Annotated in this window: 57 protein-coding genes (2 of these 57 cut by a window edge); 26 read left to right on the forward strand and 31 right to left on the reverse strand. The window is 69.1% G+C overall.

Annotation, left to right across the window (positions count from 1 at the left end; translation table 11 throughout):
• The 3 genes from ROJ8625_RS02190 to ROJ8625_RS02200 all read left to right on the forward strand — a co-directional run.
• A protein-coding gene (locus ROJ8625_RS02190; RefSeq protein WP_085790197.1) for a YdcH family protein crosses the window boundary here: on the forward strand, positions 1–140 show its 3' portion. It extends 85 nt beyond the left edge of the window; only the last 140 of its 225 coding nucleotides appear in the window; its start codon lies off the left edge, out of view; the stop codon is at positions 138–140.
• Positions 141–225: 85 nt separating this feature from the next.
• Complete coding sequence (gene purE, locus ROJ8625_RS02195) at positions 226–717, forward strand: 5-(carboxyamino)imidazole ribonucleotide mutase (RefSeq protein ID WP_085790198.1); 492 nt, start codon at positions 226–228, stop codon at positions 715–717.
• 45 nt (positions 718–762) lie between these two features.
• Positions 763–1,830, forward strand: coding sequence for a 5-(carboxyamino)imidazole ribonucleotide synthase (locus tag ROJ8625_RS02200; protein WP_085790199.1), 1,068 nt, complete (start codon positions 763–765; stop codon positions 1,828–1,830).
• Here ROJ8625_RS02200 and ROJ8625_RS02205 read toward each other — a convergent pair.
• The 8 genes from ROJ8625_RS02205 to ROJ8625_RS02240 all read right to left on the reverse strand — a co-directional run bounded on the left by ROJ8625_RS02205 (position 1,827) and on the right by ROJ8625_RS02240 (position 8,779).
• Positions 1,827–2,969: an alpha-D-ribose 1-methylphosphonate 5-triphosphate diphosphatase gene (locus ROJ8625_RS02205; protein ID WP_085790200.1), complete on the reverse strand. Its 1,143-nt coding sequence runs from the start codon at positions 2,967–2,969 to the stop codon at positions 1,827–1,829. The genes ROJ8625_RS02200 and ROJ8625_RS02205 overlap by 4 nt on opposite strands.
• Positions 2,969–3,811 carry a DMT family transporter gene (locus tag ROJ8625_RS02210; RefSeq protein ID WP_085790201.1) on the reverse strand — a complete coding sequence of 281 codons (843 nt, stop codon included), beginning with the start codon at positions 3,809–3,811 and terminating at the stop codon, positions 2,969–2,971. The genes ROJ8625_RS02205 and ROJ8625_RS02210 overlap by 1 nt, the downstream gene beginning before the upstream one ends.
• A 7-nt stretch (positions 3,812–3,818) precedes the next feature.
• A complete protein-coding gene (locus ROJ8625_RS02215; protein ID WP_085790202.1) occupies positions 3,819–4,121 on the reverse strand; it encodes a hypothetical protein in 303 nt (100 codons plus the stop codon).
• Positions 4,118–4,606, reverse strand: coding sequence for a GNAT family N-acetyltransferase (locus tag ROJ8625_RS02220; protein ID WP_085790203.1), 489 nt, complete (start codon positions 4,604–4,606; stop codon positions 4,118–4,120). The genes ROJ8625_RS02215 and ROJ8625_RS02220 overlap by 4 nt, the downstream gene beginning before the upstream one ends.
• Positions 4,607–4,678: 72 nt before the next feature.
• On the reverse strand, positions 4,679–5,437 hold the full coding sequence (gene budC / locus ROJ8625_RS02225) for a meso-2,3-butanediol dehydrogenase (protein WP_085790204.1): 759 nt from the start codon (positions 5,435–5,437) through the stop codon (positions 4,679–4,681).
• Between the two features lie 446 nt (positions 5,438–5,883).
• Positions 5,884–7,530, reverse strand: coding sequence for a chaperonin GroEL (gene groL, locus ROJ8625_RS02230; RefSeq protein ID WP_085790205.1), 1,647 nt, complete (start codon positions 7,528–7,530; stop codon positions 5,884–5,886).
• A 54-nt stretch (positions 7,531–7,584) separates the two neighbouring features.
• A complete protein-coding gene (locus ROJ8625_RS02235; RefSeq protein WP_085790206.1) occupies positions 7,585–7,896 on the reverse strand; it encodes a co-chaperone GroES in 312 nt (103 codons plus the stop codon).
• Between the two features lie 214 nt (positions 7,897–8,110).
• Positions 8,111–8,779, reverse strand: coding sequence for a DUF2161 domain-containing phosphodiesterase (locus tag ROJ8625_RS02240; RefSeq protein WP_085790207.1), 669 nt, complete (start codon positions 8,777–8,779; stop codon positions 8,111–8,113).
• Between the two features lie 79 nt (positions 8,780–8,858).
• On the opposite strand from ROJ8625_RS02240, the gene ROJ8625_RS02245 reads away from it, so the two are divergent.
• The gene (locus tag ROJ8625_RS02245) at positions 8,859–9,851 is read left to right on the forward strand and encodes a TraB/GumN family protein (protein ID WP_085790208.1); all 993 of its coding nucleotides are present in this window, start codon (positions 8,859–8,861) and stop codon (positions 9,849–9,851) included.
• Positions 9,852–9,854: 3 nt separating this feature from the next.
• Here ROJ8625_RS02245 and ROJ8625_RS02250 read toward each other — a convergent pair whose 3' ends face one another.
• From ROJ8625_RS02250 to ROJ8625_RS02275, 6 genes are all read right to left on the reverse strand, one after another.
• Positions 9,855–11,876 carry a M3 family metallopeptidase gene (locus tag ROJ8625_RS02250; protein ID WP_085790209.1) on the reverse strand — a complete coding sequence of 674 codons (2,022 nt, stop codon included), beginning with the start codon at positions 11,874–11,876 and terminating at the stop codon, positions 9,855–9,857.
• 109 nt (positions 11,877–11,985) lie between these two features.
• A complete protein-coding gene (locus ROJ8625_RS02255) occupies positions 11,986–13,059 on the reverse strand; it encodes a HesA/MoeB/ThiF family protein (protein ID WP_085790210.1) in 1,074 nt (357 codons plus the stop codon).
• On the reverse strand, positions 13,059–13,547 hold the full coding sequence (dut, locus tag ROJ8625_RS02260; protein ID WP_085790211.1) for a dUTP diphosphatase: 489 nt from the start codon (positions 13,545–13,547) through the stop codon (positions 13,059–13,061). The genes ROJ8625_RS02255 and dut overlap by 1 nt, the downstream gene beginning before the upstream one ends.
• Entirely contained in the window at positions 13,544–14,743 is a 1,200-nt protein-coding gene (gene coaBC, locus ROJ8625_RS02265) for a bifunctional phosphopantothenoylcysteine decarboxylase/phosphopantothenate--cysteine ligase CoaBC (protein WP_085790212.1), read from the reverse strand. The genes dut and coaBC overlap by 4 nt, the downstream gene beginning before the upstream one ends.
• Before the next feature lie 75 nt (positions 14,744–14,818).
• On the reverse strand, positions 14,819–15,559 hold the full coding sequence (locus tag ROJ8625_RS02270; RefSeq protein WP_306372280.1) for a ChaN family lipoprotein: 741 nt from the start codon (positions 15,557–15,559) through the stop codon (positions 14,819–14,821).
• A gap of 50 nt (positions 15,560–15,609) precedes the next feature.
• The gene (locus ROJ8625_RS02275; protein ID WP_085790214.1) at positions 15,610–16,488 is read right to left on the reverse strand and encodes an RNA polymerase factor sigma-32; all 879 of its coding nucleotides are present in this window, start codon (positions 16,486–16,488) and stop codon (positions 15,610–15,612) included.
• A gap of 351 nt (positions 16,489–16,839) precedes the next feature.
• Between ROJ8625_RS02275 and ROJ8625_RS02280 the strand changes: the two genes are divergently transcribed.
• Entirely contained in the window at positions 16,840–18,357 is a 1,518-nt protein-coding gene (locus tag ROJ8625_RS02280; RefSeq protein WP_085790215.1) for a YifB family Mg chelatase-like AAA ATPase, read from the forward strand.
• On the opposite strand, the gene ROJ8625_RS02285 is transcribed toward ROJ8625_RS02280, so the two are convergent.
• The 4 genes from ROJ8625_RS02285 to rsmI form a co-directional block, all read right to left on the reverse strand.
• Positions 18,324–19,223: an alpha/beta hydrolase gene (locus ROJ8625_RS02285; protein ID WP_085790216.1), complete on the reverse strand. Its 900-nt coding sequence runs from the start codon at positions 19,221–19,223 to the stop codon at positions 18,324–18,326. The two genes, ROJ8625_RS02280 and ROJ8625_RS02285, sit on opposite strands and share 34 nt — an antisense overlap.
• On the reverse strand, positions 19,220–20,158 hold the full coding sequence (gshB, locus tag ROJ8625_RS02290) for a glutathione synthase (protein ID WP_085790217.1): 939 nt from the start codon (positions 20,156–20,158) through the stop codon (positions 19,220–19,222). Before gshB ends, ROJ8625_RS02285 begins: the two co-directional genes overlap by 4 nt.
• Positions 20,159–20,251: 93 nt before the next feature.
• The gene (locus tag ROJ8625_RS02295) at positions 20,252–20,641 is read right to left on the reverse strand and encodes a YraN family protein (protein WP_234984143.1); all 390 of its coding nucleotides are present in this window, start codon (positions 20,639–20,641) and stop codon (positions 20,252–20,254) included.
• Positions 20,628–21,512 (reverse strand): 16S rRNA (cytidine(1402)-2'-O)-methyltransferase, encoded by an 885-nt coding sequence (gene rsmI, locus ROJ8625_RS02300; protein WP_085790218.1) that lies wholly within the window; start codon positions 21,510–21,512, stop codon positions 20,628–20,630. The genes ROJ8625_RS02295 and rsmI overlap by 14 nt, the downstream gene beginning before the upstream one ends.
• 145 nt (positions 21,513–21,657) lie before the next feature.
• Between rsmI and ROJ8625_RS02305 the strand changes: the two genes are divergently transcribed.
• From ROJ8625_RS02305 to ROJ8625_RS02315, 3 genes are all read left to right on the forward strand, one after another.
• On the forward strand, positions 21,658–22,830 hold the full coding sequence (locus ROJ8625_RS02305; RefSeq protein ID WP_085790219.1) for a penicillin-binding protein activator: 1,173 nt from the start codon (positions 21,658–21,660) through the stop codon (positions 22,828–22,830).
• Positions 22,790–25,654: a [protein-PII] uridylyltransferase gene (locus ROJ8625_RS02310; protein ID WP_085790220.1), complete on the forward strand. Its 2,865-nt coding sequence runs from the start codon at positions 22,790–22,792 to the stop codon at positions 25,652–25,654. Before ROJ8625_RS02305 ends, ROJ8625_RS02310 begins: the two co-directional genes overlap by 41 nt.
• A gap of 113 nt (positions 25,655–25,767) precedes the next feature.
• Positions 25,768–25,950, forward strand: coding sequence for a hypothetical protein (locus tag ROJ8625_RS02315; protein WP_085790221.1), 183 nt, complete (start codon positions 25,768–25,770; stop codon positions 25,948–25,950).
• Positions 25,951–25,955: 5 nt separating this feature from the next.
• On the opposite strand, the gene ROJ8625_RS02320 is transcribed toward ROJ8625_RS02315, so the two are convergent.
• Positions 25,956–26,321: a VOC family protein gene (locus ROJ8625_RS02320; protein ID WP_085790222.1), complete on the reverse strand. Its 366-nt coding sequence runs from the start codon at positions 26,319–26,321 to the stop codon at positions 25,956–25,958.
• A gap of 136 nt (positions 26,322–26,457) precedes the next feature.
• On the opposite strand from ROJ8625_RS02320, the gene murJ reads away from it, so the two are divergent.
• Positions 26,458–28,005, forward strand: coding sequence for a murein biosynthesis integral membrane protein MurJ (gene murJ / locus ROJ8625_RS02325; RefSeq protein WP_085790223.1), 1,548 nt, complete (start codon positions 26,458–26,460; stop codon positions 28,003–28,005).
• On the forward strand, positions 27,929–29,497 hold the full coding sequence (locus ROJ8625_RS02330; RefSeq protein WP_085790224.1) for a phospholipase D family protein: 1,569 nt from the start codon (positions 27,929–27,931) through the stop codon (positions 29,495–29,497). Before murJ ends, ROJ8625_RS02330 begins: the two co-directional genes overlap by 77 nt.
• Before the next feature lie 9 nt (positions 29,498–29,506).
• On the opposite strand, the gene ROJ8625_RS02335 is transcribed toward ROJ8625_RS02330, so the two are convergent.
• Positions 29,507–30,184: a rhomboid family intramembrane serine protease gene (locus tag ROJ8625_RS02335; RefSeq protein ID WP_085790225.1), complete on the reverse strand. Its 678-nt coding sequence runs from the start codon at positions 30,182–30,184 to the stop codon at positions 29,507–29,509.
• A gap of 170 nt (positions 30,185–30,354) precedes the next feature.
• Between ROJ8625_RS02335 and ROJ8625_RS02340 the strand changes: the two genes are divergently transcribed.
• From ROJ8625_RS02340 to ROJ8625_RS02355, 4 genes are all read left to right on the forward strand, one after another.
• Entirely contained in the window at positions 30,355–31,617 is a 1,263-nt protein-coding gene (locus tag ROJ8625_RS02340) for an ABC1 kinase family protein (protein WP_234984144.1), read from the forward strand.
• A gap of 89 nt (positions 31,618–31,706) precedes the next feature.
• Positions 31,707–32,204 (forward strand): VOC family protein, encoded by a 498-nt coding sequence (locus ROJ8625_RS02345; RefSeq protein ID WP_085790226.1) that lies wholly within the window; start codon positions 31,707–31,709, stop codon positions 32,202–32,204.
• Between the two features lie 64 nt (positions 32,205–32,268).
• A complete protein-coding gene (locus tag ROJ8625_RS02350; protein WP_085790227.1) occupies positions 32,269–33,141 on the forward strand; it encodes a branched-chain amino acid aminotransferase in 873 nt (290 codons plus the stop codon).
• A 59-nt stretch (positions 33,142–33,200) separates the two neighbouring features.
• Positions 33,201–33,656, forward strand: a complete 456-nt coding sequence (locus ROJ8625_RS02355) for a universal stress protein (protein WP_085790228.1) — start codon at positions 33,201–33,203, stop codon at positions 33,654–33,656.
• A 24-nt stretch (positions 33,657–33,680) separates the two neighbouring features.
• On the opposite strand, the gene ROJ8625_RS02360 is transcribed toward ROJ8625_RS02355, so the two are convergent.
• Positions 33,681–34,088: a DUF7282 domain-containing protein gene (locus ROJ8625_RS02360; RefSeq protein ID WP_085790229.1), complete on the reverse strand. Its 408-nt coding sequence runs from the start codon at positions 34,086–34,088 to the stop codon at positions 33,681–33,683.
• Between the two features lie 157 nt (positions 34,089–34,245).
• Between ROJ8625_RS02360 and ROJ8625_RS02365 the strand changes: the two genes are divergently transcribed.
• The 11 genes from ROJ8625_RS02365 (at position 34,246) to ROJ8625_RS02415 (ending at position 43,849) form a co-directional block, all read left to right on the forward strand.
• The gene (locus ROJ8625_RS02365; protein WP_085790230.1) at positions 34,246–34,815 is read left to right on the forward strand and encodes a NifU family protein; all 570 of its coding nucleotides are present in this window, start codon (positions 34,246–34,248) and stop codon (positions 34,813–34,815) included.
• Positions 34,808–35,374, forward strand: coding sequence for a tRNA (adenosine(37)-N6)-threonylcarbamoyltransferase complex dimerization subunit type 1 TsaB (tsaB, locus tag ROJ8625_RS02370; RefSeq protein ID WP_234984145.1), 567 nt, complete (start codon positions 34,808–34,810; stop codon positions 35,372–35,374). Before ROJ8625_RS02365 ends, tsaB begins: the two co-directional genes overlap by 8 nt.
• Positions 35,364–35,783, forward strand: a complete 420-nt coding sequence (locus ROJ8625_RS02375; RefSeq protein WP_085790231.1) for a GNAT family N-acetyltransferase — start codon at positions 35,364–35,366, stop codon at positions 35,781–35,783. The genes tsaB and ROJ8625_RS02375 overlap by 11 nt, the downstream gene beginning before the upstream one ends.
• Positions 35,784–35,956: 173 nt before the next feature.
• Entirely contained in the window at positions 35,957–36,961 is a 1,005-nt protein-coding gene (locus ROJ8625_RS02380) for a BMP family lipoprotein (protein WP_085790232.1), read from the forward strand.
• Positions 36,962–37,059: 98 nt separating this feature from the next.
• Complete coding sequence (locus tag ROJ8625_RS02385; protein ID WP_085790233.1) at positions 37,060–38,661, forward strand: ABC transporter ATP-binding protein; 1,602 nt, start codon at positions 37,060–37,062, stop codon at positions 38,659–38,661.
• Positions 38,654–39,745, forward strand: a complete 1,092-nt coding sequence (locus tag ROJ8625_RS02390; protein ID WP_085790234.1) for an ABC transporter permease — start codon at positions 38,654–38,656, stop codon at positions 39,743–39,745. The genes ROJ8625_RS02385 and ROJ8625_RS02390 overlap by 8 nt, the downstream gene beginning before the upstream one ends.
• Entirely contained in the window at positions 39,742–40,371 is a 630-nt protein-coding gene (locus ROJ8625_RS02395) for a LysE family translocator (protein WP_085790235.1), read from the forward strand. The genes ROJ8625_RS02390 and ROJ8625_RS02395 overlap by 4 nt, the downstream gene beginning before the upstream one ends.
• 4 nt (positions 40,372–40,375) lie before the next feature.
• Positions 40,376–41,341 carry an ABC transporter permease gene (locus ROJ8625_RS02400; protein ID WP_085790236.1) on the forward strand — a complete coding sequence of 322 codons (966 nt, stop codon included), beginning with the start codon at positions 40,376–40,378 and terminating at the stop codon, positions 41,339–41,341.
• A 330-nt stretch (positions 41,342–41,671) separates the two neighbouring features.
• Complete coding sequence (locus tag ROJ8625_RS02405) at positions 41,672–42,589, forward strand: sulfite exporter TauE/SafE family protein (RefSeq protein WP_085790237.1); 918 nt, start codon at positions 41,672–41,674, stop codon at positions 42,587–42,589.
• Entirely contained in the window at positions 42,586–43,401 is an 816-nt protein-coding gene (locus ROJ8625_RS02410) for a TIGR02186 family protein (protein ID WP_085790238.1), read from the forward strand. Before ROJ8625_RS02405 ends, ROJ8625_RS02410 begins: the two co-directional genes overlap by 4 nt.
• 1 nt (position 43,402) lies before the next feature.
• Positions 43,403–43,849: an acyl-CoA thioesterase gene (locus ROJ8625_RS02415; RefSeq protein ID WP_085790239.1), complete on the forward strand. Its 447-nt coding sequence runs from the start codon at positions 43,403–43,405 to the stop codon at positions 43,847–43,849.
• Here the strand turns inward: ROJ8625_RS02415 and ROJ8625_RS02420 are convergent.
• The 7 genes from ROJ8625_RS02420 to ROJ8625_RS02445 form a co-directional block, all read right to left on the reverse strand.
• The gene (locus ROJ8625_RS02420) at positions 43,846–44,343 is read right to left on the reverse strand and encodes a PRC-barrel domain-containing protein (protein WP_085790240.1); all 498 of its coding nucleotides are present in this window, start codon (positions 44,341–44,343) and stop codon (positions 43,846–43,848) included. The two genes, ROJ8625_RS02415 and ROJ8625_RS02420, sit on opposite strands and share 4 nt — an antisense overlap.
• 122 nt (positions 44,344–44,465) lie before the next feature.
• Positions 44,466–46,355 carry an excinuclease ABC subunit UvrC gene (gene uvrC, locus ROJ8625_RS02425; RefSeq protein ID WP_085790241.1) on the reverse strand — a complete coding sequence of 630 codons (1,890 nt, stop codon included), beginning with the start codon at positions 46,353–46,355 and terminating at the stop codon, positions 44,466–44,468.
• 315 nt (positions 46,356–46,670) lie between these two features.
• A complete protein-coding gene (locus ROJ8625_RS02430; RefSeq protein ID WP_085790242.1) occupies positions 46,671–47,459 on the reverse strand; it encodes an SDR family oxidoreductase in 789 nt (262 codons plus the stop codon).
• A 15-nt stretch (positions 47,460–47,474) separates the two neighbouring features.
• The gene (locus tag ROJ8625_RS02435; protein ID WP_085790243.1) at positions 47,475–48,428 is read right to left on the reverse strand and encodes a calcium/sodium antiporter; all 954 of its coding nucleotides are present in this window, start codon (positions 48,426–48,428) and stop codon (positions 47,475–47,477) included.
• Position 48,429: 1 nt separating this feature from the next.
• Positions 48,430–48,594, reverse strand: a complete 165-nt coding sequence (locus ROJ8625_RS20905; protein WP_159456707.1) for a hypothetical protein — start codon at positions 48,592–48,594, stop codon at positions 48,430–48,432.
• 1 nt (position 48,595) lies between these two features.
• Positions 48,596–49,393 (reverse strand): S49 family peptidase, encoded by a 798-nt coding sequence (locus ROJ8625_RS02440; RefSeq protein ID WP_085790244.1) that lies wholly within the window; start codon positions 49,391–49,393, stop codon positions 48,596–48,598.
• A gap of 143 nt (positions 49,394–49,536) precedes the next feature.
• Positions 49,537–51,726, reverse strand: a complete 2,190-nt coding sequence (locus ROJ8625_RS02445; RefSeq protein ID WP_085790245.1) for a primosomal protein N' — start codon at positions 51,724–51,726, stop codon at positions 49,537–49,539.
• A gap of 110 nt (positions 51,727–51,836) precedes the next feature.
• Between ROJ8625_RS02445 and fsa the strand changes: the two genes are divergently transcribed.
• A complete protein-coding gene (fsa, locus tag ROJ8625_RS02450; protein ID WP_085790246.1) occupies positions 51,837–52,490 on the forward strand; it encodes a fructose-6-phosphate aldolase in 654 nt (217 codons plus the stop codon).
• A 165-nt stretch (positions 52,491–52,655) separates the two neighbouring features.
• Here fsa and ROJ8625_RS02455 read toward each other — a convergent pair whose 3' ends face one another.
• The 3 genes in view from ROJ8625_RS02455 to petA are tightly spaced (at most 19 nt apart) and all read right to left on the reverse strand, a layout consistent with a single transcriptional unit that may run on beyond the window.
• Positions 52,656–53,450 (reverse strand): cytochrome c1, encoded by a 795-nt coding sequence (locus ROJ8625_RS02455; protein ID WP_085790247.1) that lies wholly within the window; start codon positions 53,448–53,450, stop codon positions 52,656–52,658.
• Positions 53,451–53,469: 19 nt separating this feature from the next.
• On the reverse strand, positions 53,470–54,816 hold the full coding sequence (gene petB, locus ROJ8625_RS02460) for a cytochrome b (protein WP_085790248.1): 1,347 nt from the start codon (positions 54,814–54,816) through the stop codon (positions 53,470–53,472).
• A gap of 13 nt (positions 54,817–54,829) precedes the next feature.
• Positions 54,830–54,934 carry the end of a ubiquinol-cytochrome c reductase iron-sulfur subunit gene (gene petA, locus ROJ8625_RS02465; RefSeq protein WP_085790249.1) on the reverse strand. Its footprint extends 459 nt past the window's final position, so 105 of the gene's 564 nt are visible here — the last part of the coding sequence; its start codon lies off the right edge, out of view; it ends in the stop codon at positions 54,830–54,832.

Genomic DNA, 54,934 nt, shown 5'->3' on the forward strand with positions numbered 1-54,934 from the left:
TCGACGACGCCATCCGCGCCCTTCAGGAACGCGGCACCGGCGATGCGCTGACGCTGCAGCGTCTCAAGAAGAAGAAGCTGCAGCTGAAGGATCACATCGCGCTGATCGAGGATCGTCTGTTCCCCGATATCATCGCCTGACGGCCTGCGCAGTCGCCGCGCCGGCAGCGCCATTGCACCGGCCCCGACGCCCGCTATAACGCCGCGAACAGCGAACGGAGGGCGCATGGCCGGGACAGCCGAAGTCGGTATCGTGATGGGCAGCCAGTCGGACTGGCCGACGATGGAAGAGGCCGCCCGGATCCTCGACGCGCTCGGCGTCGCGCACGAGACGCGCATCGTCTCGGCGCACCGGACGCCCGACCGGCTGTGGTCCTACGGAACAGAAGCCGCGGGTCGGGGCCTGAAGGTCATCATCGCCGGCGCCGGCGGCGCGGCGCACCTGCCGGGCATGATGGCATCAAAGACCCAGCTTCCGGTGATCGGCGTGCCGGTCCAGTCGCGCGCCCTCTCCGGCGTCGACAGCCTCTACTCCATCGTGCAGATGCCGCGCGGCTTTCCTGTGGCGACGATGGCGATCGGCGCGTCGGGCGCGGCCAATGCCGGGCTGATGGCGGCACAGATCCTCGCGCTGTCGGATCCGGCGCTGGCCACCCGGCTGGCCGAGTGGCGCGCCGACCTGTCGGCCGCGATACCGGAGGAGCCCGAGCGCGGCTGAGACCGCGCCGTCCGCCTGTCCACGCGCACAAAAGGTACGGATCCGATGACAGACGCACTTTCCCCCGGCCAGACCGTCGGCATCCTCGGCGGCGGGCAACTCGGCCGGATGCTAGCGGTCGCCGCATCGCGCCTGGGTCTGCGAACCCATGTCTACGACCCCGCCCCCGGCGGACCGGCCGCGCAGGTCGCGCAAGACGTGACGACGGCCGGGTGGGACGACACAGAGGCGCTCGCCGCCTTCGCGGACTCGGTCGACGTGGTGACCTACGAATTCGAGAACATCCCGACCGATGCGCTCGACGTGATCGAGTCGAAATGCCCGATCCGCCCGAGCCGCGAGGCACTGCGCGTCAGCCAGGACCGGCTGACCGAAAAGGAGTTTCTCGCCGGGCTCGGCCTCGGGACCGCGCCCTTCGCCGCGGTCCACGACGCCGCCTCCCTCGATGCCGCGCTGGAGCGCATCGGCACGCCGGCGATCCTCAAGACACGGCGCTTCGGCTACGACGGAAAGGGACAGGCGCGCATCGGGGATCCCACCGAAGCGGCGCAGGCGCTCGAGGCGATGTCCGGCGCGCCGGCGCTCCTCGAAGGCTTCGTTCCGTTCGACCGCGAGATCTCGGTCATCGCGGCGCGCGGGCTGTCGGGCGACGTCGCATGCTTCGATCCCGGCGAAAACGTCCATGCGGAGGGGATCCTGCGCACGACGACCGTGCCTGCCGCACTGTCCGAGGCGCGCCGGACCGATGCGGTTCTGATGGCCGCGCGGATCCTCAACGCGCTCGACTATGTCGGCGTCATGGGGGTGGAGTTGTTCGTCACCGCCGACGCCCTTCTCGTCAACGAGATCGCGCCGCGCGTCCACAATTCGGGCCACTGGACACAGAACGGCTGCGCCGTCGACCAGTTCGAGCAGCACGTGCGCGCCATCGCCGGCTGGCCGCTCGGCGACGGGCAGCGGCACAGCGACGTGGTCATGGAAAATCTGATCGGCGACGAGGTGGACCGCGTTCCGGCGCTCTCGCGCGAGGCCGACACTGCGCTGCACCTCTACGGCAAGGACGCCGCGCGCCCGGGCCGCAAGATGGGCCACGTGAACCGCATCCGCCGCTAACGCGCGGCGATCAGGCGTTCTGCGGCGTCTCCGCGAAGGTAGCTCACCCGCCCGCCGGCGATCGTTCCGGCGACGCGATCGTCATCGTCGAGAATGACGAGATCGGCGCGCAACCCATCGGCAATGCATCCGCGATCGGCCAGACCCAGAAGGCGTGCCGGTCCCTCGGAAACGAGGCGCCACGCGGCTGTCCAATCCAGCACGCCGAGCGACACGATCCGCGCGACCGCGGCGAGGGGCGCCGGGTAATGATAGTCCGAGGCCAGCGCATCGCAGAGCCCCGCCGCCACGAGATCGACGGCGCTGACATTGCCCTTGTGGCTGGCGCCGCGCACCACGTTGGGCGCGCCGAGAACGATCCCGTCGCCGCCGGCGCGCGCGCCCTCGGCCGCGACGCGCGTTTCGGGAAACTCGGCGATGGTGGCGCCCCGCGCCCGCCAGGCCGCGCGCTCCTCCGCCGTCGCATCGTCGTGGCTGCCAAGCGTGACGCCGCGCGACGACAGATCGGAAGCGAGCGCGGCCGATGCCGCCGCGACCTCGGGTCCGCGCGCGTGCAGGCCCAGCATCAGTTCGAAATGTGCGTCCGGACTGCGACCCGATTTCAGCGCCTGCCCGGTCATCTGCTTTGGCCGGCGACCCTCCTCCAGCCGGTCATGCTGAAGATGATCGTTGAACACGAGGTAATCGATGCCGTGCCGCGCCGCGATCCGCGCCACCCGCGAATAGTCGTCGATCATGTGCGTCTCGAGCCGAAGCTGCATCCGAAGGTCCGTTGCGACCGCGGACCGCATCTCCGCCCAGTCGGCACAGAGGGCCTCCGCAAAGTCTGGCCCGCGCAAGCCGCCCTCCCAGCTCCAGAACTGGGCCAGAACGCCGGTCGTGATGCCGTTCGCCGCAAGCTCCGCCTCGGTCGCAAAAAGGCCCGCGCGGGTTTCGCGCAGGGCCCCGCGCCGCGGTGCCACATGCCGCTCGAACCCGTCGCCGTGCAGGTCCACGATCCCCGGCAAAAGGCGATAGCCCGACAGGTCGGCGTTGGGGGCGTCATTTTCGGCGAACCGGCCCGCGGCGATCGCCACCGGCGCGTCCGACCATCCGTCGCGCCTCAGCGTCGTCGCGCCGGACAGAACGAGGCGCAGCATCAGCGCCGTCCCAACGGAAGGACCGACAGCGCGACGCCGCCGAGCACGACGGCCGAGGCGGCGAGGAATTCGGCCGAGGGCACCTCGCCCAGAAGGACCGCCCCGCCGGCGATGGCAATCGGCGGCACGGTCAGTTGTGCGACGGCCGCGACACTCGCCGGCAGCGACGGCAGGACCGCGTACCACAAGGCATAGCCGAGGCCGGAAGTGATGGCGCCCGATACCACCGCGAGGGCGATGCCCGGGACGCTCGCCGCGCCGCTGCCCGGCAGGGCGAGCGCGATGACGAGGCCCAGCGGCGCGGCCAGAACGAAGTTCGCCGCGGTCCCGACCAGCGGATCGCCCGCGCCGCGCCCGGCCAGCGAGTAGATGCCCCAGCCGAGCCCTGCCGCCGCCATCGCCATACCGTGCGGCAGCGACACCGCGACACCCGAGCCGGGCCAGAGCAACCAGACCAGACCGGCAAAGGCGACGCCGGTCCCGACCCAGCGGCGCAGCGGCGGCCGTTCCCCGCCCGCCAGCGCCCCGGCAGCCATCGTCACCTGAACCGTGCCGAACAGGATCAGCGCCCCTAGCCCCGCGTCCAGCGCGAGATACGCCGCCGAGAAGCCGTAGATGTAAAGGAGGAGCGACCCGACACCGATCGCGCGGCGCGACCCGCCAAGGCTCATCCTCCCGCGCAGCACGAGGCACAGGCCGGCGAGCATCAGTGCGCCAGACCAGAGGCGAATTGTGCCGAACAGGCCGGGATCGATCCCGCCCGCGCCGACGGCGAGACGGTTCAGCACCGAGTTGGCGGCAAACGCCACCATCGTCAGCGCGGTCAGCAGGGCAAGGCGCATGGGCGGGTCAGTCTCCGGGCGGATCGGCGCGAGCCTGCGCGGCTTCGGCGATGCCCGCAAGCATGTCGGCAGACGTCCGTCCATCGCGGGCCGCAGCCTCGGACATCCTGGCGCGCAGGCGCGGCGGCATCTGCACCGGCAGATGGCGTGCCGGACGCGGCGCAGCCGGCGGCACCGGGCCATCGTGCATCTCCGCGATCCGGCGCAGCGCATCGGCCAGACTGCGGCCCCGGGCATGGGCGCGCAGGTGCGACACTGCAGCCGCGCTCAGCGGCACGCGCACGATCCGGCGCGGATCCTTCCGGCTCATGACGCCGGGCTCAGCGCCTTGGGATAGGTCAGCGTCGCCGTCGGTGCGTCTTGCCCCGGCCGCGCCAGCGCGGTGTGCGCGACAGGGTAGGGCGAGGTCAGGTTACGCGCCCGCGCGACCGAAAAGCCGCAGCGTTCGTAGAAACCCGGCTCACCGAGTACGACGACGGTCTGCCCGGCGGCCACGGTCCAGGCCGACAGCATGCCGATCATGCGCCGGCCAACCCCCTGGCCCTGCGCCTCCGGCGCGACTGCGACCGGCGCGAGGCAGAGCCAGCCGTCGGGCGCTCGCATTGCCGAGAGGGCAAAGTATCCGACCGGCCCGTCATCGCCGGGCACGATGCACTCGCCCGCGATGCGGCCCTCGCGCCGAAGCGCGGTGACGATCCGCGCCTCGTCCGCCTGTCCGAACGCCGCACGCAACAGGGCGTCGACGGCCGGCTCCTCTCCGGGCTGCATCTCGCGAAGGAACTGGGTCCGAAACATCTCTCTGCTCTCCGACGGAAAACGGGCCGCCCCGGTCGGACGGCCCGTCAGCCGCTAGCATGCGGACGCAGTTCACGCCATGTCGGGCTGACCGTTCGAGGCCGAAAGCCCGCCATCGACCGCGAGGTTCACGCCGTTGACGAACCGGGCATCTTGACTGGCGAGAAACGCGATCACGCCGGCCACCTCCTCGGGCTCCGCCGCGCGGCCAAGGGGTATGCGTCCCTCGAAGGTTTCAAGCAGTTCGGGATTGTCGCGCAGCCCGGACGTCATGTCGGTCGCCGTCATCGACGGACACACCGCGTTGACGCGCACGCCCGTCCGCTTCGCGTCGAGCGCCATGGCGCGCGTCATGTTCGTCACGCCACCCTTGGCCGCGTTGTAGGCCATCATGCCCCAGTCGCCGCCGGTGCCCGACACCGAGGACACGTTGACGATGGATCCCTTGCGCGACTGCAGGTCCTTCGCGACCGCCCGGCCCATCAGGAAGACGCCGGTCAGGTCGATGCGGATCACCTCGTCCCAATCCTCGGGCGCGACCTCGTCGAGCCTGCCCTGCGCGACGATGCCGGCGTTGTTCACGAGAACGTCGATCCCGCCGAACCGGTCGCGCGCAGCGGCGGCGATGCGCTCGGCATCGTCACGATTGCCGACATCGGCGGCGACGACCTCGGCGTGCTCGAGCGTTTCGGCCACCGTGTCGAGCTTGTCCTTCGTGCGGCCGACGAGCACGATGTTCGCGCCCTCCTCGTGAAAGCGGCGCGCGGTCGCCGCGCCGATACCCGAGCCCGCGCCCGTGACGATGACGGTCTTTCCCTTGAAGCGTTGCATGCGGTCCTCTGTTCGTTGATCCCGAACAGAACCGCCGCGCTGCAGCGTCGTTCCTTCGCAAGGCGGTGAACGACAGAAGGGCCGCCCCGATGGGACGGCCCTTCGTGCAGCCCGGAAGGAGGCTGCGAAACGTTCAGACTTGCGATGCGGGGCGGTCGCCCGGCGCGGGTCGCACGGCTGTGCGGCGTGCGGCGAACGCGATCAGTGCGCCGCTCAGGCCGAACATGCCGGCCACCGATGCAAGCATCAGAAACGAAACGATGACAGGATGCATTGGTGCTCTTTCTCGTCTTGCCTGGCGACACAACATACCGCAACCGCGCGGAGTTCCGCCGATCATTATTTCAAGTCTCGTAGGCTGTTGCCCAAAAACACGAAAAAGGGCCCGCGCGGTTCGCGCGGGCCCCGATCCGAGGACGCTGTCCCGTGCGGGACGGGGCGCATGATTACATCATGCCGCCCATGCCGCCCATGTCGGGCATGCCGCCGCCGGCACCGCCGCCGCCGTCCTTCTGCGGACGGTCCGCGACCATCGCCTCGGTGGTGATGAGCAGGCCGGCGATCGACGCCGCATCCTCGAGCGCGGTGCGCACGACCTTCGCCGGGTCGATGACGCCGAACTTGAACATGTCGCCGTACTCGTCGGTCTGGGCGTTGTAGCCGAACTTCAGGTCTTCGCTCTCGCGGATCTTGCCCGCGACGACCGAACCGTCGACGCCTGCGTTTTCGGCGATCTGGCGCAGCGGGCTCTCCAGAGCCTTGCGGACGATCGCGATGCCGGCGTTCTGGTCGGAGTTGACGCCGGTCAGGCCGTCGAGCGCCTTGGCGCCCTGGACGAGCGACACGCCGCCGCCGACCACGATGCCTTCCTGAACCGCGGCGCGGGTCGCGTTGAGCGCGTCATCGACGCGATCCTTGCGCTCCTTCACCTCGACTTCGGTCGCACCGCCGACGCGGATGACGGCAACGCCGCCGGCCAGCTTCGCGACACGCTCCTGAAGCTTCTCGCGGTCGTAGTCCGAGGTGGTCTCTTCGATCTGCGTGCGGATCTGGTTGACGCGGGCCTCGATCTCCCCGGAGTCGCCTGCACCGTTGACGATGGTGGTCTCGTCCTTGGTGATCGACACGCGCTTCGCGGAGCCGAGCATCTCCATGCCGACGTTCTCGAGCTTCATGCCGAGATCTTCGGAGATGACCTGGCCACCGGTCAGGATCGCGATGTCCTGCAGCATGGCCTTGCGGCGATCGCCGAAGCCCGGTGCCTTCACGGCCGCGATCTTGAGGCCGCCGCGCAGCTTGTTCACGACGAGGGTCGCGAGCGCTTCGCCTTCGACGTCCTCAGCGATGATGAGGAGCGGCTTCTGCGACTGGATGACCTGCTCGAGCAGCGGGACCATCGGCTGCAGCGACGAGAGCTTCTTCTCGTGAAGCAGAATGAGGCAGTCGTCGAGCTCCGCGATCATCTTCTCGGAGTTGGTGACGAAGTAGGGGCTCAGGTAGCCGCGGTCGAACTGCATGCCCTCGACGACTTCGACGTCGGTCTCGGTGCCCTTGTTCTCCTCGACGGTGATGACGCCTTCGTTGCCGACGCGCTGCATCGCGTCCGCGATCATTTTGCCGATCGACTCTTCGCCGTTCGCGGAGATGGTGCCGACCTGGCCGACCTCGTCGGAGTTCTCGACCTTGCGTGCGGCGTTGCGGATGTGCTCGACGACCTTCGCGGTCGCGAGGTCGATCCCGCGCTTGAGGTCCATCGGGTTCATGCCGGCGGAAACCGCCTTCACGCCTTCTTTCACGATGGACTGGGCGAGGACGGTCGCGGTGGTTGTGCCGTCACCGGCCTCGTCGTTGGTGCGGCTGGCCACTTCCTTGACCATCTGCGCGCCCATGTTCTCGAACTTGTCCTCGAGTTCGATCTCTTTCGCGACCGACACACCGTCCTTGGTGATGCGCGGTGCGCCGAACGACTTGTCGAGGACGACGTTGCGGCCCTTGGGGCCGAGCGTCACCTTCACCGCGTCCGCGAGCGTGTTCACGCCCTTGAGCATGCGGTTGCGTGCATCCGTTTCGAACTTAACGTCCTTGGCGGCCATGTTTCTTCACTCCTGATTCAGGAAAACTTGGGACGATTGGAAGGGATCGGGGGATCAGGCCGCGGCGGCCTGCGATGCGTCCTCGACAATGCCGAGGATGTCCGATTCCTTCATGATCAGCAGGTCTTCGCCGTCGATCGACACCTCGGTGCCCGACCACTTGCCGAACAGGATCTTGTCGCCGGCCTTCACGGCCATGTCGATCAGCTCGCCCGAATCTTTGCGCGCGCCGTCGCCACACGCAACGATCACGCCCTCAGCCGGCTTTTCTTTCGCGCTGTCGGGGATGATCAGACCGCCCTTGGTCTTATCGTCGCTCTCGACACGACGGACCAGGACACGATCATGGAGCGGTTTGAATGCCATCTTCGAGTCTCCTTGGCTCAAAGTTACGTTCGGGCCCCCCACGATGAGCGACCCTTTAGCACTCACGTTCGTCGAGTGCTAACGGCGCCGAAATAGGGAAGGCGCCAAAAGGTGTCAACTGGAACGATCCGGGTTTTTTCACGGCCGCCTCGCGCCCTTGAGAGACCGATGTGAGATCCGGTGCCATCCGATGCAACCCCGGCGCCAAACGGCGTCAGTCCGCGCCGCTCTCGGCCCAGTCGGCCAGCCCGCGCCGGCCGTCCTCGGTCAGCCCGTAGACACCGCGCGACACGCGCACGAACCAGCCGTAGTGATTGTCGGCCATGATCCGCCGGGCGGTGGCGACACCGGTCGCCGCGGCCACCGCCCGCGCCGGGCACTCGCCCGTTCGAGCAAGGTGCATGGCACAGGCGATCGCATCCTGCCGATAGCCGGTGACGATCCCGTGCCGCGTCGCGCCGCCGGCATTCGGATCGCCGCGCAGTCGCGCGAAATCGCGCAGAAGCCGCGTTTCTGCCTTGCGGTTCCGGCGCGGCGCGTAAGGGCCCGGATCGCAGCGTGCCTCGACCCTGCCGTCCTCGCGAACAGTGAGAAACCCGAGCCCGAGCCGACGGCACAAGCGCGTGTTCTCCAGCAGGATCCGCCGCGCCGTGCGTCCGCGTGGGGCTGGAACGGCGATGTAGACATGGTCCGTCAGCGCCATCCGCGCGACCGCCTGGTGATAGAGGCGGAGAGACAAGCCGAGCTTGAGTTCCACCACGACGGCGGGCGCGTCCTCTCGCACCGCAACGAGGTCGGCCGCGCCGACCTCGCCCTTCACGGTGTAGCCGAGCGCCTCGAGCCAGCTCTTGACCGGCGGGTAGAGATCGCGTTCGCGGTTCATCGTGCCGCACCGTGCCGTCTTCGCTTGTCCGCCGCAATCGCGTCGCCTAGCGTCCGGCTGACCCTATCGGAGGACCCTCATGCGCCGCCTGGCCCTTCTCGCGACCGCGTTCAGCCTGTGCCTCGCCCAAGGCGCGTCCGCCGAATGCGAGGGGCGCGATCTGCGCGCGACACTCGATCGGGACGAGCGCGCGGAACTGACCGAGGCGCTGGCCGACAAGCCCTATGCCGAGGGCAATCACTGGATCGCCCGCCGCGACGACACCGTGATCCACCTTGTGGGCACCATTCACCTCTCGGACCCGAGGCTCGAAGGCCCGGCCGAGCGGTTGGCTCCGGTCATCGCCGACGCCCGCCACCTGCTGCTCGAGGCGACGCCGGACGGCCTCGCCGAGTTGCAGGACCGCCTGTCGACAGACCCGGGATTGCTGGTGCTCGAAGACACCACCCTGCCCGAGCTCATGCCCGAGGCGGAGTGGCAGCGACTGGCAGAGGCGATGCGGGCGCGCGGGATCCCCGCCGTCCTCGCCGCGAAGTTCCAGCCCTGGTACCTCGCGATGCTCCTGGCGGTGCCTGCCTGCGCCGCCTCGGCGCTCGGCGAGAACGCCGGCCTCGACATGCGGCTGCAGGAGGTCGCCGAGACCGCCGGGACCCCGATGCAGGCGCTCGAAGGCATCGAAACGGTGTTCGAGGCCTTCGCCGACGCCTCGCTCGAGGATCAGGTCGAACTGCTGCGCGCCAGCCTGATCGACACCGATGTGAGCGGCGACATGTTCGTTACTCTCCTCGCAACCTATTTCGACGAGAAGACGGGCGAGAGCTGGGAGTTGAACCGCATTCTCGCGCGTCGCGCCTCGCCGGCGAGCGCCGAAGAGCTCGACGCGATGTACGCCGAGATGGAGAGGACCCTGCTGATCGACCGCAACCACGCCTGGATGCCGGTCATCCTCGACGCGGCCGGGCCCTCCGGTCCGATCGTGGTTGCGGCCGGCGCGGCGCACCTGCAGGGCGAACACGGCCTCGCCGCGCTCCTGGCCAAAGATGGCTTCTCGCTCAGCCGCGCGCCGTTCTGACCATCAGGCGGCGAGCCCGCGCCCCTTGAGCAGAGCCTCGACCCCCGGCATCTGGCCGCGGAAGCGCACGTAGAGATCGCCCGCTTCCTCGGCGCCGCCGCGCGACAGGATCGTTTCCTCGAGCCGCTGCGCCATCGCCGTGTCGAAGGCGCCACCCGCCTCCTCGAAGGCCGCAAATGCGTCCGCATCCATCACTTCGGACCACATGTAGCTGTAGTATCCGGCGGAGTAGCCGTCGCCGGCGAAGACGTGGGCGAAATGCGGGGTCGCGTGCCGCATGACGATGGCCTCGGGCATGCCGATGCGGTCCAGAACCTCGGCCTGCATCGCCATCGGATCGGTTGGCGCCGGCCCGTCGTGCAGCTCCAGGTCGACGAGCGCCGAAGCCACGTATTCGACCGTCTGGAAGCCCTGTTCGGCATTGTTGGCGGCGCGTAGACGCTCCAGCATCTCTGCCGGCATCGGCTCGCCTGTCTCCACGTGCGTGGCGAACTCGGACAGGACCTGCGGCACGTCGAGCCAGTGTTCGTAGAGCTGTGAAGGCAGCTCCACGAAGTCGCGCGCCACGTTCGTGCCGGCGATCGACGCGAATTCCACATCCGAGAGCATCTGGTGCAGCGCGTGGCCGAACTCGTGAAAGAGCGTGCGCGCGTCGTCGTAGGACAGGAGCGCCGGCTGGCCAGCGGCGGGCTTCGCGAAGTTGCAGACATTGACGACGACCGGCGATTGCGGCTCAGGCCGCTTGGCCTGAAGCCGGAACGCCGAGCACCACGCGCCCGACCGCTTGGACGACCGCGCGAAGTAATCGCCAATGAACACCGCGACGTGGCGGCCGTCGCGCGTGACCTCCCACGCCCGGCAGTCGGGGTGATACAGGGGGGCCTCGATCTCCTCGAACGACAGTCCGAAGAGACGGTGCGCACAGGCCTGCGCGGCGGCGATCATCCGGTCGAGCTGCAGGTACGGCTTCAACGCCGTCTCGTCGAGATCGTGCTCAGCCTGCCGCCGCTTCTCGGCGTAGTAGCGCCAGTCCCAGGGTGCGAGCGGGCCGTTCACGCCGTCCGCACGCATCAGATCCTCCAGCGCGGCCTGATCCTCCAGCGCGCGGGCGCGCGCCGGCTCCCACACGGCGACGAGCAGCTCGCGCACCGCTTCCGGCGTCTTGGCCATCTCGGTCTCGAGCTTCCAGCGCGCGAAGGTCGGGTACCCGAGGAGGCTCGCACGCTCCTCGCGGAGCGTCAGCACCTCTGCGGCGATGTCGCGGTTGTCGGTCTCGCCGCCACTTTCGCCCCGCGAGGTCCACGCACGCCACGCGGTCTCACGCAGGTCGCGACGGGCGGAGAATTGCAGAAACGGCACGATCAGCGACCGCGACAGCGTCACGACCGGGCCATCTGCGCCACGTTCCTCCCCCGCAGCGCGCGCCGACGCGATCAGCCAGTCGGGCAGCCCGTCAAGGTCAGTCTCCGCCAGGGTCAGCTGCCACCCGGCCTCGTCCGCCAGCAGGTTCTGCGTGAAGGCTGTGCCGAGGACCGACAGCCGCGCCTTGATCTCCTTCATCCGCGCGGCCTCCGGTCCCGCAAGCGCGGCACCGGAACGCACGAACCCGCGGCGCGTGAGTTCGAGCAGGCGCGCCTCCTGCGGCGACAGGCCGAGCTGGTCGCGACGGGTCCAGAGATCCTCGATCCGGTCAAAGAGCGCGCGGTTGCCGTAGATCTCGGAGGCATGATCCGCGAGCTTTGGGGCGATGTCGCGCTGCAGCTCCTGTCGCCGCGGATTGGTGTCGGCGCCAGCGAGGCCGAAGAAGACGCTCAGCACCCGGTCGAGCGAACGGCCCGCACCTTCCAGCGCGAGGATCGTGTTCTCGAAGGTCGGCGGCTCCGGATTCTCGGCGATGCCGGTGATCTCTGCCAGATGCTCGAGCCGGGCTGTCTCGAAGGCCGGGGCCACATGTTCGTCGTCGATCGCATCGAAGCGCGGCAGCCCGTGCGGACCGTCCCAGTCGGACAGAAGCGGATTGGTCATGGCGTCGTCTCCTTCACTCGGGCGCCGCTGCGACCGCGGTCCTGCGGCAATGCGTCCTGCGGTTCAGATATGCGTGCGCCGGCCGAACGCCAGTGATTGCTTCGCCGTTTCAGGCGCCGCCGCAGACCGGGCAGCCGGGCCGACGCGCCAGCGTGATCTTGCGGGTTTCTCCCCAGAGCGCATCGTAGATCATCATCTCGCCCCGCAAGGGAGCCCCGGCGCCGGTGACGAGCTTCACGGCTTCGACGGCCATCATGGCGCCGACGACGCCGGGGAGCGGGCCGAGAACGCCGGCCTCGGCGCAGGAAGGGGCGAGGCCGGGCGCGGGGCGCTCGGGAAAGATGCAGGCATAACAAGGCGTTCCGCCGGCGGGATCGAAGACCGACAGCTGGCCCTCCCATTGGCTGAGCGCGCCGGAGACGAGCGGGAGGCCGGCCCCGGCGGCGACGCGATTGGACAAATAGCGGGTGTCGAAATTGTCAGATCCGTCCAAAATCACGTCGAAATCTGCAAAAAGCTCGGCCGCGATCCCCTCCTCGAGCCGGCGGTGATAGGGCCGCACCGTGACATGCGGGTTCTGCGCCCGCATCGCCGCCTCGGCCGAGAACACCTTGGGCATACCGATGTCGGCGTCGCGATGGATCACCTGACGCTGGAGGTTGGCGTTCTCGACCACGTCGTCGTCGATCACGCCGATCGTGCCCATGCCGGCGGCGGCAAGGTATTGCAGCGCCGGTGCGCCCAGTCCGCCGGCGCCGATCACCAGCACCCGCGACCGGCGCAGCGCCGACTGGCCCGGGCCGCCGATTTCGCGCAGCACGATGTGACGCGCGTAGCGCTCCAGCTCGCCCGAGGACATCGCGCCGGTCCGCGCGGCCGCGGGCGCGCTTTCGGACAGCTCTGGCGCGGCCTCGGCCGTCTCCTTTTCGGTGGCGCGGGCCTGAACGCGCGAGAGCACCTTGCGGTAGGCCAGCACGAGCACGCCGATCCCGCCCAGCACCAGCCAGAGCCCGGCGCTGCCGCCGGTTGCCTCTCGCACGGGATGACCGGCAGGCAGAGCCACCTGCACGGCCAGGACAAGTACGTAGAGCAGGCCGAGCATGTAGAGCCGGGCCTGCCGCGACGCCCCCATCAGATGGCCGAATCCCCAGATCGCGGCCGCGAGGAACAGAACCAGCAGCATCAGGCGCGCCCCGTGGAGCCGAAACCCCCTGCCCCGCGCGGCGTGTCCGGCAGGGTGTCGGCCGCCTCGAAGACGGCGCGCACGACGGGGGCAAAGACGATCTGCGCGATACGGTCGCCGTGCGAGATTGTCACCTCCGCATCGCCGGCGTTGAGCACGATCACGCCCAGCGGTCCGCGATAATCGCAGTCGATGGTGCCCGGCGCGTTCGGCAGCGTCAGACCATGACGCAGCGCGAGGCCGGAGCGCGGCCGGATCTGCGCCTCGTAGCCTTCGGGCAACGCGAGGCGCAGGCCGGTCGGCACCAGCGCCCGAGCGCCCGGCGCCAGAGTGATGCGACCGCGATCGGGCAGGTTCGCCCGCAGGTCCGCGCCCGCCGCGCCGGCCGTTTCATAGGTCGGCAGGCCGAGCGTGCGATCGGCCTCGGCATCCCATGCGAAGGCGACGCGCACCGGGCCAGCCGCGGGACGGGCATGCTCCGCGGTCATGCGGACCCCAGAGCGTCGGCGATGCGCCGCGCCAGTGCCATCGCCACGGCGTCCTTGGTCATGCGCTCCCACGTCTCCGCGCCGGTGTCGGTCACGAGGGTCACCGCGTTGTCGGTTCCGCCCATGATCCCGGTCGCGGGCGACACGTCGTTGGCGACGATCCAGTCGCAGCCCTTGCGCGCCCGTTTCTCGGTGGCGTGACGGATCACGTCGTCCGTCTCGGCCGCGAAGCCCACCACGAGGCGGGGCCGGCCCTCCTCGAGCCGCGAGACCTCGGCGAGGATGTCGGGGTTCTCGGCGAAGTCGAGGACAGGCGTCCCGGAGGCCCCCTTCTTGATCTTCGATGTACTCTCAGAGGTCACGCGCCAATCCGCGACCGCCGCGGCAAAGATCCCGGCATCGACCGGCAGGGCGGCCCGCACGGCCTCGTGCATCTGGCGCGCGGTCTCGACCTTGACCACGGTCACGCCGTCTGGCGGCGGGATGCGCGCCGGTCCGGTGACGAAAACCACGTCGGCGCCGAGCCCGGACAGCGCACGCCCGAGCGCAGTGCCCTGCGCGCCGGACGAGCGGTTGGCGATGTAGCGCACCGGGTCGATCGGCTCGTGCGTCGGGCCGGAGGTGACGAGGACGCGCCGCCCGGCAAGGGGGCCGGACGCGAGCGCGGATTCGATCGCCGCCACGATCTCCAGCGGTTCGGCCATGCGGCCGGGCCCGTACTCGCCGCACGCCATCGAGCCATCGTTCGGGCCGACGCTCGTCACCCCGTCGGCGGCGAGGGTCGCGCGGTTGCGCCGGGTGGCAGCGTGGTCCCACATGCGCACGTTCATCGCCGGCGCGATCAGAACCGGCGTGTCGGTGGCCATCAGGAGCGTGGAGGCGAGGTCGTCGGCATGACCGTTCGCCATCTTCGCCATGAGGTCCGCGGTGGCCGGCGCCACGACCACGAGGTCGGCCACGCGAGACAACTGGATATGGCCCATTTCGGCCTCGGCCGTCAGGTCGAACAGGTCGCGATGCACCGCTTCGCCCGCCAGCGCGGACACCGACAGGGGCGTGACGAACTCCTCGGCCGCCCGCGTCAGCACCGGCGACACCGCCGCCCCGCGTTCGCGCAGCCGCCGGATCAGGTCCAGCGACTTGTAGGCGGCGATCCCGCCGCCGACGATCAGAAGAATACGTTTGCCCGCCAGCACCAGGCTACCCCCGTCCGTCCTGCCGCGCGGAGCCTAGGGCGCGCGGCATCCGGCGACAAGCGCCGGACCTTCGGCTCAGCCCGCGTCGAAGGCGGCGCACGGATCGCCGCGATCGACATCCTCGCCCATCTCGACCTGGTCGAACGATCCGTCGGGGTCGCCATGCGCCGGCTCTCCCTGCCCGAGCGCGGCGGTCGTAACCTCGGGCGCGACCCGCGCCACGTAGGCCGGCGCGCCCCATTCGGTGCGGGCGTGCCCGTTGCCGGTGATGACGACGACCGGTGCACCGGCCTCGTCCAGCGCGGTCAGTGCGGCGCGGGCAATGAGCGCGTCGCGCAGGCGCTGGATATCGACCATCATGGGCAGCATCTCGTCGGGCAGCGCGTCGCAATGCGCCTCGGCCTGCATGGCCTCGCGCGCGCCCTGCGTCTCCGGCGGCAGGGGCGTGGTCAGACCATACGCATCTGCGCCGGGGCCGAACACATCGGCGATGGTGTCCTGCATGACCCGCCGGGCATCCTCGCGCGGAAGAGCCGCGCCGTAAATCGCGGCATCGGGCGCCGCGACGAAGATCGGATGATACAGGGAAAAATCGGGCCAGCCGCTGTTGGCCCAGTCGAGCGCGGCGGCCAAAGCGTCTGGATCGGCGATCAGGTAGGGCTCGACCACCGCGGCCTGTGCCTCGGTCAGCATTTCGAACACGAGCGCTGTTGGCGCGATGTCTGCGACCAAATCGGCCTGCCGCGCATGATGGCTCGGGTTGTCGTGCTGTTCGCCCAGAAAAACGATGTCGGCGCCCGAGAGTGACGCCGGCACATCCGACCAGGCCGGGTGTCCTGCCGCCAGTGCGGCGAGGACGCCCGCGATCAGGCGAGGAATGCGTGAACCTCGCGCGACTGGGTCTCCAGCGAACGGCGCATCTTGGTGAAGGCTGCAGCCTCCAGCTGGCGCACCCGCTCCTTGGACAGCCCGAGCTCGTTGCCAAGGCTCTCGAGGGTTCGCGCATCATCGCGCAGCTTGCGCTCGCGCACGATGAAGCGTTCACGATCGTTCAGCGCACCCATCGCCGCCAGCAGCCACTCGCGCAGCTGTTCGGTGTCGTGGCTGTTCTCGACGAGGTCCGCGGCCTGCGCCGAGTCATCCTCGAGCGCGTCGATCCACTCGCGGCCCTCGTCCTCGACCGATTGCGTCGCGTTCAGCGAATAGTCGGAGCCCGAGAGGCGGCCTTCCATCATCTCGACGTCGTGCAGCGGCACGCCGATCTCCGTCGAGATGAGCTGGCGCAGCTGGTGGCGGTCGAGCGTTTCGCCGTTGGCAGCCGCTTCGCGTTCGAGACGGGCCTGAACGCGCCGCATGTTGAAGAACAGCGACTTTTGCGACGACGTGGAGCCGGTGCGCACCATCGACCAGTTGCGCATCACGTAATCCTGGATCGACGCCTTGATCCACCAGACGGCGTAGGTCGAGAAGCGCACGCCGCGATCGGGGTCGAACTTGTCGGCGGCCTTCATCAGCCCGAGGCCCGCTTCCTGGATAAGGTCGTTCATCGGTGCGCCGTAGCGCTTGAACTTCGACGCCATCGAGATTGCGAGGCGCATGTAGGCAGTAATAAGTCGATGAAGGGATTTCTCGCAGCGTTCGTCACGCCACGCGTAGGCAAGCTTGAGTTCGGTTTCGGCATCCAGAAGCTCTGCCTTCATGGCGCGCCGCGACAGCGTCTGATCGTTGAAAGTGTCAAGTGCCATTGTCGCTCCCCGTTTCGGATACGAAAGACTTGTAATGCAGGTGGCGCTCGTATCCCTCTACGGACTTGGAACGACTCCAGATCAAAGAAGGTTGCAAAGAAATTGCGAGATCGGGCGCATTTCGAGAACGAAACGCCTTTGGGCCGGCGCTTGCGCGACCGGATCACCAATCTGTCATCGCTCCAACCGATCGCGGCCGCGAACTGTTCCGAGCGTCGTGCCGGACGCGCAAATGACGTCGTGTCAGGCGGAAATCCGTCATGTGGTCATCACCGGCGCGGCCGTCGTTAACCCGGCGCTAACCGTGCGCGGCGCAGGGTCCGGCCTCGGGTCGGGGGCGGATGGTGCGACATGGTGGCGCAAGCCTACACGGTGGCGTTCGAGGGCGTGGAGGCGCGCATCGTCGAGGTGCAGTGCGCGCTGACCGCCGGGCTGCCCGGGTTTTCCATCGTCGGCCTCCCCGACAAGGCCGTAAGCGAGGCGCGCGACCGGGTGCGCACGGCGCTGAGCGCGATGTCGATCGCGCTGCCGTCGAAGCGGATCACGATCAACCTGTCGCCGGCGGACCTGCCGAAGGAGGGATCGCATTTCGACCTTCCCATCGCGCTCGGGTTGCTCGCGGCGCTGGAGATCGTGCCGAAGGACGCGGTCGCGGGGACGCTGGCGTTGGGCGAGTTGTCTCTCGACGGCACGCTGGTGCCGGTCGTGGGCGCGCTTCCGGCAGCGATGGCGGCGGCCGAAGACGCACGTACTCTGCTGTGTCCGCGCGACTCGGGCGCCGAAGCAGCGTGGGTCGATGCCTGCACGGTGATCGGCGCGGCCTCGCTTCTGGAGGTGGTGCACCACTTTTCCGGCCGACAGATCCTTGCGCCCTGCACCGCCGGCGAGGTCACGGAAGATGGGCGGCCGGGCGATCTGGCCGACGTGAAGGGACAGGAAAAGGCCAAGCGCGCGCTCGAGATCGCCGCGGCAGGCCGGCACCACCTGATGTTCGTGGGCGCGCCCGGTTCGGGCAAGTCGATGCTGGCGGCGCGGATGCCGGGGATCCTGCCGCCCCTGTCACCGATCGAGGCGCTCGAGACCTCGATGATCCACTCGCTCGCCGGGCTTCTCGACGCGGGCGGGATCTCTCGCGCGCGTCCGTTCCGCGAACCGCACCACACCGCCAGCCAGGCGGCGATCATCGGCGGCGGGCGCAGCGCGAAACCCGGCGAAATCAGCCTCGCGCACAATGGCGTGCTGTTCATGGACGAGTTCCCCGAGTTTCCGCGAACGGTGCTCGAGACGCTGCGACAGCCGATCGAAACCGGCGAGGTGATGATCGCGCGGGCCAACGCGCACGTGCGCTATCCCTGCCGGTTCCTGCTTGTGGCGGCGGCCAATCCGTGCCGGTGCGGCAACCTTGCCGATGCCGGGCAGGCGTGCTCGCGCGCCCCGGCCTGCGGCGAGGAGTATCTCGGACGGATCTCGGGGCCGCTGATGGACCGCTTCGACCTGCGCGTGGAGGTCCCGCCGGTGTCCTATGCCGATCTCGACCTGCCGGCGAGCGGCGACACCTCGGCGACCGTTGCCGCGCGGGTCGCGCAGGCACGGGATCGACAGGCGGCGCGGTTCGAGGCGCACGAGGGCGTGCGCACGAACGCGGATGCCGCCGGCGCAATGCTCGAGGCGATTGCCGCCCTCGACCCCGAGTGCCGGGCGTTGATGAAGCGCGCGGCGGACCGGTTCGGGCTGTCGGCGCGCGGGTATCACCGTGTAATTCGCGTCGCGCGTACCATCGCGGATCTCGAGGGCAGCGCCGAACTCCGCCGGCCGCACCTCGCCGAAGCGCTCGGTTACCGGCTGGTCGGAGTGGCGAAGGAGTCCTGAACGAAGCGGGCGGTGCTTTCGAGAGACGCGCGCGCCTCGGGCAGCCAGCCGTCGAGGATCTGCCAGACATGCGGAACGTCGGGCACGACTTCCTCGGTCACCGGCGCGCCGTAGCCGCGCAGGCGGTCCGCCATGCGCCGGGAATCGTCGCGCAGGATCTCCGTCTCGCCGTACTGGAGCAGCACCGGCGGGCAATTCGGAAACGCGGCGTAGAGAGGCGAGGCGCGCGGATCGGTCCGCCGATGCGTCCCGAGATAGAGGTCGACCACGTCGGCCATGCGCTCGGCTGGCAGCATCGCTTCCGTATCGCGGTTCTCGCGCAGGCTGTCGCCGGTCATCGCGAGGTCCGTCCACGGCGAAAAGGCGAAGGCCGCGCGCGGCGGCGTTCCGCGCCGGCAAAGCTTCGACAGCAGCGCCAGCGCAAGGCCGCCGCCGGCGCTGTCGCCGCCGATGACGATGTCTTCCGGCGCGAACCCCAGCCGGCGCAGCTTGCGCCAGGCCCGCTTCGCGTCGTGGTAGGCCGCCGGGAAAGGCGCAGCGGGCGCGAGGCGATAGCGCGGCGCGCAGACCTCGATGCCCGACAGGAACGACAGCTGCCCGAGCGGGCCGGAGTAGTTGTCGGGCGAACCGGCGACATAGGCACCGCCGTGAAAGTACAGGATCGCGAGGCCCTCGGCGGTCTCGCCGGCGCTGAGCCAGGTCAGGCCGTCTGGCCGTGAGAACCGGCGCAGAAAGGGCGGGCGGCGCAGCAGCAGGTTGAAGCGACCGACATCTGCGGCGAAGTCCCCGGGGCTGTCGATGCGGGCCAGCCACGGCTTGACCACCGCCCGCATATGCATCCCCAACAGCTTCGCCTGCCAACTCATGATCGTCGTTTCGCCTCGATGGCCTCCCAGATGCGCCCTGCCACATTAATGCCGTCGAAGCGTTCCAGTTCCTGCAGACCGGTCGGAGAGGTCACGTTGATTTCGGTCAGCCAATCGCCGATCACGTCGATCCCGACGAAGATCTGCCCCTTCTCGCGCAGCGTCGGCCCGATCGCGGCGCAGATCTCGTGGTCGCGTTCGGTGAGGCCGACCTTGGCGGCCTTGCCGCCCACGTGCATGTTCGAGCGCACCTCTCCTTCGGCCGGCACGCGATTGATCGCGCCGGCGGCCTCGCCGTCGACGAGGATGATGCGTTTGTCGCCGCGGGTCACGGCGGGCAGGAACTTTTGCACGATCAGCGGCTCGCGCGAGAAGCCGGTGAACATCTCGTGCAGAGACGACAGGTTCCGGTCATCGGCGCCAAGCTTGAAGATGCCCGCGCCGCCATTGCCGTAGAGCGGCTTCAGGATCACGTCGCCATGACGCGCGCGGAACGCCTTCAGCGTCTGCAGATCGCGCGCTATGGTTGTCGGCGGCGTCAGCTCCGGGAAGTTGAGGACGAGCAGCTTTTCCGGCGAGTTGCGCACCCAGAACGGATCGTTGACGACGAGCGTGCCGGGGCCGAGCCGCTCCAGCAGATGCGTCGTGGTGATGTAGTGCATGTCGAACGGCGGATCCTGGCGGAGCCACACGACATCGAACTCCGACAGGTCGACATGGCGCATCTCGCCGAGCGCCGCGTGATCGCCGCGCACCCGCTGCACGCGCAGGTCCTGCCCGCGGGCCGTGATCCGGCCCTCCTCGAAGGCCAGGTGTTCGGGCGTGTAGTAGAACAGCTCGTGACCCCGCGCCTGCGCCTCCTCGGCAAGGCGGAAGGTGCTGTCGGCGTCGATGTCGACGGGCCCGATCGGGTCCATCTGGAAGGCGATCTTCATGGCGGTCCTCGCGGCTGGCAACGCGCCCATAGATGGGCCCACGGCCCGCGGGAGGCAATGGAGCGTGATGCGCCGTCGCCGCGACGGGTCAGGTTACGCCGTGCCGAAGGCGTTTTCGATCACCCGGACCTCGCCGCGTTCGTCGACCAGCGCGACGTCGAAACGGATATCGGTCAGCTGCCCGCGCGGTTCGGTGCTGCAGAACTCGGCGGCGGAGGCGCAGAGCCGATCCATCTGCCGGCGCGAGAGTCGTTCGGCGGCGCGGGCGAAGCTGCGGCTTTTCTTGACCTCGACGAAGATCAGGCCGTCGCCGTCGCGCGCGATCAGGTCGACCTCGCCGCCGGCGCCGCGCCAGCGGCGTTGCGCGATGGCATAGCCGCGCCGCTCGTACTCGCTGGCGATCGTCGCCTCCGCCGCGCGGCCGGCCTCGTAGGTCACGGCGCGGCGGGCCGCATCCTTCGCCGGCCGGTCAGTTGTCATCATCGGCATCGCGCTTCCACTGCATCGCCTTCTGGTAGACCGGCCGGCGGGACACGCCGAGCTCGGACGACACCTGGTCGGCCGCGTCGCGCACGGACATCGTGGCGAGCGCGGTCTTCAGTGCCCGGTCTACATCCTCTTCGTTGACGTTTCCCGAAGATCCGCGGCCGATCAGCACCACGATCTCGCCCTTGGGCGTCGTGCCGTCGTAGGCCTCGGCGAGGCTGCCGAGCGTGCCGCGACGGACCTCCTCGAACCGCTTGGTCAGTTCGCGCGCCACCGTCGCCGGGCGTTCCGGCCCGAGGCGCCGGGCGGCGGCGGCCAGCGTCGCGGCGACCCGGCGCGGCGATTCGTAGAGGATCAGCGTGGCGTCGACCGGGGCGAGCGCGTCGAGCGCGCGGTCGCGGGCGCCCTTCTGATTGGGCAGAAACCCCGCGAAGTGAAAGCGGTCGCTCGGCAGGCCGGCGAGCGTCAGCGCGGTGACCGCCGCCGACACGCCCGGCGCTGCGGTGACGTCGTGGCCGGCCTCCTGCGCCGCGCGCACGAGGTCGAACCCCGGATCCGACACAAGCGGGGTTCCGGCCTCGGACGCGTAGGCGACCGTTCGCCCCTCGGCGAGCGCCGCGAGGAGCTTCGGGCGCATCTTCGCGCCGTTGTGGTCGTGATAGGCGAGGCAGGGCCGATCGCCGAGCGGAATGCCGTGGATCTCCAGCAGGCGGCGCAACGCGCGGGTGTCCTCGGCGGCGAGCACGTCGGCCTCCCGCAGCACGTCGAGCGCGCGCAGCGTGATGTCGCGGGCATTGCCGATCGGCGTGGAGACGAGGACGAGGCCGCCGCCGGATCCGGGCGGCGCGTTGCCGGTCTTCGGATTCATTGTTGGACGCCCTTTCGGCCTGATCTACACTCCGCGTCAAATCCGCGCGGTCGGGCGCCGAACATCACCGGCGCGGCCCCAGGACCGGGGCCGGCGTCCGGGCCCGTCTGCCCGCGCGACCAGAGATCGAGGGAGCCTCCACATCATGATCGCCCGTTTCGTCCCTGCCCGCAAGGCGTGCCGCCGGGTCGTGGCCGCGCTTGCGCTGACGGCGCTCGCCGCCTGCGACGCCGCCGTCCTGCCCTCCGCTTCCGGCCCGCGCGTCGATCCCGGCGCCCCGGTTCCGGTGGCGCTCCTGGTGCCGCAATCGGACGCCAATGCCGGCGCCATCGCGCGCAGCCTCGAGAACGCCGCGCGGCTCGCGGCCGCCGATCTCGACGGCGCAGAGATCGACCTGCGGGTCTACGACACGGCGGGCAATCCGCAGACCGCCGCGGCGGCGGCGCAACGCGCGGTCGACGAGGGCGCGGGCATCATTCTCGGGCCGCTCTACGCCGAGGCGGCGAACGCGGCGGCGGTGACGGTCGCGGACGAGGGCGTGAACGTCCTGAGCTTCTCGAACAACACGCAGGTGGCCGGCGGCAACCTTTTCCTGCTCGGCGCGACGTTCGAGAACACCGCCAACCGGCTGGTGTCCTACTCGGCCGACCAGGGCGTCGACGACCTTGCCGTGCTCTTCAACAACAACGTGGCCGGCCAGATCGGCCGCAACGCGATCCAGGGCGCGGCCGCGCGGAACGGCGCGCGCGTCGTCGCCACCGAGGGTTACCAGCTCAACGCCGAGAGCCTGAGCGGCGCGATCGGGCGCATCCGCCCGCTCGTCGACAGCGGACAGGCCGACGGGCTGTTCCTGACCGACACGTGGGAAGGCGGCCTGTCGGTCGCGCTGCAGCTCGGGCCCGAGCAGGGCCTGTCGCCGTCGGAGGTCCAGTATGTCGGGCTGACGCGCTGGGACACCCGGCCCGACGGCTTCAACCTTCCGGGCGTCGAAGGCGCCTTCTTCGCCCTGCCCTCGCGCAGCGCCAGCCAGGCGTTCCAGAGCCGCTACCAGGCGGCCTATGGCAGCGCGCCGCACCCGCTCGCCGGCCTCGCGTTCGACGGGATCGCGGCCGTCGGCGCGCTGGTCGGACGGGGACGGTCGGACGCGTTCAGCGCCCGTGCGCTCACGCAAGGCTCTGGCTTCCAGGGCGCGTCCGGTGTATTCCGCCTGCGGTCCGACGGCACGAACGAGCGCGGCCTCGCCGTGGCGACCGTGCGAAACCAGCAGGTGGTGATCCTTGACCCAGCCCCGAGCGGCTTCGGCGGCGCCGGCTTCTGATCCGGCCGAAACGTCCGACACGACGCACACTGACGGCGGAACGCCGTCCGGCCGGTCCGCCGGCCGGGCGGCGCGGCTGCGCGCGGATCTCGTCGCACCGGCGCATGAAATCTTCGATGCCGACGCCGTGCGCGCCCGGCTCGACGCCGCCATCGGCGAGGCGCGCGACGAATCCACGGTCCGGCGCGCGGTCGTCGAGGTCTTGTCCGAGGCGCGGGAGGCCGGCCGCGCCCGCATCGCAGAGGCGTTCCGCACGGCGCCGCGCGTGGCGCCGCCCGCGACCCGGGCCTACACCTACCTGACCGACTCGATCGTCACGCAGGTCTGGGAGGTGGCGATCGACCGGCTGCACCGCCGCCCGACGCCCACCAAGGGCGAGCGCATCGCGGTGCTTGCCGTCGGCGGCTACGGGCGGGGCGAGATGGCGCCGTTTTCCGACGTCGACCTTCTGTTCCTGACGCCGTGGAAGATCACGCCCTGGGCCGAGAGCGTCATCGAGTCGATGCTCTACATCCTGTGGGACCTGAAGCTGAAGGTCGGGCACGCGTCGCGCACCGTGAAGGATTGCCTGCGGCTCGGGGCCGAGGACTACACGATCCGCACCGCGATGCTGGAGCACCGGTTCCTCGCGGGCCACGAACCGCTGGCCGACGACCTCGAGGCGCGACTGCGCACCGACCTGTTCGAAGGCACCGAGCGCGACTTCGTGGCCGCCAAGCTCGAAGAGCGCGACGCGCGCCACGAGAAGCAGGGGGGCCAGCGCTACCTCGTGGAGCCGAACGTGAAGGAAGGCAAGGGCGGCTTGCGCGACCTGCAATCGCTCTTCTGGATCACGAAATACGTCTACCACACCGATGACACCGCGGAACTGGTATCGCTCGGCGTGTTCCGCCGCGACGAGTACGAGACCTTCGTTCGCGCCGAGGGCTTTCTCTGGGCGGTGCGCTGTCACCTGCACCTGCTGACGGGCCGGGCAATGGAGCAGCTGACCTTCGACATGCAGGTGGAGGTCGCCGCGGCCATGGGGTTCGAGGACCGGGGCGGACGCCGCGCGGTCGAGATCTTCATGCAGGACTACTTCCGTCACGCCACGGCGGTCGGCGACCTGACGCGGATCGTGCTCACCTCGCTGGAGGCCGAGCATCGCAAGACGCCGCCGCTGCTCCTGCGGGTGTTCAGCCGGTCACCCAAGGTCGCGGACGGCTACGAGGTCGCGCACGGGCGCCTGATCTTCGCCGACGAGGCCGAGTTCCTGTCGGACAAGCTCAACCTCCTGCGGATCTACGAGGAGGCCCTGCGCACCGGGCTGCTGATCCATCCCGAGGCGATGCGCCTGATCAAGGCCAACCTGCACCTGATCGACGAGGACATGCGCCGCTCGCCCGAGGCGCAGCGAATCTTCCTCGGCCTACTGCTGGAACACGGGAACCCGGACCGCGCGCTGCGGCGGATGAACGAGCTCGGCGTGCTCGCGGCCTTCATCCCCGAATTCGAACCGATCGTCGCGATGATGCAGTTCAACATGTATCACAGCTACACGGTCGACGAGCACACCATACAGTGCCTGTGGCACCTGTCGGAGATCGAGGAGCACAAGCTTGTCGAGGAGCTGCCGGTTGCGACCCAGATCCTCGAGGCAGGCGTGAACCGGCGCGTTCTCTACGTGGCGCTGCTGCTCCATGACATCGGCAAGGGCCGCGACGAGGACCATTCCATCGTCGGCGCCAAGATCGCGCGCCGCGTGGCGCCGCGGCTTGGTCTGAAGAAGTCCGAATGCGCGACGGTCGAATGGCTGGTGCGTCATCACCTGCTGATGTCGGACATGGCGCAGAAGCGCGACATCGCCGATCCCCGGACCGTGCGGGACTTTGCCAAGGCGGTGCAGTCGCGCGAGCGGCTCGACCTGCTGCTTCTGCTCACGGTCTGCGACATCCGCGGCGTCGGGCCGGGCACGTGGAACAACTGGAAGGCGGCGCTTCTGCGCGCGCTCTATCGCCAGACCCGCCGCGCGCTCGAGAGCGGGATGGAGGATCTCAACCGCGAGAACCGCGGCGCCGAGGCGCGCAAGCTCCTGCGCGCGCGGCTGGCCGACTGGGACGACGCGGCGCTCAAGACCGAGACCGGACGGCACTATGGCCCCTATTGGCAGGGCCTGCACGTCACCGCGCACGTGGTCTTTGCCAACCTCCTGCGCAACATCTCGACGGACGAGGTGCGCATCGACATCCACCCCGACGAGGACCGGGACGCGACGCGCGTCTGCTTTGCGCTCGTCGACCATCCCGGCATCTTCTCGCGGCTGGCCGGGGCGCTGGCGCTCGTCGGTGCGGACGTCGTGGACGCGCGCACCTACACGACAAAGGACGGCTTTGCGACGGCGGCCTTCTGGATCCAGGATGGCGACGGCAGCCCCTACGAGTCCGAACGCCTGCCTCGCCTGCGCGAGACGATCCACAAGACGCTCAAGGGCGAGGTCGTGGCGCGCGAGGCGATCAAGTCGAAGGACAAGATCAAGAAGCGCGAGCGCGCCTTCCGCGTGCCGACCTCCATCACCTTCGACAACGACGGATCGGAGATCTACACGATCATCGAGGTCGACACCCGCGACCGGCCCGGCCTGCTCTACGACCTGACGCGCACGCTGGCGGCGCAGAACATCTACATCGCCAGCGCGGTGATCGCGACCTACGGCGAGCAGGTGGTCGACAGCTTCTACGTCAAGGACATGTTCGGCCTGAAGCTGCACGCGCGGTCGAAGCAGAAGGCGCTGGAGCGCAAGCTGCGCGATGCCATCGCGGCGGGCGTGGAGCGCGCCTACAGCTGACGGGCGGCGCGGTGATGCGCCAGACGCGCGGGAAGCCGCCGCCCGGTCCGGCGCGCTCTGGGCGGCGTCGCGGCGGTGGTCTAGGGTCTGTGCCGTCCAGCCGAGGATTTGCCATGACCCGCGCCGCCCTTGCCCTGATGCTGATCGCGCCCGCCGCCCTGTCGGGCTGCATCGCCCTGACGGCGGCCGACACGGCAAAGGACGCCGCCGTCTTCACCACCAAAACCGCGGTCAAGGGCACGGCAACCGCCGGGCGCATCGCCACGGCGCCGCTGCGCAAGCGCGACGACGACTGACCCGCTCAGAGCTGGCGCGAGATGTACCACTGCGTGCCGGTCGTATCGGCGACGCCGCCGCGCAGATCGCCGTCGCCCTTGTCCTGCATCTCCTGCAGGATCGTCGCGCCGGCCGCTGTCGCCCGGTCGAACGCGGCTTCGGCATCCGGCACGTAGACATGCAGCATCGCGGGCGTGCCGCCCGTCGCCCCGCCCAGCATCACGACGCTGTCGCCGATCCGCATCTCGGCGTGCATGACGCTGCCGTCGTCGCGATGGAAGATGCGCAAACGTTCGGCGCCGAAGACCGTCTCGGCAAAGCGCAGCGCCGCCTCCACGTCCGCGACAACGAGGTAGGGCGACACGTCGGGGTATCCGTCGGGCTTGTACATCTGCGCTCTCCTTGGCCCGCCAAAGCCTAGGCACCGCAAGAGAGCCTGCGCAAGCGGCCCCTTCCGCCCCGTCCGGCGATGCGCTAGACCCCGCCCGTCACGAACCGCCCCGGGCCCCGGGCAAAGGCTTCCCCGCATGCGACCCATCCGACTACTGACCGGCGTTCTCACCGTGGGCGTGTGGACGCTCCTGTCGCGCGTGCTGGGCCTCGTGCGCGAGATCGTCATCCTTGCGCTGATCGGGCCGGGCCCGGTGATGGACGCCTTCGTCGCGGCCTTTCGCCTGCCCAACATGTTCCGCCGTTTCTTTGCCGAGGGCGCGTTCAACGCCGCTTTCGTGCCGATGTTCTCGAAACGGCTGGAGGCCGACGAGTCGCCGCTCGATTTCGGGTCGTCGGCGCTGTCGGGGCTGGGGTTCGTGCTGCTGATCCTGTCGGCGGTGGCGATGATCTTCATGCCGGCGCTGGTCTACGCCACGGCCGAGGGGTTTGCCGGGGACGAGCGGTTCGACCTCACCGTGGCCTTCGGCCGGGTGATGTTTCCCTACATCCTCTTCATCTCTCTCGCGGCGCTCTTGTCCGGCGCGCTCAATGCCTCGGGCCGTTTCGCCGCCGCGGCGGCGGCGCCGGTGCTGCTGAACGTGCTGGTGATCGGCGGGATGGTCGCCGCGAGCGCCGCCGGCGGCGCGGTCATCGACGTGCTGGTCTGGACGGTGCCGGTCGCCGGCGTCGCGCAGCTGGCGCTCGTTTGGATCGCCGCCGAGCGCGCGGGGCTTCGCCTGCGCCCGCGCCGGCCGCGGCTCACGCCCGAGATGCGCGACCTCGTTCGGATCGCGGTTCCGGCGGCGCTGGCCGGCGGGGTGATGCAGATCAACCTGCTGGTCGGTCAGCAGGTCGCGTCGAATTTCGACAAGGCGGTGGGCTGGCTCTATGCCGCCGACCGTCTCTACCAGCTGCCGCTCGGGGTCGTCGGCATCGCGGTGGGGATCGTTCTGTTGCCGGACCTGTCACGGCGGCTCAAGGCCGGAGACGATGCCGGCGGGCGCGCGGCGTTCAGCCGCGCGACCGAGATCTCGATCGCACTGACCCTGCCCGCCGCGGTGGCGCTGATCGTGGTGCCGCTGCCTGTTGTCAGCGTCCTCTACCAGCGCGGCGCCACGTCCGCCGCCGACTCGCAGGCCATCGCGCTGGCCGTGGCGATCTACGGGCTCGGCCTGCCGGCCTTCGTGCTGCAGAAGACGCTGCAGCCGCTGTTCTTCGCCCGAGAGGACACCAAGACCCCGTTCCGCTATGCCCTCGTGTCCATGATCGTGAACGCGGCGCTGGCGATCGGGCTCGCCCCGGCACTCGGCTGGGTCGCGCCGGCGATCGCCACGACGGCCGCCGGCTGGGCGATGGTCGTGCTGCTCGCCCTCGGCGCGCGGCGGCTCGGACCGGTGGTGCGGCTCGACGATCGGTTCCGCCGCCGGCTGCCGCGCATCGCGCTGGCCTCGATCGTGATGGGTGCGGCACTGTGGGGAACGATGGTCGCACTCGGGCCTTTACTCGACAGGGGGGGCGTGCGTTACCTCGCACTTGTCGTGCTCATCGGGGTCGGGATTGGTATCTATGGCATCGCAGGACAACTCGTCGGCGCATTCCGCCTCTCCGAATTCCGCGACGCCGTCCGGCGCAGGCGCGGCTGACGATACCGACCCGGTCGCGCACATCACCGCGTCCGAGATCTATCCCGTTCTCGAGGAGATGGTCGCCGGCGCCGAGGACGAGATCCTCCTGTCCTACCGCGTGTTCGAGCCGGGGACCGCGCTGCGCCATCCGCGCCTGCGGGCCGAGGGGCTCGAGACTTGGGTGGATCTGCTCGAGCAGGTGGCCGCGCGCGGTGTGCGCCTGCGCATCGTTATCACCGATTTCGACCCGCTCTTCGCCGCCGATCTTCACCGGCTGTCGTGGGCCTCTGCCAGCAAGTTCGCAGACCGTATCTCGGGCGACGTGCAGATCCTCGTCGCCCCGCACGGGCAGGAGGTGGGCTGGATCTGGCGCCGCGCGCTGATCTTCAAGATCACGGAGAAGCTCCGCTCTCTGAAACAGTCCTCGGAGGATCGGCTGACCCCGGTCCAGCGCAAGCTCTTGCAGGCGCGTCCGTTCCTGCGGCCGGTCTCGCTGCACCAGAAGGTCGCCGTGGTGGACGGGTCCCGCGCGGTGATCGGCGGGCTCGATGTCAACGAACGGCGCTGGGACGACAACAATCACGACCGCCCCGCCGAGGAAACCTGGCATGATGTGAGCCTGAGCGTCGAAGGCGACATCGCCGCCGCCGCGCGCGCCCATTTCGTCGACACCTGGAACGCCGCCCTGCGCGACGAGGCGGCCTCTCTGGCCGATGCGGCGCAGGCGATGGACGCGCCGCCGCGGCCGCAGGGCCGGACCGAGCTGCGGCTCGTGCGGACGATGTCGCAGCCGCGCAAGGGACCGTTCAGTTTCGGGCCAAAGCCATACCTCACCGAGCACGAGGAGGTCACGCTCGCCGCCATCGGCGAGGCGCGGCACCTGATCTACATGGAATCGCAGTTCCTGCGGCACCGCCCGATCTCGGACGCGCTCTGTGCCGCGGCGAGGCGCGTGCCGGATCTGCAGCTCGTCCTGCTGCTGCCGCCCGAGCCCGAGCGTATCCTCTTCGGCGGTGCCGACAGCTGGGACGCCCGGCATGCCCACGCGCTGCAGACGCTCGCGCTGGGTGATGTCCACGCGGCCTTCGGCGAACGCGCGGCGCTGCTGTCGCCGGGACAGACCCGCCCGGCGACGCCCGGCTTCAGCCGCGCCCTCGGGGGGGCCGGTCCGATCTACGTCCACGCGAAGGTCACGCTGATCGACGACCGCTTCGGCCTCGTCGGATCGGCCAACCTCAACGGCCGCTCGATGCGCTGGGACACCGAGGCCTCGGTGCTCTTCCGCAAGACCGAGATCATCAAGGATCTACGGCTGCGACTGGCCCGCAAGTGGCTGGGCGGGCGGATGACCGATGCCGACCCCGAAAAGGCGGCGACGTGGCGGGCCGCAGCCGAGGCGAACGCGGCGCTCGACCCGGAACGGCGGATCGGCTTCGTCATGCCCTACCCGCTCGGACGCGCGCGGCGCTTCTCGCGGCACCTGCCGCTTTTGCCGGACGAGATGTTCTGAGAGGCGGTGCTACCGGCGGATCCGCGCGAGGATCCTTGCCGCGCCGCCGGGCACCAACGCCACCGTGAGCGCGAAGCCGGTAACGAAGCCGCCGACCTCGGCCACCCAGTGCGGGCTGCTTCCGAACAGCAGGCCGAAGACGAGCTGCAAGCCAAGGAGCACGCCGATCAGGCTGAAGGCGCGGATCTGAGCCTCGCCCATGCGGCCGAGCCGCACCCACAGAAGGTAGGTGAATGCGCCGATGAGGCCGTAGACGGGTGTGAAACCGCCATAGAGCGGGGCCGACGCCCCGGCCGCGGTGTAGATCAGCGCGCCCCCGATGCTCGCCCCGGCGAAGACCGCGAGCGTGCGCGCCTGCCCCATCGTCTCGGCCACCATCTTGCCCAGCGCGAGCAGCATGACGCAGGCGAACAGCGTCGCCGTGAAGGCGCCGTTGACGAAAGGATAGCTGAGGATGCGCACCACGTGCTGCAGCGGCGCCTGGCGGGTCTGGACCATCCACTCGAGGATCTCGCCCGAGAAGGCAAAGCGTTCGATCATCGCGACGCGCCAACCGATGGCCCCGGGTCCGCCGGCCAGCCCGCGCGCGCCCAGCGAAAATGCCAACTCGGCCACCGCCATCACGGCGAACAGGATCAGCACGACCGGCGGGATCGGGTTCACGGGGCTCGCGTTGTGATCGTGCATGCCGCTCCTCGTGGGCCGGACGCCGGATCGTGCGCCCCGGTCTCGCGCCTGACTATGCGCTCACGGTGCGGATGGCCAGACGCCCCGCGCGGCTTATCTGCCTTCCGATGACGGATCGGGACCGATACCTTTCGCGCCCGCTGCCGGTGCCGGCGCGCCGGTTCGGGCGAATGGCACGGCTCGGCGGGCTGACCGGCGGGCTGATGGGTCGCGCGGCGCTGGCCGGCGCGGGCGAGCTGGCGCGCGGACGCCGGCCCGCGTTCGACCGCCTGATGTTGACCCCCGCGAACGCCGCGCGCGTGACGGCCGAGCTGGCGCGTATGCGCGGCGCGGCGATGAAGCTCGGGCAGTTGATCTCGATGGAGGCCGGCGAGATCCTGACGCCCGAACTGGCCGATATCCTCGCCAGCCTGCGATCGGAGGCGCATGCGATGCCGCCGCCGCAGCTCAAGCGCGTGCTGTCGGACAATTGGGGTGCCGATTTCCTGCGCCGGTTCCGGCGCTTCGACGTGACGCCGATCGCCGCGGCGTCGATCGGGCAGGTGCACCGTGCCGAGACCAGGGACGGCACCGCGCTCGCGATCAAGGTGCAGTATCCCGGCATCCGCGACAGCATCGACAGCGACATCGCCAATCTCGGCGCGATCATCCGCTGGTCGGGCATGGTGCCGCGGGGGCTCGATCTGGCTCCGCTGCTCGAGGATGCGCGCGCGCAGCTGCATGAAGAGGCCGACTACGCGCAGGAGGCGCGCGCGATGACGCGGTTCGCCGACCTTCTGGCCGACGAGGCGGCCTTTGCCGTTCCACGCCCGCACGAGGCGTTCTCGACCCGGGATATCCTCGCGATGGATTATCTCTCCGGCGTGCCGATCGAGGATCTTGCCGGCGCGGCGCAGGAGGTGAGGGACGGCGCCGGGGCGCGACTGATCGGGCTGGTGCTGCGCGAGCTGTTCGAGTTCCGGCTGATGCAGACCGATCCGAACTTCGCCAACTACCGGTGGGATGCCGAAAGCGGGCGCATCGTCCTGCTCGATTTCGGCGCGACGCGGGCGTTCCCGGAAACGCTCGTCGCCGACTTCCGCGCGATGCTTCGGGCGGGGCTCGCGGGCGACCGTGACGGGATCCGCGCAGCGGCGATGCGGATCGGCTACCTCTCCGACGATCTGTCGGAGGCGCGGATCGCCACGCTGCTCGACATGATGCAGATGTGCTTCGTGCCGCTGGCAGAGGAATCACCGTTCGACTTCGCCGACTCCGACCTGCCGCAACGGCTGACCGAGGCGGCAATCGCCTTCGGCCGAGAGCGCGACATCGCGCCGGTGCCGCCGACCGATGCCCTGTTCCTCCAGCGCAAGGTGGCCGGACTCTACCTTCTGTGCGCCCGGATCGGCGCGCGCGTGGCGCTCCGCCCGCTGGTCGCTCCGTATGCATGAGCGCACGGATGCACAGTGCACCTTCGCTTTCGCCTGATGCACTGCAGAAGCGCACATCATATCTTTCGGCGAACAGACAGGAGTTCGCCATGACCGCAACAGCCCCCACCACCGCCCCGCCCGACATGCGCATCGGCCACGTGCACCTGCGGGTGTCCGACCTCGACCGGTCGATCGCGTTTTATCGCGACGTGATCGGCCTGACAGTGACGCAACGCTACGGCACGCGCGCCGCATTTCTGTCGGCCGGCGGATATCACCACCATATCGGGCTCAATACGTGGGACAGCGCCGGGGCCGCACCGGCGCCGCGCGGGCATCCGGGCCTGTATCACACCGCGTTCCTGTTTCCCGATCGCGCCACGCTCGGCGCTGCGCTTGGCCGCGCCGTGGCGGCAGGCGTGGAGATCGAGGGTGCGGCGGATCACGGTGTCTCCGAAGCCGTCTATTTCTCGGATCCCGACGGAAACGGGATCGAGATCTATCGCGACCGCGCCGAGACCGACTGGCCGCGGGACGCCGACGGCCAGCTCTCCATGTCGAATACGCCCCTCGACCTGCGCGCGCTTCTGGCCGAGGCGGCCTGAGCCGGGTGGACCTCGCCCGCCGGCGGGGATAGCGTCCGCGCGACTTTCAGACGAGGAGACGGCGATGGCGACGGGTCGCAACATCCGCACCTATTTCGAGGGCACGTGGCACGAGGGCGACGCTCCCGTCATGCGCGCCGCGGATCACGGCTCGTGGCTCGGCTCGACCGTCTTTGACGGCGCGCGCTTCATCGACGGGATGGCGCCCGATCTCGACAAGCACTGCGCCCGCACCAACCGCTCGGCCGAGGCGCTGATGATCGCACCCACGAAAACCGACGCCGAGATCCTCGAGATCGCGCGCGAGGGGCTCGCGATGTTCCCCAAGTCGGCCCCTGTCTACGTGCGGCCGATGTACTGGTCGACCGACAGCGAACCCTCGGCGATCATGCCGAAGATCGGGCCCGAGCATACCGGGTTCGCGCTCTGTCTCGAGGAGTTCCCGATGCTGCCCGATCAGCATCTGGTGTCTCTGGGGCGCACGTCGTTCCGGCGCCCGGTGCTCGAGGACAACGTGGTCAACGCCAAGGCCGGGTGCCTCTACGCCAACAACGCTCGGATGCTGCGCGAGGTCGGGCAGCGCGGCTTCGAGAACGCGCTGGTGGCCGACGCGATGGGCAATGTCGCCGAGACGGCGACGTCCAACGTCTTCATGGTGCGCGACGGCGTCGTGTTCACGCCGGTGCCGAACGGCACGTTCCTCGCCGGGATCACGCGGGCGCGGCACATCCAGAACCTGCGCGCCGACGGCATCGACGTGGTGGAGACGGTGCTGACCTTCCGCGACTTCGAGGAAGCCGACGAGATCTTTCTGACCGGCAACCTCAACAAGGTCACACCGGTCGGCCGCTTCGAGGACCGGCACTACCAGTTCGGTCCAATCACCCGCCGCGCGCGCGAAATCTACTGGGACTGGGCCGCGTCTCAGGCCGCCTGATCACGCCCGCTTGCCGGCCGCGTCCGGCTCGGCCATGCTCGCGCCCGAGGAGAAGTTCCATGCGCAAGTTCATGGTCGTCCTTGACGACAGCCGCGAATGCCTGAACGCGATGCGCTTTGCCGCGATGCGCGCGGCGCGCACCGGCGGAGGCGTGTCGATCCTGTCGGTGATCCCGCCGGACGAGTTCAATCACTGGGTCGGCGTGGGGGAGATCATGCGCGAGGAAGCGCGCGAGCGCATCACCGCGCATTTCGAGGTCTTCGCCAAGTGGATGCGCGATCGCCAGAACGTCGATCCCGAACTGGTGATCCGAGAGGGCGATCCGGTCGCGCAGATCGTCGCCCAGATCGGCGACGATCCGGATATCGGCGTGCTGGTGCTCGGGGCCGGCACGGACAAGTCCGGGCCGGGGCCGCTGGTGACGCACCTGACGCGGAACGCCGGCACGCTGCCGATCCCCATCACGATCGTGCCCGGGGATCTGTCCAAGGAGCGGCTCGAGGCGATCACCTGATCGCCCCGGCCGGTCGCCCCGGGATCACTCGGCGGTGATGACCGTCATCACCAGCTCTTCGTCCTGGCGGATCGGGCCGTCTTCGGTGGCGCCGAGGGTGTATTCGAAGATGCCGGTCTCGGACCCGTCATCCTCGCTGTGCACCATCAGCATCAGCATGTCGCCCGACGCGACCTCTTCGGTCAGGATCGCGGCCACGTCCGACGTCTCGCCTTCGCGGATGGGCGCGTGACCGACGACCGGACCGGGCGCCATTTCCTCGTCGGTGCGGTGCACGACGAGCCAGCCGTTGGCGGGCGCGACGATGCGCGAGGCGCTGACCACGCCGTTCGAGACCGACTGGTCGGACGCTTCGACCATCGGCATGTCCTGTGCGACGGCGGGGATTGCGGTGGCGGCGGCCACGGCGCCGGCGATGATGAATGCACGCATATCTCTGATCCTCTCCTGGTTTCGAGATGATCCAGTCACGCGCACCGGCCCGCCGAAGTTTCACGGTCCCGTGCGACGCAATTTAGAACCGTTCCAAACCTTGACCCTCGCGACCGCGACGCGCATATTCAAATCCAACCGAGAAAGGGCGAGCCAAATGTTCATCCAGACCGAATCGACCCCCAACCCCGCGACGCTGAAGTTCCTGCCGGGGCAGACGGTGCTCGAGGCGGGCACCGCGGATTTCCCGTCGGCCGAGGGTGCCGGCGCCTCGCCGCTTGCGACGCGGCTGTTCGAGGTTGACGGCGTGCGCGGCGTCTTCTTCGGCAACGATTTCGTGACCGTGACCAAGGCAGACGAGACCGAGTGGGATCACGTGAAACCCGCGGTTCTCGGCGCGATCATGGAGCATTTCCAGTCCGGCCAGCCGATCATGGCCGACGGCGCGATGGAGGCTGCCGGCGACGGCCATGCCGCCCACGAGGGCGAGGATGGCGAAATCGTCGGCCAGATCAAGGAATTGCTCGACACCCGCGTGCGCCCGGCAGTGGCGCAGGACGGTGGCGACATCACCTTCCACGGGTTCGAGCGTGGCGTGGTCTATCTGCACATGCAGGGCGCCTGCGCGGGCTGCCCGTCGTCGACCCTGACGCTGAAGATGGGGATCGAGAACCTGCTGCGGCACTACATCCCCGAGGTGACCGAGGTCCGCCCCGTCGGTGTCTGATCCCCTGATCCTCGGCTTTGATACATCGGCCGCGCATTGCGCGGCCGCTTTGCTGTCGGGCGACCGGTGTCTCGTGCGCCGGGGCGAGGAGATGGGCCGGGGACAGGCCGAGCGGCTGATGCCCCTGCTGGAAGAGGTGCTGGCCGCGGCGGGCGCGGAGTGGCGCGATCTCGAGCGGATCGGCGTCGGGATCGGTCCGGGCAACTTCACCGGGATCCGGATCTCCGTGGCGGCGGCGCGTGGGCTCGCCCTCGCGCTCGACATTCCCGCGATCGGCGTTTCCACGCTCGACGCGACCGACGGGACCTGCCCCATCGTGCCGGCGCCACGCGAACAGGTGTACCTGCGCGGCGCGGACGGCGCGATTGCGCTGGTGCCGCGCGACACGGCACTGGGCGATGCGACGTATCCGCCGCCGCCGGACGCGCTCGCCGAGGCGATCGCCCGCCGGGCCCGGCTTCTGCTGGCGCCCGGACCGTCGCCGGCGCCGCTTTACGTGCGGCCCGCGGACGCGGCCCCGGCGCGCGAGGCCCCGCCCCGCATCCTCGATGACGCCTGAGGATATCGCCGCGCTGATGGCGCGCGCCTACCGTCACCAGGAGCCGTGGCGCGCCGTCGATGTCGCGGCGATGCTGGACCGGCCGGTGTCGCGGCTCCTGACGGCGCCGGGCGCCGTCCTGATCGCGCAGGTCGTCGCGGACGAGGCCGAGATCCTCGCGCTGGCGACCGATCCGGGGACGCAGCGCCGGGGCGTCGCGCGCGGCCTCCTCGCCCGCTTTCACGACGACGCGGCAGCCGACGGCGTGACGCGCGCGGTGCTCGACGTGGCCGAGGACAATGAACCCGCGCGCACGCTCTACGCGTCGGCGGGCTATGTCGAAACGGCACGGAGGCACCGGTACTACGCGCGCCGCGACGGGACCCGCGCGGATGCGCTGCTCATGGCACGGGCGCTGCCCGCCGGATGACCGGCGCGTGACGGGAGGTCATGCCGCGGCGGGCCGCGCGATCCCCGGCGTCACGGGAAAAACCGGTTGACCCCCTCGCGGCCGTCGGTCCTAAATCGCCGGCAGATCAACGGATCCAGTACCGGCGGCCGGCCATGTCCCGTGCCGCCGACAGGCTTTCAGGGAGCTGCACAATGAACGTTCTGAAATCCCTTCTCGGCGCGTCGGCCGCGCTGGCGCTGACCTCCGGCGCCGCGCTGGCCGACCCGGCGCTCATCTACGACCTCGGCGGCAAGTTCGACAAGTCCTTCAACGAGGCGGCATTCAACGGCGCGGAACGCTGGGCCGAGGAAACCGGCGGGTCGTATCGCGACATCGAGCTTCAGTCCGAGGCCCAGCGCGAACAGGCGCTGCGCCGCTTCGCGGAAGCCGGATTCAACCCGGTCATCACCACCGGCTTCTCCATGTCGACGCCGATCGACAACGTCGCCGGCGACTATCCCGACACCAAGTTCGTGACCATCGACGGCTATGTCGATCCCGAGGAACACCCGAACGTGAAGTCGATCTCCTTCGCGGAGGAGCAGGGCTCCTATCTCGTCGGGATGCTTGCCGCGATGGCGTCGGAGACGAACACGATCTCGTTCGTCGGCGGCATGGATATCCCGCTGATCCGCGCCTTCGCCTGCGGCTACGCGCAGGGCGCCAAGGCCGTGAACGAGGACATCGAGGTCATCGCCAACATGACCGGCACCACGCCGGCCGCCTGGAACGACCCGGTGAAGGGCTCCGAGCTCACCAACGCCCAGATCAGCCAGGGCTCCGACGTGGTCTTCGCCGCCGCCGGCGGCACCGGCATCGGCGTGCTCCAGACCGCCGCGGACGAGGATATCCTGTCCATCGGCGTCGACAGCAACCAGAACCACCTGCATCCCGGCCAGGTCCTGACCTCGATGCTCAAGCGCGTGGACGTCGCCACCTATGAGGCGATGCAGGCGGGCGAAGACCTCGACACCGGGACCGAACGTCTGACGCTCGAGGACAACGGCGTCGGCTACGCGCTCGACGAGAACAACCGCGAGCTCATCTCCGACGAGATGCAGGAACGCGTCGACGAGGCCCGCCAGGCAATCATCGACGGCGAGATCGAGGTCCACGACTACCGCTCCGACGACAGCTGCCCGGCGCTGACGTTCTGATATCGCCATCCGGGCGGCGCCTGCGACGCGTCGCCCGGATGCCCGAATGCGGCCGCGTGGCGCGCGGTCGCGCCCTCTGTCCGAGGTAGCTCGACGCCATGACCGACACCGCACCCGCCATCGAACTCAAAGGCATCTCCAAGGCCTTCGGTCCGGTCCAGGCGAACAAGGACATCTCGATCCGCGTGATGCCGGGCACCATCCACGGCATCATCGGCGAGAACGGTGCCGGCAAGTCCACGCTGATGTCGATCCTCTACGGCTTTTACGCCGCCGACGCGGGCGAGATCTGGGTGAAAGGCCAGCGCACCGAGATTCCCGACAGCCAGGCCGCGATCCGCGCCGGGATCGGCATGGTCTTCCAGCATTTCAAGCTGGTGCAGAACTTCACCGTGCTCGAGAACGTCATCCTCGGCGCCGAGGACGGGGGCCTGCTGAAGCCCTCGCTGGCCAAGGCGCGCGGCGTTCTCAAGCAGCTGGCCGAGGAATACGAGCTGTCGGTCGACCCCGACACGCAGGTCCAGCACCTGTCGGTCGGGCACCAGCAGCGGGTCGAGATCCTCAAGGCGCTCTATCGCCAGGCCGACATCCTGATCCTCGACGAACCGACCGGCGTTCTGACGCCCGCCGAGGCCGACCACCTCTTTCGCATCCTCGACAACCTGCGTGCCGAGGGAAAGACGATCATCCTCATCACCCACAAGCTGCGCGAGATCATGGAAATCACCGACACGGTGAGCGTGATGCGCCGCGGCGAGATGACGGCGACGGTCAAGACCGCGGAAACGAGCCCCGAGGAACTCGCCGAGCTGATGGTGGGCCGCAAGGTGCTCCTCCGGGTCGACAAGACCCCGGCGCGGCCCAAGGCGGCGCTTCTCGAGATCGAGAACCTGCGCCATGTCGACGGCCAGGGCGTCGAACGCCTGCGCGGCATCTCCCTCGAGGTGCGCGCGGGCGAGATCCTCGGCCTCGCCGGTGTCGCCGGCAACGGCCAGTCCGAGCTTCTCGAGGTTCTGGGCGGCTACGCCGAGGCCACCGGCACGGTGCGGGTGAACGGCCGCGAGGTCCCGCTCTCCGGAGCCGGCTGCGACGGCATGGCGCGCCGCGCCGCCGGCATCGGCCATGTTCCCGAGGATCGCCAGCGCGAGGGCCTCATCATGGCCTACACCGCGTGGGAGAACACCGTCTTCGGCTATCACCGCGATCCCGGGATCCAGTCCGGCGCGCTGATGAACAACGCCAAGATCCGCGCCGAGGCCGCCAAGAAGATGGAACGCTTCGACGTTCGGCCGCCCGACCCCGCGCTCGCCGCGCGCAACTTCTCGGGCGGCAACCAGCAGAAGATCGTTCTGGCCCGCGAGATCGAGCGCAATCCCGACGTGCTGCTCATCGGGCAGCCGACGCGCGGCGTCGACATCGGCGCGATCGAGTTCATCCACCAGCAGATCGTCGCACTGCGCGATGCCGGCAAGGCGATCCTGCTGGTGTCGGTCGAACTCGACGAGATCTTCGCACTGTCCGACCGCATCGCGGTGATGTTCGACGGGCGCGTCATGGGCACGCGCGACGCCGCCGAGGCCGACCAGCGCGAGCTTGGCCTGCTGATGGCCGGCATCACCGAGGATCCCGGCGGCGACGCCTTCGAGGCGGTCGAGGCCGCGGTCGAGAAAAAGGAACGCCGGGAGGCGCGTCATGGATAAGCTGCCGCCCTGGGCCGACGCGGTCCTCGTGCCGCTGATCTCGCTCCTGCTCGCCGCCGCGCTGTCGGCGCTGGTCATCCTCGGCATCGGCGAGAACCCGGTCGAGGCGTTTCGCCTGATGGTCGAGGGCGCGCTCCTGCGCTCCGCCGGCTGGGGCTACACGCTCTACTACGCGACGAACTTCATCTTCACAGGCCTCGCCGTCGCCGTGGCCTTCCATGCGCGACTGTTCAATATCGGCGGCGAAGGACAGGCGATGATCGGCGGCCTCGGCGTCGCGGTGATCTGCCTTTACCTGCCGTGGCCGCATTGGACCCTGGCGCTCGTCGCCGCCTCCGCCTCGGCGGCGGTCTTCGGCGCGGCCTGGGCGTTCATCCCGGCCTACCTCCAGGCCAGGCGCGGCAGCCACATCGTGATCACCACGATCATGTTCAACTTCATCGCCGCGGCGCTTCTCAACTACCTGCTCGTCAACGTGATGAAGCCCCCCGGGCAGCAGGATCCGGCAACCGCGGTGTTCCCCGCCTCGACGCATCTGCCGACCTTCCAGGACATGTTCGCCACCGAGGCGATGCCGCTCTTCCGCGGCAGCCCCGGGAACGTGACATTCTTCCTCGCGATCGCCGCCTGCGTGCTCGTCTGGCTGCTGATCTGGCGCACCCGGCTCGGCTACGAGATCCGCGCGCTCGGCCATTCCGAAAGCGCCGCGCGCTACGCCGGCATCTCTCCCGTGCGCACCATCGTCGTCGCGATGCTGATCTCCGGCGGGCTCGCCGGCCTCATGGGCGTCAATACCGCGATGGGCGAGGCCGAGCGGCTGACCATGAACGCGACCGAGGGCGCGGGCTTCATCGGCATCGCCGTGGCGCTGATGGGCCGCAATCACCCCATGGGCGTGTTCCTCGCCGCGATCCTGTTCGGGTTCCTCTACCAGGGCGGGGCGGAGCTCGCTCTTTGGACGAACATCCCGCGCGAGCTGATCGTGGTGATCCAGGCGCTGGTCATCCTGTTCACCGGGGCGCTCGACAACATGGTGCGCGCGCCGCTCGCGCGCCTCTTCGCCGCCCGGCGGAGAGCGACGTGACGGGCGACCTGCCGCACCTGCTCCTGGCCTGGGGAATCCAGGCGACCGGCGTGCTCTCGCCCGGTCCGGGCGTCGCGCTCATCCTCGGCGTCGCGATGGCCGAGGGGCGGCGCCCGGCGCTGCTGACCTGCCTCGGGATCGGCGCAGGCGCCCTGCTCCTCGCGGTTCTGACGGCGCTCGGGCTCGCCGGTCTGCTCGCGGGCACCCGCGAGGCGATGATCGCGGTGCGCTGGATCGGCGCCGCCTACCTCGCCTGGCTCGCGATCGGCGCGTTTCGCAAGGCCGCCGCGCCCGCCGCTCCCGTGGCCGCGCGCCCGGTCGCCCGGCGCACGCCGCTCCGCCGGATCGTGGGCGGCTTCGTGTTCCAGATCGGTAACCCCAAGGCGATCCTGTTCTGGCTCGCGGTCGCCGCCGTCGGCGGCCTCGACACCGTGTCGCCCGCGGCGCTGCTGATCTTCCTCGCGGGCGCCTTCGCGATCTCCGCCGGCGGCCACGGTCTCTGGGCGCTGATCCTGTCGTCGGGGCCGGCCCGCGCGGTCTATGCCCGCGCGCGGCGCGGGATCGAGGCGACGCTCGGTTTCGTCTTCGCCCTGACCGCCATCCGCCTCGCCACCACGAAGGTCTGACCCGATGGACTACGCCACCCTGCTCCAGGTTCTCGATTCGACCGTGCGCCTCGCCACGCCGCTGCTGCTCGCGTGCCTCGCCGGGCTGTTCTCGGAGCGCGCCGGCGTCATCGATATCGGCCTCGAGGGCAAGATGCTGATCGCCGCCTTCTTCTCGGCGGCGATCGCCGCGGCGACCGGATCGGTCTGGCTGGGCCTCCTGGCCGGCCTCGTTTCCTCCGTCATACTCAGCCTCGTCCACGGGCTCGCCTCGATCACCTTCCGCGGCAACCAGTTGATCTCCGGCGTCGCCATCAACTTCCTCGCCGCGGGCCTGACGGTGCTCATCGCGCAGGACTGGTTCGGCCAGGGCGGGCGCACGCCGTCGCTGGTCGGCGGCGGCCGCTGGGGCGACATCACCCTGCCCTTCGCAGAGACGCTGGCACCGGTCCCGATTCTCGGCCCGTTCTACGCCGAACTTCTCTCCGGCCACTCGATCCTCGTCTACGTGGGCCTCCTGATGGTGCCGCTCACGTGGTGGGTCCTCTTCCGCACCCGCTTCGGACTGCGACTCCGCGCGGTGGGCGAAGCGCCGGAGGCGGTCGACACCGCCGGCGTCTCGGTCACCGGGCTGCGCTACGCCGCCGTCGCGATCTGCGGGCTGCTCTGCGGCCTCGCCGGCTCCTATCTCGCCACCGGCCTGCAGGCTGGCTTCGTGCGCGAGATGACCGCGGGCCGCGGCTACATCGCGCTCGCCGCGCTGATCTTCGCCAAGTGGCGCCCCTGGCACGCGCTCGGCGCATGCCTGCTCTTCGGCCTCCTCCAGGCGGTCGCCCTGCGCTACCAGAACATCGATCTCGGCGGGCTGACGATCCCGGTTCAGTTGATGGACGCGCTGCCCTACATCCTGACGGTGGTGATCCTCGCGGGCTTCGTCGGAAAGGCCATCCCGCCCCGCGCCGGCGGCGAGCCCTACGTCAAGGAACGCTAGCCCCCGCGGCGACCCGCACACCCACCGCAGAGCGTCCAAGCCGTCCGCGCCCCGCGATGCGGTCGGCACACCCCGACACTTGGACCCTGCCCAACCCGCACCGGCGCATCCACCCCGTCGTCCCGGCCGAAACATCCCGCGGAGCGCGAGGGGCGGCACTCTTCGCCCTCCCCGCGCCCGACACTCGACGATCCCGCAGCCGGCATACCCTCCCTTTCTTCTTGGCCGAAATACTCCGGGGAGCGCGAGGGGCGGCGCCCCTCGCTCCCGACCGCGCCACGCGCGCCGAGGCCGTTGCCTTCGCCCGCGCTCTTCCGCACTCTGAGGGCCATGCAGCTCTACCTTCCCATCGCCGAGGTTTCGGTCTCGCTGATCCTGCTCCTCGGCCTCGGCGTGATGGTGGGGATCCTGTCGGGCATGTTCGGGGTGGGTGGGGGCTTCCTGATCACGCCGCTGCTGTTCTTCATGGGAATCCCGCCTGCGGTGGCTGTGGCGACGGGCGCGAACCAGATCGTCGCGAGCTCGGTGTCGGCGGTGCTGGCACATCTCAGGCGGCGCACGGTCGATCTGAGGATGGGCACGGTGCTGCTGGCCGGCGGGCTCGTGGGATCCGCGCTCGGTGTCTGGCTCTTCAACTGGCTGAAGGAACAGGGCCAGGTCGATCTGCTTGTGCGGCTTTGCTACGTCGTCTTTCTCGGCATCATCGGCGGGCTGATGTTGATCGAGAGCGTCCGCGCGCTCCTGAAGGCCAAGCGCGGCGGCGCGCCCAGGCGGCGCCAGCACGGCTGGGTGCACGGCTTGCCGTTCAAGATGCGGTTTCGCGCCTCGGGGCTCTACATCTCGGCGATCCCGCCCCTGATGGTCGGCGCGGCGGTGGGCGTGCTGGCGGCGATCATGGGGGTGGGCGGCGGCTTCATCATGGTGCCGGCGATGATCTATCTTCTGGGGATGCCGACGAAGGTCGTCGTGGGCACGTCGCTGTTCCAGATCATCTTCGTGACCGGCTTCACCACGCTTCTGCACGCGGTGACGACGCAGACCGTGGACATCTTCCTCGCGCTGGCGCTGATCACCGGCGGCGTGGTCGGCGCGCAGATCGGCACGGCGCTCGGCGCGCGCCTGCGCGCGGAACAGCTGCGCATCCTGCTCGCGCTGCTCGTCGTCGGGGTCTGCCTGAAGCTCGGGTTCGATCTGGTGCTGCCGCCGTCCGAGCGTTTCGTCATCAGCCAGGAGGGTGCGCCGACATGAGCCGGGGCGTCTCGATCCTCCGCGCAGCGTGGCGCCGCGCCGGTGCAGGCGCCCTGGCGCTCGCCCTGCTGCTGGTCCTGCGCGCGGGCGCGCCCGCCCACGCGCAGGAAGAGGTCGTGCTGGGCCTCAGCCAGGACAGCGTGTCGATCTCGACCGATTTCGACGGGTCCGAGATCCTCGTCTACGGCGCGGTCAAGCGCGAGGTGCCGATCCCGTCGGATCCACCGCTCGAGGTCGTGGTCACCGTGTCGGGCCCGTTCGTGCCGCTGACGGTCTACCGCAAGGAGCGCCGCTTCGGTATCTGGGTGAACACCGACGCGGTGGAGGTCGATCTCGCCCCGTCCTTCTACGCGGTCGCGACATCCGGGCCGTTCTCGACCGTCCTGTCGAATGTCGAGGATCTGCGCCACTCGGTATCCGTGCCGCGGGCGATCCGTTCGGTCGGCGCGCCGATGAACGTGGAGGACGCGCAGGCATTCTCGGACGCGGTGATCCGCATTCGCAGCGATACCGGGCTCTACCAAATGCTCGAAGGGTCGGTGGACGTGCGCGAGGAAACGCTCTTTGCCACGCGGATCCGCCTGCCCGCCAACCTGACCGAGGGCGCCTATGCCACGCGCATTTTTCTAACACGGGCGGGCCGTGTCGTCGCAGAGCAAGACCGGGTGATCGACGTGCGCAAGGTCGGGCTCGAGCGCTGGCTCTACAATCTCTCGCGCGATCTGCCGCTGGCCTACGGGCTCCTGTCGCTCACGCTCGCCATCGCCGCGGGCTGGGGCGCCTCCACCCTCTTTCGACTGATCCGGAACTGACATGCCCCGCACGCCACCGCCCGTCCGCGCCGACTTCGCCGCCTTTCTGCCGGTCCAGACCCGCTGGGCCGACAACGACGAATACGGCCACATGAACAACGCGACCTATTTCGCGATCTTCGACAACGTGATCTCAGTCTGGCAGATGGACCAGGGGATCGCGATCCGGGGCCCGGACGCGATCCGCTTCGTGGTGGTGGAGAACGGCTGCATCTATTTCCGCGAGGTCGGCTTTCCCGACGCGCTCGACGCCGGGCTGCGGCTCGCCGCGATGGGCACGTCGTCCTATCGCATCGAGGTCGCGCTGTTCCGCGAGGGCGAGGACGCGGCGGCGACGCTCGGCTTCTTCCAGAACGTGCTCACCGATGCGGAGGGCCGGCCACGCCCGATCCCGGACGATCTGCGGGCGGTGCTGCGCCGGCTGGAGCCGGCGCCTGCGGGACCCTAGTCGTCCGCCGTCTCGATTTCCGGCGCATCCTCAAGCTGCGACTGGTCGAGCCGGGTGACGATCGTGATCGTGTCGCCCTCGGGCGAGCGGGCGAGGCGGAGATCGTTGAGCGGGATCATCACGGTCTTCTGCCCGATGCCGATGAAGCCGCCGACATCGGTGGTGATGCCCTGCACCTGCCCGCGATCGTCGAGCAGCACCTCGCTGACCGACCCGATCTCGCTCAGGCCGGCGATGATCGGCTGCAGGGGCGCGTCGCTCTCCCACGTGTTGGCGTCGTATTCACCCTCGAGTGACACGATCCGAGCCTCTTGCAGCATCGTCGCGGTGATGTAGGGCGGCTGTTCGGTCTCGGCCGCGTCACCTCCGGCGGAGTCGGAGGCCGATCCCGCGCTGTCGGTCGAGGAGGAGGAGGAGGCGTCGCCGCTCTCCTGCGCGAGGACGGGCAGGGCGAGGCCGGCGGCCAGAAGGCCGGAGAGGAGGGTGCGGAGCATGGCAAGACCTTTCGGTTGATCGGAACGTTCCCGGACCAACGGCAGGGCGACCTCGCGGTTCCGCGATCCTGTCGTGAGTCACGCCTCAGGGTCGGTCGGCAACCGGCCCGCGGCCCGGCCGATCAGCCGCCGTCGTGGAAATGCGCGTAGATGCGCTCGGCAAGCGCCGCAGACACGCCGTCCACCGCTTTCAGGTCCGCGAGGTTCGCGCGGCTCACCGCCTTGGCCGACCCGAAATGCTGCAGCAGCGCGCGCTTGCGCGACGCACCGACGCCCTGGATCTCGTCGAGCGGATTGGCCGACACCGCCTTCGCGCGCTTGGCGCGATGGCTTCCGATGGCGAAGCGGTGCGCCTCGTCGCGCAGCCGCTGCACGAAATAGAGCACCGGATCGTTGCGGCGGAGCGCGAACGGACGCTGGCCGAAGCGGTGGAATTCCTCCTTGCCGTGGTCGCGGTCGACGCCCTTGGCCACACCGATCATCGCAACGTCCTCGACACCGTGCTCGGCCATGATCTCGTGCACGGCGCTGACCTGGCCCTGCCCGCCGTCGATCAGCAGGAGATCGGGCCAGAGACCCTTTTCCCGGTCGGGATCCTCCTTCAGCAGGCGCTTGAAGCGGCGCGTCAGCACCTCCTTCATCATGCCGAAGTCGTCGCCCGGGGTAAGGTCCTCGCCGCGGATGTTGAACTTGCGATACTGGTTCTTCATGTAGCCGTCCGGCCCGGCGACGATCATCGCGCCGACGGCGTGGGCGCCCTGTATGTGGCTGTTGTCGTAAACCTCGATCCGCTCGGGCACGGTCTCGAGGCCGAACGCCTCGGCCAGGCCGCGCAAGAGTTTTCCCTGCGCCGCGCTCTCGGCCATCTTGCGTCCGAGGCTTTCGCGCGCGTTCCGCAGCGCACCCTCGACCAGCTCGGCCTTCTCGCCGCGCTGTGGCACCGCGATCTCGACCTTGCGGCCCTTCTTGTCGGACAGGAGCTCGGCCATCAGGTCGTCGCTCTCTATCCCGTTCGACAGCAGCAGGAGGCGCGGCGGTTCCTTGGTGTCGTAGAACTGGCCGATGAAGGCCTCGAGCACCTCGGCCGGTTCCACGTCCTCGCCCACGCGGGGATAGAAGTCTCGGTTGCCCCAGTTCTGGTGCGCGCGGATGAAGAAGACCTGAACGCAGGCCTGGCCGCCCTCCATGTGCAACGCGAGAATGTCGGCCTCGCCGACCGAGCGCGGGTTGATGCCCTGCGCCGTCTGCACCTGCGTCAGCGCGCGGATCCGGTCGCGCAGGGCGGCGGCCCGCTCGAATTCCATGTTGGCGGACGCCTCCTGCATCGCGGCGGCCAGCGTTTCCTGGATCTTGGTGTCGCGGCCCGAGAGGAAGCGTTCGGCGTCGCGCACGCTCTCGGCGTAGTCGGCCTCGGAAATCTTGCCGACGCAAGGCGCACTGCACCGCTTGATCTGGTGCAGAAGGCATGGCCGCGTGCGCGTCTCGAACACGGAATCCGAACAGTTCCGCAGCAGAAAGACCTTCTGCAACTGGTTCAACGTCCGGTTCACGGCACCGGCGCTCGCGAACGGGCCGTAGTAGGCGCCCTTCTCCTTTTTCGCGCCGCGATGCTTCTTGATCTGCGGATAGGGGTGATCGCCGGTGACGAGGATGTTCGGAAACGACTTGTCGTCGCGCAGCAGCACGTTGAACTTGGGCTTGAGCTGCTTGATGAGGTTCTGCTCGAGCAGCAGCGCCTCGGTCTCGGTCCGCGTCGTGAGAAACATCATCGACGCGGTCTCGCGAATCATCCGGGCGATGCGCGGCGTGTGCCCCGTGGGCCGGGCATAGCTCGACACCCGCGCCTTCAGGTTACGCGCCTTGCCGACGTAAAGAACACGGCTCTGGGCATCGAGCATCCGGTAGACGCCGGGGCTCGTCTTGAGCGTCCTCAGGTAGCCCTGGATCACCGTGTGACCCGTCGGCACGGGCCCGGGTCCGGCGTCGTTTGTCACGTCGTCTTGTCGGCTCATGAGCGGCTGCGATCCGATGTGTCAGACGGGCCTGACGATTCTCCGACCCGCCCTTTTGTGAGGCGCCATCCGGCGGAAGTTTCAAGCAGGAACAAATCCACCGAAGCTGTGGACAAGTCTGAGGGAAACCGCCTCAGACGGCCACTTTGTCCTTTGTAGCAAGGCTCTCCCACGGATTGCCCAGTTATTAAGCACGATATCAACTTATTGATTTCGCGACATATTATTAGGTGTGTGACGTAATCTTTTGAAAACTTTAACGTTTTCGTTACAAGCCGAGAGGTGCAACGGCGGGGGTGCACAACATTCCCGAAGTCACTCCACGCCGACCACGTCCGGCGTCTCCCACGCGAGGTGTTGGCCGCCGTCGACGCAGAGCAATTGGCCCGTGATCGCCGGCGACGACAGGAAGTATCCGAGCGCCGCGGTGATGTCCTCGGGGTTCGCGCCACGGTCGAGGATCGTGGCCCCCCGCTGGCGCGCGAAATGCTCCGCGCTCTGCCGCCCGCCCTGCAGCGTCGGACCGGGTCCGATACCGTTCACCCGCACCTTGGGCGCCAGCGCCTGCGCCGCCGTGCGCGTGAACGTCCAGAGCCCCATCTTGGCGATCGTGTAGGACATGAAATGCGGGGTCAGCTTGCGCACCCGCTGGTCGATCATGTTGACCACGAGCCCCTGCGCGACCGGTTCGCCGTTGGCGTCCGCGACCGGCGGCGGCACCTGCGCGGCCAGCGCCTGTGTCAGCACGACCGGCGCGCGCAGGTTGCTCTCGAGCGCGCGGTCCCAGCTTTCGCGGGTTCCGGTCTCGATCGTGTCGTGTTCGAAGATCGAGGCGTTGTTCACCAGCCGGGTGATCGGCCCGCCGAGCGCCTCGGCCGCCCGCGGCAGAAGCGATGCGGTCTCCTCCTCGTTCAGAAGGTCCGCCTGCACAGTCACGGCGGCGCGCCCCTTGTCGCGGATCAGCCCGGCGACCTCTTCGGCCGCGTCGGCGGAGCCGCCGTAATGCACGGCAACGTCGCAGCCCTGATCGGCGAGGAAGAGCGCCATGGCCCGGCCGAGCCGCTTGCCGCCGCCGGTGACGAGAGCGCGATGGGTGTCGGTCATGGTCGGATCCTTTCGTCAGGCGAGCACGGTCAGCACGTAGGCCACGTAGGCGACCGACAAGAGCACGCCGATCCAGCGCGTCAGGTTCCAGCCGAGAAAGACGAACGGCATGAGCAGCAGCGAGGCCGCCAGCATCACCCAGAGATCGAAGCGCAGGAACTCGGCATCGACCTCCATCGGCGCGATCAACGCGGCGATACCGATGATGGCGAGCAGGTTGAACATGTTCGACCCGATCACGTTGCCGAGCGCGACATCCGCCTGTCGCCGCAACGCAGCCGCCACCGTCGTCGCCAGTTCCGGCAGCGAGGTGCCGACCGCGACGAGCGTCAGCCCGATCACCGTGTCCGACACGCCGAAGCGCTGCGCGATCTCGCGCGCGCTGTCGACGAGAAGGTCCGCCCCGAGCGGGAGGCCGACGAGCCCGAGCACAAGATAGAGAACGATCTTCCACCACGGCATCTCGGGGTCCGCGCCCTCGACCTCCTCGGCCTCCTGCGCCTCGGCCGCCTTGCCGTTGCGCCGATGGCTCCGCGCTTCGTAGAAGTTCTCGCCCAGGATCACGGCAAGCGCCGCGAGCAGGATCAGGCCGGCGATCCAGTCGAACGTGCCGCGAAACGCGAGCCCGATGAACAGCACCGATGCGCCGAGCATGATGACGTAGCTCTTGCGCGTGTCGTGTTCGGCAGTGTGCATGACCGCGATCATGGCGGGGATACCGAGCACCATGAGCACGTTCGCGGTGTTCGACCCCACCACGTTGCCGAGCGCGATGCCCGGCACCCCCTCGAGAGCGGCGTTGACCGAGATGAGAAGCTCCGGCGCGGACGTGCCGAAGGCGACGATCGTCAGCGACACGATCAGGGCCGGCACCCCCAGCCGGAGGGCGAGGTTCACCGCCCCCTTGACCAGCGCGTCGCCGGCAAGAAGCAGGATCACGAGCCCGAGCGCCGCCGTCAGCCAGACCATGCTATCCCCGGACCTTCTTGCACGGACAGGGCCCCTTGCCGATCCGGTGGCGGCCGCAATCGGGACACTTGGACCGCCGCGACAGCAGTTTGGGACGGCGCAGCTTGCCGAACATGCCCAGCACGCCCATGAAGACGAGGAACAGAATGACGATCTTCAGGATCACGTCAGAGGCCGTAGCGCGCGAATTCCGCACGCTCCTCGATCCCGGAGAGCGCTTCCTGCGCCGCGGCCCCGCCGAGGCGGGCCAACAGCGGCTTGCGGGTGTCGTAGCGGCGGAATCGGACCTTGTCGCCAAACCGCGACTTCATCACCGGCACGAGGTGACCGATGCCATCCGCCAGTCCGACCTCGACCGCCTTTTCGCCGATCCAGACCTCACCGGTAAAGAGATCGGCCTCTTCCTTCAGTTTCTGGCCGCGGCGGGCGCGGACCTGCGCGATGAAGTTCTCGTGCAGTTGCGCCAGCCAGCGGTTGAGCCGTTCGACGTCTTCCTCGTTCTCGGGGCGGAACGGATCGAGCATGGATTTCGACCGGCCGGCCGTGTGGACCCGACGCTCGAAGCCCTGGCGCTGCAGGAAGACATGCGCGCCGAAGCCGGCCGAGATCACGCCGATCGAACCGAGAAGCGACGAGCTGTCGGCGAAGATCTCGTCGGCGGCGGAGGCAAGCCAGTAGCCGCCCGAAGCCGCGACATCCTCTACGAAAGCATAGACCGGCACTTTCTTTTCCGCCGACAGGCGACGGATCCGCGCGCCGATCAGGGCCGACTGGACGGGCGAGCCGCCGGGCGAGTTGACCTCGAGCGCCACCGCGTCCGGCTTGCCGCGCGAGAACGCGCGCTCGATCTGTTGGGCGAGACCGCGGTCGCTGAGAGTCGCACGGCCCGGGCCGCCGATCGTGCCCTGCAGGCGGACCACGGACACCAGCGGCGTGGACTTGATAAACGGCAGGCGGATGTTCATGCGCGAAGATGTAGAGGGCAGATGCCCGACAAACAAGCGCCCGAGGGCGGTCTTCGAGCGTCACGTCCGGCGCGCGCGGACGCGCGGTCGCGGCTTGTGCGGTGTCTGCCCAAGGGACGCGCGTGCGCCGGCGAGGGCGACCGCTACATGAAGCTCTGCGGGTCGATGTCGATCGCCATGCGCAGGTCGCCGCGCAGGCGGAACTGGCCGGCCCATTCCGCCAGTGCGCGCTGGAGCGGGACGCCCTTCGGCGCCTTCACGAGCAACCGGACGCGATGGCGGCCGCGCACGCGCGCGACCGGTGCGGGCGCCGGCCCGTAGACCTCCGCGCCGATCCGTCGCAGCGGCGCGTCCTGCCGCGCGAGCGCGCCGCCGAGGTCGAAGACCTGCTGCACGTCCGCCGACGACAGAATGACGCCCGCCATGCGACCGTAGGGGGGGACGCCCGCCATGCGGCGCTCCTCGGCCTCCGCGCGCCAGAAACCCTCGTCGTCGCCGGCGAGGATCGCACGGATGACGGGATGGTCGGGCTGGTGCGTCTGCAGGAGCGCCACGCCGCGTTTCTCCGCCCGCCCTGCCCTTCCGGCCACCTGCCGCATCAGCTGGAACGTGCGTTCCGCCGCGCGAAGGTCAGACCCCTGCAGGCCCAGGTCCGCGTCGATCACGCCGACCAGCGTGAGGAGCGGAAAGTTGTGGCCTTTCGCGACCAGCTGCGTGCCGATCACGATGTCCGCTGCACCGGCGGCGATCTCCTCGATCTCGGCCTTGAGCGCCCGCGCCGAGCCGAAAAGGTCCGACGACAGGACGGCGATCCGCGCCTCCGGGAAGGCGCTGCGCGCCTCCTCGGCCATGCGCTCGACCCCGGGGCCGACGGCGGCCAGCTTGCCCTCCACCGCGCAGGCCGGGCAGGCCTCCGGCATCGGTTTGGTCTCGCCGCATTGGTGGCAGACGAGCCGGCGCTGGAAGCGGTGCTCGACCATGCGCGCGTCGCATTGGTCGCAGCCGATCTGATGCCCGCAGGCACGGCAGAGCGTGACCGGGGCGTACCCGCGGCGGTTCAGGAACAGCAGCGACTGCTCGCCGCGGTCGAGCCGCGCGCGGATCGCCGCCGCCAGGGTCGGAGAGATCCAGCGCGTCGCCGGCAGGTCCTCGCCCCGCATGTCGATCGCGCGCATGTCGGGCAGCACCGCCTCGCCGAAGCGCGAGGTCAGCGTCAGCCGGTCGTACTTGCCGGCCTCGGCATTGGCCCAGCTTTCGAGCGAGGGCGTCGCGGAGGCCAGCACCACCCGCGCATCGTTGAGCGAGGCGCGCAGCACCGCCATGTCGCGCGCATTGTAGAGGACGCCATCCTCCTGCTTGTAGGAGGTGTCGTGTTCCTCGTCGACGACCACGAGCCCGAGATCCCGAAAGGGCAGGAACAGCGACGAACGCGCGCCGACGACAAGCTCCGCCCCGCCTTCGGCGACCATCTTCCAGACCCGGCGCCGCTCGGTCTGGGTGACGCCGTGATGCCATTCGGCGGGCCGCGCGCCGAAGCGGGCCTCCACCCGCGTGAGGAATTCCGATGTCAGAGCGATCTCGGGAAGGAGGACCAGCGCCTGCCGGCCCTGCCGCAGGCACTCGGCCACGGCCTCGAGGTAGACCTCGGTCTTGCCCGAGCCCGTCACCCCCTTGAGGAGCGTGGTGCCGTAGCGGCCGGCGCGCAGCCCCGCGCGCAGAGCTTCGGCCCCCGTGGCCTGGTCCTCTGTCAGGGTCTTGCCGCCCCAATCGGGGTCGAGCCGGGGATAGGGCGTGTCGCGTGGCGCGTCTTCCTCACGTACGACGCCCTGCTTGACGAGACCCTTGATGACCGAGGCCGTCACCCCGGCGGCGTCCGCCAGTTCCTTCTGCGTGAGGGCGAGCCCGCCCATGTCGTCGAGCACGTCGAGCACCCGCCGGCGCGCGTCGGTTTCGCGGTCAGGGCGCCCGGCGCCGCGGCGATAGATCCGCCGCGTGGCGACGGCATCCCCCAGCGCCGGCGCCCGCGTCGCGAGGCGCAGCATCGCCGGCAGCGGCGTCAGCGTGTATTCACCGGCCTTCTCGAGGAAGTCGCGCAGCTCCGCCCGCATCGGCGCCGTCTCGAGCACGCGTGCGACGCTGCGGACCTTGGACGGGTCGAAATCGCCCTTTCCCGGTCCCCAGACAACGCCCCAGACCTTCCGCGGCCCCAGCGGAACCTCGACGAAGGCGCCCTGCCAGCAGCCGCCTTCGGGCGCGCGATAGTCGAGCGCCCCACCGAGGGGCTGCGTCGTCAGCACGCCGATCAGCGCGCCCTCGTCGAAGAAGGCATCCATCGCGTATGGGGCTCCTCGTGTTAGCGCCCAAGGCCGGCACTTTCGCGTCCCGGACCCATCGGGTATGACACGGCCGAACAATTGCCAATCCATCCCCGGGAGGGAGAGAGATGAAGTTTTTCGTCGACACCGCCGACATCGACGCCATCCGCGAGCTGAACGAGCTCGGCATGGTGGACGGCGTGACCACCAACCCCTCGCTGATCCTCAAGTCGGGGCGCGACATCCACGAGGTGACCAAGGAGATCTGCGATCTCGTGGACGGCCCGGTCTCTGCCGAGGTGATCGCGCTCGCTGCCGAGGACATGATCGCCGAGGGCCGCAAGCTGGCGGACATCGCGGGCAACATCGTCGTCAAGGTGCCGCTGACCTGGGACGGCCTCAAGGCCTGCAAGGTGCTGTCGGGCGAAGGCAAGATGGTCAACGTCACGCTCTGCTTCTCGGCCAACCAGGCGCTGCTCGCGGCAAAGGCCGGGGCGACCTTCATCTCGCCCTTCATCGGCCGCCTCGACGACCTGAACCTCGACGGGGTCGATCTGATTTCGGACATTCGCGAGATCTACGACAATTACGGCTACGAGACCCAGATCCTCGCCGCGTCGATCCGCAATGCCAACCACATGTCGGACTGCGCCAAGATCGGCGCCGACGTCGCGACCGCGCCGCCCGCGGTCATCAAGGCAATGGCGAACCATGTCCTGACCGACAAGGGCCTCGATGCCTTCGTGAAGGACGCACAGAAGGCGGGCATCAAGATCGTCTGAGCGGCCGCCGTCGATCGCGGACAGTGACGCCGGCCTTTCGGGGCCGGCGTTTTTCGTTTGATCCACGGCGCCGCCGTGCCGGACGGCGCGGCGCCGCCTCGGTCGGCAACGAAAAAGCCCCGCCACATCGGGCGGGGCTTCGTCATGCCGGGGCGAGAAGCGCGATCAGGTGTCGCGCTTCTTGATCGGCGCCCAGATGCGCTTGTTCGTGAGGTAAAGCAACACGGCGAGGATCGTGAGGAACACGACACCCGCGAAGCCGGCCTGCTTGCGCGCCATCATCTTGGGCTCGGCCGTCCACATCAGGAACGCGGCGACATCCTTGGCTTCCTGCTCGAGCGTGGGCTCGGGCTGGCCTTCGGCATAGGCCACGTCGTCGCCGTAGAGCGGCGGCGCCATGCCGATCCAGGTGCCGGGATACGCCTCGTTCTCGTAGAGGATCGTGCCCGCCTGCTCCTGCTGCTCGCCAGTGTAACCGGTCAGCAGGGAGGCGATGTACTCGGCGCCGCCCATCCCCTTGAAGAACTGGTTGAGGCCGGTGCCGTAGGGGCCGTGGAAGCCCGCGCGCGCTTTCGCCATAAGCGACAGGTCGGGCGCCCCGACGGCGTTGTTCTCGGGGAAGTTGTCGGTCGGCCGCGCGGGGCGGTAATCGTCCTCTTCCTCGTCGAAGACCTCGAAGTTCTGTTCGGCGTAGGCGCGCACCTCGGCGTCGGAGTAGCCCGGGCCGCTTTCGTCGCCGAGCGACCGGAGCGGCACGTATTTCAGGCCGTGACAGCCCGAGCAGACCTGGGTGTAGACCTGCAGGCCGCGCTGAAGTTGCGCCTGATCGTAGCTGCCGAACGGCCCCTCGAACGAGAAGTCGTAGTCGGTGACGTGTCCGCCCGCACCGGCGGCATAGGCGCCGCTGGCCAGGGTCAGGGTCGTCGCGACCAGTGCGGATGTGGCAATCGATCGGATCATTGTCTGTGTCCGTCCTTTCTTATTCCGCGGGGGCGACGTTCGGCTTCGTCGAGGTTCCGCCGGAGGCCGCGGCATGCGCCTCGAAGTCCGCCTCGATCGTGTCGGGGCGCGCCAGCGGTTTCTCGATCACGCCGAGCAGGGGCAGGATCACGAGGAAGTACGCGAACCAGTAGGTCGACGCGATGAGCGAGATCCAGTCGTACGGGAACTCGGTCGACTGGGCGCCGACCCACATCAGCACGACGAAGTCGACGATCAGCAGCGCGAACCACCACTTGAACATCGGGCGATAGCGGCCCGACCGCACGCTCGAGGTGTCGAGCCACGGCGCCAGGGCCATCACCGCGATGGCGCCGAACATCGCCAGCACGCCGAAGAACTTCGCGTCGATGATGCCGCCGGTGATGAAGCTGGTGATCTGCACGATCCAGACTTCGGACGTGAAGGCCCGCAGGATCGCGTAGAACGGCAGGAAGTACCATTCGGGCACGATGTGCGCGGGCGTCGCCAGCGGGTTGGCCTCGATGTAGTTGTCGGGGTGACCGAGGTAGTTCGGCATGAAGCCCACGATCGCGAAGAACACCGCGATGATGACCGCCAGCGCGAACAGGTCCTTGATCACGTAGTAGGGCCAGAACGGAACGGTGTCCTTCTCGGCCTCGGCCTTTGAACTCCGGCGCACCTCGACCCCGGTGGGGTTGTTGTTGCCGGTGGTGTGGAACGCCCAGATGTGCACGATCACCAGGCCCGCGATGATGAACGGGAACAGGTAGTGCAGCGAGAAGAAGCGCGTCAGCGTGTAGTTGCCCACCGCCGGTCCGCCCAGAAGCCAGGTCTGGATGGTCTCGCCGATGCCCGGAATCGCACCGAACAGGCCGGTGATCACGGTGGCACCCCAGAACGACATCTGGCCCCACGGCAGCACGTACCCCATGAACGCGGTGCCCATCATCAGCAGGTAGATCAGGATGCCGATGATCCAGGTGACCTCGCGCGGCGTCTTGTACGATCCGTAGTAGAGGCCGCGGAAGATGTGGAAGTAGACCGCCACGAAGAACAGCGATGCGCCGTTGGCGTGGATGTAGCGCAGCGCCCAGCCGCCGTTCACGTCGCGCATGATGTGCTCGACCGAGGCGAAGGCCATGTCGACGTCGGGCGTGTAGTGCATGACCAGCGTGATGCCGGTGATGATCTGCAGCACCAGCGTGAAGGTCAGCACGATGCCCCAGATCCACATCCAGTTCAGGTTCTTCGGAGTGGGGATCATGATCGTGTCGTAGAGGATGCCGAGAATCGGCAGCCGCGAATGCAGCCACTTCTCGCCGCCCGTCTTCGGTTCGTAGTGGTCGTGGGGAATCCCAGCCATGGTCTTTCCTCCCTTAACCCAGGACGATCGTTGTTTCGCCGTCGAAGCCCGCGACCGGCACCGGCAGGTTCTGCGGTGCGGGGCCACGGCGCATCCGGCCAGCCGTGTCGTAGTGCGA

It is taken from the genome of Roseivivax jejudonensis, assembly GCF_900172265.1.
Lineage (GTDB): Bacteria > Pseudomonadota > Alphaproteobacteria > Rhodobacterales > Rhodobacteraceae > Roseivivax > Roseivivax jejudonensis.

Coding starts and splice junctions, on each gene's coding strand:
- rsmI (WP_085790218.1), bottom strand. CDS start 21,512: ATGAATCCGAAGACCGGCAACGCGCCGCCCGGATCCGGCGGCGGCCTC.
- ROJ8625_RS02435 (WP_085790243.1), bottom strand. CDS start 48,428: ATGGTCTGGCTGACGGCGGCGCTCGGGCTCGTGATCCTGCTTCTTGCC.
- ROJ8625_RS02360 (WP_085790229.1), bottom strand. CDS start 34,088: ATGCGTGCATTCATCATCGCCGGCGCCGTGGCCGCCGCCACCGCAATC.
- ROJ8625_RS02390 (WP_085790234.1), top strand. CDS start 38,654: ATGGATAAGCTGCCGCCCTGGGCCGACGCGGTCCTCGTGCCGCTGATC.
- ROJ8625_RS02355 (WP_085790228.1), top strand. CDS start 33,201: ATGCGCAAGTTCATGGTCGTCCTTGACGACAGCCGCGAATGCCTGAAC.
- ROJ8625_RS02365 (WP_085790230.1), top strand. CDS start 34,246: ATGTTCATCCAGACCGAATCGACCCCCAACCCCGCGACGCTGAAGTTC.
- ROJ8625_RS02255 (WP_085790210.1), bottom strand. CDS start 13,059: ATGCTGCTGGTTCTGTTCCTCGCGGCCGCGATCTGGGGATTCGGCCAT.
- ROJ8625_RS02295 (WP_234984143.1), bottom strand. CDS start 20,641: ATGATGACAACTGACCGGCCGGCGAAGGATGCGGCCCGCCGCGCCGTG.
- ROJ8625_RS02335 (WP_085790225.1), bottom strand. CDS start 30,184: ATGCACGATCACAACGCGAGCCCCGTGAACCCGATCCCGCCGGTCGTG.
- ROJ8625_RS02405 (WP_085790237.1), top strand. CDS start 41,672: ATGCAGCTCTACCTTCCCATCGCCGAGGTTTCGGTCTCGCTGATCCTG.
- ROJ8625_RS02200 (WP_085790199.1), top strand. CDS start 763: ATGACAGACGCACTTTCCCCCGGCCAGACCGTCGGCATCCTCGGCGGC.
- ROJ8625_RS02445 (WP_085790245.1), bottom strand. CDS start 51,726: ATGGATGCCTTCTTCGACGAGGGCGCGCTGATCGGCGTGCTGACGACG.
- ROJ8625_RS02280 (WP_085790215.1), top strand. CDS start 16,840: ATGGTGGCGCAAGCCTACACGGTGGCGTTCGAGGGCGTGGAGGCGCGC.
- ROJ8625_RS02330 (WP_085790224.1), top strand. CDS start 27,929: ATGGCATCGCAGGACAACTCGTCGGCGCATTCCGCCTCTCCGAATTCC.
- ROJ8625_RS02285 (WP_085790216.1), bottom strand. CDS start 19,223: ATGAGTTGGCAGGCGAAGCTGTTGGGGATGCATATGCGGGCGGTGGTC.
- dut (WP_085790211.1), bottom strand. CDS start 13,547: ATGACCGCGGAGCATGCCCGTCCCGCGGCTGGCCCGGTGCGCGTCGCC.
- ROJ8625_RS02240 (WP_085790207.1), bottom strand. CDS start 8,779: ATGAACCGCGAACGCGATCTCTACCCGCCGGTCAAGAGCTGGCTCGAG.
- ROJ8625_RS02400 (WP_085790236.1), top strand. CDS start 40,376: ATGGACTACGCCACCCTGCTCCAGGTTCTCGATTCGACCGTGCGCCTC.
- ROJ8625_RS02455 (WP_085790247.1), bottom strand. CDS start 53,450: ATGATCCGATCGATTGCCACATCCGCACTGGTCGCGACGACCCTGACC.
- ROJ8625_RS02315 (WP_085790221.1), top strand. CDS start 25,768: ATGACCCGCGCCGCCCTTGCCCTGATGCTGATCGCGCCCGCCGCCCTG.
- ROJ8625_RS02430 (WP_085790242.1), bottom strand. CDS start 47,459: ATGACCGACACCCATCGCGCTCTCGTCACCGGCGGCGGCAAGCGGCTC.
- petB (WP_085790248.1), bottom strand. CDS start 54,816: ATGGCTGGGATTCCCCACGACCACTACGAACCGAAGACGGGCGGCGAG.
- ROJ8625_RS02440 (WP_085790244.1), bottom strand. CDS start 49,393: ATGAACATCCGCCTGCCGTTTATCAAGTCCACGCCGCTGGTGTCCGTG.
- ROJ8625_RS02345 (WP_085790226.1), top strand. CDS start 31,707: ATGACCGCAACAGCCCCCACCACCGCCCCGCCCGACATGCGCATCGGC.
- ROJ8625_RS02320 (WP_085790222.1), bottom strand. CDS start 26,321: ATGTACAAGCCCGACGGATACCCCGACGTGTCGCCCTACCTCGTTGTC.
- ROJ8625_RS02275 (WP_085790214.1), bottom strand. CDS start 16,488: ATGGCACTTGACACTTTCAACGATCAGACGCTGTCGCGGCGCGCCATG.
- ROJ8625_RS02415 (WP_085790239.1), top strand. CDS start 43,403: ATGCCCCGCACGCCACCGCCCGTCCGCGCCGACTTCGCCGCCTTTCTG.
- murJ (WP_085790223.1), top strand. CDS start 26,458: ATGCGACCCATCCGACTACTGACCGGCGTTCTCACCGTGGGCGTGTGG.
- ROJ8625_RS02420 (WP_085790240.1), bottom strand. CDS start 44,343: ATGCTCCGCACCCTCCTCTCCGGCCTTCTGGCCGCCGGCCTCGCCCTG.
- ROJ8625_RS02385 (WP_085790233.1), top strand. CDS start 37,060: ATGACCGACACCGCACCCGCCATCGAACTCAAAGGCATCTCCAAGGCC.
- ROJ8625_RS02410 (WP_085790238.1), top strand. CDS start 42,586: ATGAGCCGGGGCGTCTCGATCCTCCGCGCAGCGTGGCGCCGCGCCGGT.
- ROJ8625_RS02220 (WP_085790203.1), bottom strand. CDS start 4,606: ATGTTTCGGACCCAGTTCCTTCGCGAGATGCAGCCCGGAGAGGAGCCG.
- gshB (WP_085790217.1), bottom strand. CDS start 20,158: ATGAAGATCGCCTTCCAGATGGACCCGATCGGGCCCGTCGACATCGAC.
- ROJ8625_RS02375 (WP_085790231.1), top strand. CDS start 35,364: ATGACGCCTGAGGATATCGCCGCGCTGATGGCGCGCGCCTACCGTCAC.
- ROJ8625_RS02245 (WP_085790208.1), top strand. CDS start 8,859: ATGCGCCGCCTGGCCCTTCTCGCGACCGCGTTCAGCCTGTGCCTCGCC.
- budC (WP_085790204.1), bottom strand. CDS start 5,437: ATGCAACGCTTCAAGGGAAAGACCGTCATCGTCACGGGCGCGGGCTCG.
- ROJ8625_RS02235 (WP_085790206.1), bottom strand. CDS start 7,896: ATGGCATTCAAACCGCTCCATGATCGTGTCCTGGTCCGTCGTGTCGAG.
- fsa (WP_085790246.1), top strand. CDS start 51,837: ATGAAGTTTTTCGTCGACACCGCCGACATCGACGCCATCCGCGAGCTG.
- ROJ8625_RS02350 (WP_085790227.1), top strand. CDS start 32,269: ATGGCGACGGGTCGCAACATCCGCACCTATTTCGAGGGCACGTGGCAC.
- groL (WP_085790205.1), bottom strand. CDS start 7,530: ATGGCCGCCAAGGACGTTAAGTTCGAAACGGATGCACGCAACCGCATG.
- uvrC (WP_085790241.1), bottom strand. CDS start 46,355: ATGAGCCGACAAGACGACGTGACAAACGACGCCGGACCCGGGCCCGTG.
- ROJ8625_RS02250 (WP_085790209.1), bottom strand. CDS start 11,876: ATGACCAATCCGCTTCTGTCCGACTGGGACGGTCCGCACGGGCTGCCG.
- ROJ8625_RS02340 (WP_234984144.1), top strand. CDS start 30,355: ATGGCACGGCTCGGCGGGCTGACCGGCGGGCTGATGGGTCGCGCGGCG.
- ROJ8625_RS02210 (WP_085790201.1), bottom strand. CDS start 3,811: ATGCGCCTTGCCCTGCTGACCGCGCTGACGATGGTGGCGTTTGCCGCC.
- purE (WP_085790198.1), top strand. CDS start 226: ATGGCCGGGACAGCCGAAGTCGGTATCGTGATGGGCAGCCAGTCGGAC.
- ROJ8625_RS02305 (WP_085790219.1), top strand. CDS start 21,658: ATGATCGCCCGTTTCGTCCCTGCCCGCAAGGCGTGCCGCCGGGTCGTG.
- ROJ8625_RS02380 (WP_085790232.1), top strand. CDS start 35,957: ATGAACGTTCTGAAATCCCTTCTCGGCGCGTCGGCCGCGCTGGCGCTG.
- ROJ8625_RS02215 (WP_085790202.1), bottom strand. CDS start 4,121: ATGAGCCGGAAGGATCCGCGCCGGATCGTGCGCGTGCCGCTGAGCGCG.
- ROJ8625_RS02205 (WP_085790200.1), bottom strand. CDS start 2,969: ATGCTGCGCCTCGTTCTGTCCGGCGCGACGACGCTGAGGCGCGACGGA.